We start from the raw sequence: 55,592 nt of genomic DNA on the forward strand, positions 1-55,592 counted from the left end.
GATGCCTTCGGCGCGCTCCTTGGTGTAGCCGAGATAGAACTCGTTCTTGGCCAGGAACACCGGATCGCCGTCGACGTCGTCGGCGACGCCGGAATTGTTGGCGGCGATGAACGCCTCGAGCTTCTTCTTGTCGTCGGAGGAGATCCAGCGCGCCAGCGAGAACTCGGAGATTTCGAATTCGACGGGCAGCGAATACTCGGCATCGAGCCGCGCCTTGAGCACGTCGAGCTGCAGCGGGCCGACCACGCCGACCAGCGCCGGCGCACCGTCGCGCGGACGGAACACCTGCACGACGCCCTCCTCCGACATCTGCTGCAACGCTTCCTTCAACTTCTTCGCTTTCATCGCATCGGTGAGGCGGACGCGACGAACGATTTCCGGGGCGAAGCTCGGCACGCCGACGAAGGTGAGATCCTCGCCCTCGGTCAGGGTGTCGCCGATGCGCAAGCTGCCATGGTTGGGAATGCCGACGACGTCGCCGGCGAAAGCTTCGTCCGCGACCGAGCGGTCCTGGGCGAAGAAGAATTGCGGGCTCGACAGCGGCATGGTCTTGCCGGTGCGTACCAGCTTCGCCTTCATGCCGCGGTTGAGCTTGCCCGAGCACAGCCGCGCAAACGCGATGCGGTCGCGGTGGTTGGGGTCCATGTTCGCCTGGATCTTGAACACGAAGGCGCTCATGCGCGGCTCGGCGGCGTCGACCTTGCGCAGGTTCGACTCCTGCGCGCGCGGCGACGGCGCGTAGCGGCCAAGGCCTTCGAGCAGATCGCCGACGCCGAAATTGCGCAGCGCGCTGCCGAAATAGACCGGCGTCAGGTGGCCCTCGCGAAATGCCTCGAGGTCGAACGGCTTGCAGGCTTCCTTGACCAGCTCCAGCTCGTCGGTGATCTGACTCATGTCGAGATTGGCGTTGATCTTGCCGAGCTCGGCGATGTCGATCTGCTGCGCCGCGCCGGTCTTGGCACCGCCGCCTTCGAGCAGGCGCACGCCGCCGTCGCGGATGTCATAGGTGCCGATGAAGTCGCGGCCGCGGCCGACCGGCCAAGTCATCGGCGTGGTGTCGAGCGCCAGCGTCTTCTCGATCTCGTCCAGCAGATCGAAGGTGTCGCGACTCTCGCGGTCCATCTTGTTGATGAAGGTGATGATCGGGATGTCGCGCAGGCGGCAGACCTCGAACAGCTTGCGCGTGCGCGCCTCGATGCCCTTGGCGGCGTCGATCACCATCACGGCCGAGTCGACCGCGGTCAGCGTGCGATAGGTGTCTTCGGAAAAGTCCTCGTGGCCCGGCGTGTCCAGCAGGTTGAAGACGAGCCCTTCGAACTCGAAGGTCATCACCGAGGTCACGACGGAGATGCCGCGCTCGCGCTCGATCTTCATCCAGTCCGAGCGGGTGTTACGGCGCTCGCCCTTGGCCTTGACCTGGCCCGCGAGATTGATGGCGCCACCAAACAGCAGCAACTTTTCCGTCAGCGTCGTCTTGCCGGCGTCCGGATGCGAGATGATGGCAAAGGTGCGCCGGCGCGCCACCTCGTCGGACAAGGCGGTGCGGGCGGGCTGTTCGGTCGTGACGGCAGTATCGGACATGAGGCGGCAGGCGTCGTTTCAGGCCAGAGAGCGGGCGATTTACGGGAAAGGCGCGGGATCTCGGCCGCCGCGCGCCCTCCATATAGGCGTTTTGCACCGCAACTCCAACCGGCGAGTTGAGCCCGGCCGGGCCGATCCGGATCAGTGCCGGAGCACCGACACCAGCCAGAACGTCAGCGCCGCGACGATCGCCGCGGCCGGAATCGTGAAGACCCAGGCATAGACGATCGATCCGGCCACGTTCCAGCGCACCGCGGAGGCGCGGCGGGCGGCGCCGACGCCGACGATGGCCCCGGTGATCGTGTGGGTGGTCGACACGGGCACGCCGAGGAAGGTCGCCAGGAACAGCGTGATCGCGCCGCCGGTCTCGGCGCAGAAACCCTGCATCGGGTTCAGCTTGGTGATGCGCAGGCCCATGGTGCGGACGATGCGCCAGCCGCCCATCAGGGTGCCCAGCGCCATCGCCGCCTGGCACGACAGCACGACCCAGAACGGCACCGTGAACTCGTTGCCGAGATGGCCCTGCGAATACAGCAGCACGGCGATGATGCCCATCGTCTTCTGCGCGTCGTTGCCGCCATGGCCGAGCGAATACAGCGAGGCCGAGGCGAATTGCAGGATGCGGAAGGCGCGGTCGACCGCGAACGGCGTCGAGCGCACCGAGGCCCAGGACACGATCGCGACCAGGACCATCGCCAGCACCAGCCCGACCAGCGGCGACAGCACGATCGCGAGCACGGTCTTCGACAGGCCGCTCCAGACGGCGGCCGAGATGCCGGCCTTGGCGACCCCTGCCCCGACCAGGCCGCCGATCAGCGCGTGTGAGCTCGACGAGGGAATGCCGGCCGCCCAGGTGACGAGGTTCCAGACGATGGCGCCGACCAGGGCCGCGAAGATCACCTGGGCGTCGACGATGGCGGGATCGATGATCCCTGTACCGATGGTCTGCGCGACGTGGAGGCCGAACACCGCGAACGCGACGAAATTAAAGAATGCGGCCCAGAACACCGCATATTGCGGCCGGAGCACGCGGGTCGAAACGATGGTCGCGATCGAGTTGGCGGCGTCGTGCAGGCCGTTCAGGAAATCGAAGGCGAGCGCAACGGCGATGAGGCCGACCAGGATCGGAAGGCCGAGTTGAGCGTCCACGGCGCGGCCCTACCCTAGACCTGTTCGATCATGATCGAATTGATCTCGTTGGCGACGTCGTCGAAGCGGTCGGCGACCTTCTCCAGATGGTCGTAGATCTCGGCGCCGACGATGAAGTCCATGGTATTGGCCTTGCGGTGCTTGAGGAACAGCTCCTTCAGCCCGATATCGTGGAGGTCGTCGACACGGCCCTCGAGCTTGGTCATCTCCTCGGTGATCGCGGTGATCATCGGCACGTTCTGGCCGATCGCCTGCAGCAACGGCAGCGCGCGGCCGATCAGATTGGCGCAATCGACCAGCAAGGTGCCCATCTCGCGCATGGTCGGCTCGAACTCTTTGACCTCGAACAGCACCACGGCCTTGGCGGTCTGCTGCATCTGGTCGATGGCATCGTCCATCGAGGTGATCAGGTTCTTGATGTCGCCGCGGTCGAACGGGGTGATGAAGGTGCGGCGGACCGCGGTCAGCACTTCGCGGGTGATGTTGTCGGCCTCGTTCTCGAACTGGCTGACGCGCTGGCAGTGGGCGAGGATGTCGTCACCGCCCTGCAGCATGTCCTGCAGCGCATGGGCGCCCTGAATCACCACCTTGTTGTGGCGGGCGAACAAATCGAAAAACCGCTCCTCCCGCGGGAGGACGGCGCGAAACCAGTGCAGCATGGGACGAGATCCATCCATTCCGAAACGGGCCAGGGCCGGCCCGTCACAGAACTGTCATACTCCGGATCGCGCACCAGCAGAAGCGGTGGCCGGTTCATCCACCGCTTTCTGCCCTTTCGACGATCTCTTTTCAGATCAACGGCTTAAAGGGATCGTTTGAACAGATGGGCGATTTCACCGACCACGCCGCGGCGGAAGGTGAGCACGCAGGCGACGAAGATCACGCCCTGGATCACCGTCACCCACTGGCCGAAGCCGGACAGATATTGCTGCATGCCGACGATCACGAACGCGCCGACGACGGGGCCGAACACGGTGCCGAGCCCTCCGACCAGGGTCATGAGCACGATCTGCCCCGACATCGCCACCTCGACGTCGGTCAGCGAGGCGTTCTGGGCGACGAACACCTTCAACGCGCCAGCCAAGCCGGCCAGCGTCCCGGATAGAATGAAGGCGAGCAGCTTGTAATGGTCGGTCTTGTAGCCCAGCGAGATCGCCCGCTGCTCGTTCTCGCGGATTGATTTCAGCACTTCGCCGAACGGCGAGTTGATGGTGCGGAAGATCAGCAGGAAGCCGGCGAGGAAGCCGACCAGCACGACGTAATAGAGCACCGTCGGCCTGGACAGGTCGAGGATGCCGAACATCCGCCCCTGGGGAATGCCCTGGATGCCGTCCTCGCCATGGGTGAACGGCGCCTGCAGATAGATGAAGTACAGGAGCTGCGACAGCGCCAGCGTGATCATAGCGAAATAGATGCCCTGGCGGCGGATCGAGATGTAGCCGGTGATCACCGACAGGACGAACGATCCGGCGACGCCTGTGAGGATGCCGAGCTCGGGCGGCAGCCCCCACACCTTCAGCGCGTGGGCACTGCAGTAGCCGGCCGTTCCCAGGAACATCGCGTGGCCGAACGACAGCAGGCCGCCATAGCCGATCAGGAGGTTGAAGGCGCAGGCGAGCAGCGCGAAGCACAGCGCCTGCATGACGAAGAACGGGTACAGCCCGGTCCACGGTACGATCGCCAGCAGCGCCGCCATGATGACGAACACGATCATCTCGTCGCGCATCGCGCGCGGGGTGATCGGCAGGGTCGTGTCGGTGATGGATGTCATGTCAGGCCGCCCGTCCGGTCAGACCCGTCGGCTTCACCAGCAGCACCAGGACCATCAGAACGAAGACCACGGTGTTGGAAGCCTCGGGATAGAAATATTTGGTCAGTCCCTCGATCACGCCGAGCAGGAAGCCGGTGATGATCGAGCCCATGATCGAGCCCATGCCGCCGATCACGACCACCGCGAACACCACGATGATGATGTGCTCGCCCATCAGGGGCCGCACCTGGTTGATCGGCGCCGACAGCACGCCGGCGAGGGCCGCGAGCCCGACGCCGAGGCCGTAGGTCAGCGTGATCATGCGCGGCACGTTGATGCCGAACGCCCGCACCAATGTCGGATTCTCGGTGGCGGCGCGCAGGTAGGCGCCGAGCCGGGTCCGCTCGATCAGGAACCAGGTCGCCAGACAGACGACCAGGGAGAATATGACGACCCAGCCGCGATAGACCGGCAGATACATGAAGCCGAGATTCATGCCGCCACGGAGCTGATCCGGGATCGCATAAGGCAGGCCGGACGAGCCGAAGAAGTTCTGGAACACGCCCTGGATGATCAGCGCCAGTCCGAACGTCAGAAGCAGTCCGTAGAGATGGTCGAGCCCGGCGATCCATTGCAGCATGGTGCGCTCGAGGATCATGCCGAAGACGCCGACGATGATCGGCGCCAGCAGCAGCGCCCACCAGTAATTGATGCCGCCGAGGTTGAGCAGGAAATAGGCGCAGAACGCGCCCATCATGTAGAGCGCGCCATGGGCGAAATTGATGATGTTGAGCATGCCGAAGATGACGGCAAGCCCGAGACTGAGCAGCGCGTAGAACGAGCCGTTGATCAGTCCGACCAGGAGCTGTGCGTAGAGGGCCTGCATCGTCTTGTTCTGTTTTCTCTCGGCGTTTCCCAGAAGATGGCGGCCCCGGCGACGTCAGCCGCCGGAGCCACAGCGGTTCATTTCTTCAACAAGGCGCACGCGCTCTTGTCGAGCGGCGTGAAGGCCTGGTCGCCCGGTACCGAGCCGACCAGCTTGTAGAGATCCCACGGGCCCTTGGACTCCGAGGGCTTCTTGACCTCGAACAGATAGGCGGTGTGGATGGTGCGGCCGTTGGGCTGGATCTCGCCCTTGCCGAACAGCGTATCCTCGGTCGGGATCGACTTCATCTTGTCGACGATCTTGGTGCCGTCGTGCGGGTTCTCGCCCAGCGCGTCCAGCGCCTTGAAGTAATGCGCGAGACCGGCATAGACGCCGGCCTGGACCATGGTCGGCGGCGCGCCGTTCTTCATCCGCTTGGCGAACCGCTCGGAGAAGGCGCGGGTCTGGTCGTTCATGTCCCAGTAGAAAGTCTCGGTGAAGTTGAGGCCCTGCGCGATGTCGAGCCCGATCGACTTGACGTCGGTCAGGAACAGCAACAGCGCGGCAAGCTTCTGGCCGCCCTTATTGATGCCGAACTCGGCCGCCTGCTTGATCGTATTGGTGGTATCGCCGCCGGCATTGGCGAGGCCGATGACCTTGGCGTTCGACGACTGCGCCTGCAGCAGGAAGGACGAGAAGTCGGAGGTGTTGAGCGGATGCTTGACGCCGCCGATCACCTTGCCGCCATTGGCGGTGACGACCGCCGTGGTATCGCGCTCCAGCGCGGCGCCGAAGGCGTAGTCTGCCGTCAGGAAGAACCAGGTCGAGCCGCCCGCCTTGACCAGCGCCTGGCCGGTGGTGTGCGCCAGCATGTAGGTGTCGTAGGTCCAGTGCACCGTGTTGGGCGAGCACTGCGCGTTGGTGAGATCCGAGGTCGCGGCGCCCGAATTGATGTAGACGCCGTTCTTTTCCTTGACGACGTTGTTGACGGCGAGCGCCACGCCCGAGTTCGGCACGTCGACGATGACGTCGACCTTGTCGACGTCGAACCACTGCCGCGCGATCGCGGTGCCGATATCCGGCTTGTTCTGGTGATCGCCGGAGATGACGTCGATCTTCCAGCCCTTCGCGGTGAGGCCGGAATCCTCGATCGCCATCTGCGCCGCGAGCGTCGAGCCGGGACCGCCGAGATCGGCATAAAGACCAGACTGATCGGACAGCGCGCCGATCTTGACGGTCTTGTCGCCGGCCGAAGCGACGCTGCCAGCGGCGAGAGTGAGCGCCGTTCCCAGCAGCAATGACGCGATGAATTTGCTCTTCATTTCCAACTTCCAGAACTTTCCAACAAAACTGCCAAGAAGACCATAGAGAAGACCGTAGAGAAAACCGCAGGAGGAAACCGCCACGTCAACGTCGCCGGCGCCGATCAGACGCCGAGATAAGTATGCAGCTTATCCATGTTGGCCGACAGATCGGCATTGGCGAAACCGTCGATGACCTTGCCGTGCTCGACCACGTAGTAGCGGTCGGCGACCGTCGAGGCGAAACGGAAGTTCTGCTCGACCAGGAGGATCGTGAAGCCTTCCTTCTTCAGCCGCGCGATGGTGTGGCCGATCTGCTGGATGATGACTGGCGCGAGACCCTCGGTCGGCTCGTCCAGCATCAGGAAGCTGGCGCCGGTGCGCAGAATGCGCGCGATCGCCAGCATCTGCTGCTCGCCGCCCGACAGCTTGGTGCCCTGGCTCTTCAGCCGCTCCCTCAGGTTCGGGAACAGCTCGAAGATCTGGTCGAGCGTGAGCCCGCCCGGCCGCACCACCGGCGGCAGCAGCAGGTTCTCGCGCACGTCGAGGCTGGCGAAGATGCCGCGCTCCTCCGGACACAGCGCGATGCCGAGCCGCGCGATCTTGTCGGAGGTCATGCGGATCAGCTCGCGCCCGTTGAACTGGACCGAGCCGGTGCGCTTGCCGATGATTCCCATGATCGACTTCAGGGTCGTGGTCTTGCCGGCACCGTTGCGCCCGAGCAGGGTGACGACCTCGCCGGCATTCACGTTGAAGTTCATGCCGTGGAGAATGTGGGATTCGCCGTACCAGCTCTCGAGATTCTTGACATCGAGAATGGTGCTGGTCACAGCGCCAGCGGTGGGCGTCTTGGCCGTCATCACCTCAGGCATGTCCGGCCCCCAGATAGGCTTCCTTGACGCGCTCGTCCTTGGCGAGCTCCGAATACGGCCCTTCCGTCAGCACCTGGCCGCGCGTCAGCACGGTGATGGTGTCGGAGAGGTTGGCGACGACGCTGAGATTATGCTCGACCATCAGGATCGTGTATTTGGCGGAGATGCGCTTGATCAGCGCGGCGATCTTGTCGATGTCCTCGTGGCCCATGCCGGCCATCGGCTCGTCCAGCAGCATCATCTCCGGATCGAGCGCCAGCGTGGTCGCGATCTCCAACGCACGCTTGCGCCCATACGGCATCTCGACCGCCGGAATGTTGGCGAACTCGCTGAGGCCCACGTCGTTGAGAAGCTCCAGCGCCCGGTTGTTGAAGCGGTTCAGAACGCTCTTGGAGCGCCAGAAATCGAACGACGAGCCATGCTGGCGCTGCAGGGCGACGCGGACGTTCTCCAGCGCCGTCATATGCGGAAACACCGCCGAGATCTGGAACGAGCGGACCAGGCCAAGACGCGCCACGTCGGCCGGCGCCGTCGCCGTAATATCCTGACCCTTATAGAGAATCTTGCCGGCCGACGGCCGCAGGAACTTGGTCAGAAGGTTGAAGCACGTCGTCTTGCCGGCCCCGTTCGGGCCAATCAGCGCATGAATGGTGCCCCGGCGGATCTTGAGCGAAACATCGCGAACGGCAAAAAATCCCGCGAATTCCTTCGTCAATCCGTGGGTCTCGAGAATGAACTCGTCAGCCAAAGATTCCCCCCAAGCCGGCGCCTTCAGCGTCTGGCCCTCGCTTCTTCCTGTACGGCGGCTCTGCCGGACGACTGGACGATTCCTCGCCGCCACCCGCGACCGCTTCGCGCCGGAATATGCCGTCAATCGAGGGAGTTAGGCAAGGCGGAAAGCTGGGCAACGACGTCGCAAGGCGGCCGACGCACCTTGCGTTGAAATCACCTGCGATTTCCCGCTGACATAGAAAATCATACCACCGGAATTTTCCTGCACGCGCGCGCTGCGAAGGCGGCGGGCGCGGCCCGCGAGACGGCGCAGCGATGATCGTCTCCAACTACTTCGCGGCCTTCACGTCCTTTGCGTAGAGATCCGGCTTGAAGCCCACCACGCGGCGGCCGCCGAGATCGAGAACCGGGCGTTTGATCATCGAAGGCTGCGCCAGCATGAGCGCGATCGCCTTGCTCTCGGTGAGTCCGTCCTTGTCCGCGTCGGGCAATTTCTTGAACGTCGTGCCGGCGCGATTGAGCAGCACCTCCCAGCCGAGCTCGTCGCTCCATGCCTTGAGTTTAGTCTTGTCGATTCCGGCGGTCTTGTAGTCGTGGAATTGGTAAGCGACGCCGTGATCGTCGAGCCAGGCGCGCGCCTTCTTCATCGTGTCGCAGTTCTTGATTCCGTAGATCGTGATGCTCATGCCACGCGTCCTCAAACCATCGTGTTCAACCGCGACGGATGTCTCATGTTGCGACAATCGGCCCCGCATTTTGCAGTGCGATTCACTCGCTTTTGATGCGGCCGACGCCGCGCGTTCCGCGGTCGGAATTCACTCGGACCTTTGCCACGAAACTGTCGGCTGAGCATTACATTTTCTTCGCATCCCCGGCGTATCTGGCCCACGAACAGGAGACCGCGAATGGGCAAGATCATGGTACGTTGTCCGCAGACCGGCCGCAGCATCGAGACAGGGATGGAAATGGACGCCGCGCGCTTTCAGCGCATGCCCGTGTTCTTCTCGCGTGCCTACTGCCCGCACTGCCGCATCTACCACGAATGGTTCGCCGCCCATGCCTGGGTCGAGGAGACGCGCGAGCGTATCGCGCTGGCTTGACCGCACTCAAGTTGACGGATGCTGGCCGCCACGCATCTCCACCCGACATCAAGACAGCAGAGCAGCGATATCCTCCTCCGTCAGCGCCTTGCCGATATTGCCCTCGCGATCGAACAGTGAATCAGCCAGCGCCTGCTTGCGCAGCTTGAGCTCACCGATCTTCTCCTCGATCGTCCCGGCCGTCACCAGGCGATAGACGAAGACCTTCTTGTCCTGGCCGATGCGATGCGCCCGGTCGATCGCCTGCGCCTCGACGGCAGGATTCCACCAGGGATCGTAGATGATGACGGTATCGGCTGCCGTCAGGTTGAGGCCGACTCCGCCGGCCTTCAGGCTGATCAGGAACACCGGGCTGTCTCCCCTCTGAAACGCCTCGATCGGCCGCTTGCGATCACGGGTGTCGCCCGTGAGCAGCTCGTAGGCGATGTCAGCCGCCTCGAAACGCTCCTCGATCAGGGAGAGCATCGAGGTGAACTGCGAGAAGATGATGATCTTGCGCCCCTCGCTGAGCAGTTCCTCGACCATCTCAATCAGCCGGTCCAACTTGGCCGAGGGGCGCTCGACCTTGTCGTCGAGCTTCACCAGCCGCGGGTCGCAGCAGACCTGGCGCAGCCGCAGCAGCGCTTCGAGCACGACGATGTGGCTGCGCGCGAGACCACGTTCGTCAAGGGCTTTGCGCACCTTCTTCGCCATCGCCGCGCGGATCGAATCATAGAGATCGCGCTGCTTGCCGTCGATCGCGACGGTCTCCACGATGTCGACCTTGGCCGGCAGCTCGGACGCAACCTCCTCCTTGGTCCGCCGCAGCAGGAACGGCTTGACGCGGCGGGTCAGCGCCGCCGCCCGCATCGCATTGCCTTCTTTCTCGATGGGCGTGCGCCAGTTGCGCGTGAACGCGGTCTTGTCACCGAGATAGCCGGGGTTGACGAAGCTCATGATCGACCAGAGCTCGCCGAGATGGTTCTCCATCGGAGTGCCCGTCAGGCAGAAGCGGTGGCTGGCCTTGATCGCATTGAGCCAGCGCGTCGTGGCGGCATTGGGATTCTTGATGGTCTGCGCCTCGTCGAGAATGGCCATGTGCCAGTCCCGTCCCAGGATGAGCTCATGGTCGCGCGCGATCAGCGGATAGGTGGTGAGCACGACGTCGTGCTCCGAAATCTGCGCGATCAGCTCCTTGCGAGCGGCGCCGTGGAACACCAGGACCTTCAGGTCAGGAACGAACTTGCTTGCCTCGTTGAACCAGTTCGTCATCAGGCTGGTCGGCGCGACGATGAGCACGGGCCTCGCCAGCGCGCCGCGCGCCTTCTCGAGCGCGAGCAGGGCCAGCACCTGGACGGTCTTGCCGAGGCCCATGTCATCGGCCAGCACGCCGCCGAGGTTGGCCTGCCGAAGGAGATCGAGCCAGGCGACGCCCTGCCGCTGATAGGGGCGCAACGTGGCGGTGAAGCCGGCCGGCAGCTTCAATTCATCCGGCCGATGCTGCCGCACCAGATCCGCGAGCCGGCGCAGATCATCGGGGCCCTTGAATGCGCCCGGATCGTGCGCCAGCAGCGGCACGAGCTGCGCACGAGACAGCTTGAGCTTGCCCGACGCATCCAAGCCGCCGCCGCTCAGCCGCATCGTCTGCAGCGCCAGCAGAACCGGCAGGAAGCGGCCGGCCGCCAGCGCCAGGTGCCGTCCGTCGGGCAGCGGCACATACATGTGCTTGGCTTCGGCATCGGCTTCGGACAGCGCATCGAGAATGCCGGGCTGCGCGAGCAGCCGCGCCAGCAGCTCGGCCAAGTCATGCGGCCGGCCATCGATGTCGATCTTGAAGCCAAACTCGAACCAGTCGATTCCGGAGCCCTCGATCTCCATGTCGACGAGACCGGAGGACTCCGCCAGCCGGTACGGAAAGTCGTCATCGATGCGGATCTCGAACCCCTGCTCGCGCAACGCATCGAGCTCGAGATGCACGAATTGCAGCCAGCGGCCTTCGTCCTCGAAGGTCAGATCGTCCGCGTGACCGCCGAAGCTGTAGGTCTGGACCTTTCTGAGTGGAACCAGGCCGAGCTCGCTCAGCCGTTTGGACGACTTTCGTTCGTCCGCCTTGGCGCGGGTGACGAGATGCACCCGGCCGTCTTGGAACGCCTCCACCTCGTTGCCACCGCTGTCGGGCTCGATCTCGATCGGACCGTAACGGAAGCCCGCGCGGACCACGCCGAGTGGAAGCCCGCTGGTGTGGACGCCGCGAAAGCCATAGCCCGGATAGGGTCCGCGGCGCAGATGCAGGATGGGCGTCGGCTTGGCCTCGATCTCGACGACCTCGGTCGGCCGCGACGGCAGAAGGGCGCTATCCAGCGAGGGCAGCCGCTGGCTGAGATGTCGGGAGACCTCGCCGATCAGCGCCTTCGGCAGCGTTGGCGCACTCAGCAATTGGTACGCCGTTCGCGGCTCGATCCCCGGATCGACCTCCCCGACGATGCCGCGTGTCTCCTCGGCATAGACAGGCGGCTCGGCATGCAGAGCAAGCACGCCGTCGACCACGAGCCTTGCGCCGATGCCTTTCAGGCCGACCGGCTGCCATTCGATGCGGCCATTGCGCTTGTCGCCCCAGCGCAGCAGCGGCCCGGCATGATCGCGCCAATACGCCCGCCCGGTCTCGACGATGCGCTTCAGCAGCGCGGCAGAGCCGATCCGGAAGGCCGACGCTCCGTCGAGAAAGACTTGATGTCCGAGCCGCGCTGTGATGTCGATATCGCTGTCGCGGTAGAATGCCGGCGCCCGCCCGGCGCCTCCCCGCACTTGATCGACTTTCGAGAACACGTCGGCGAAGCTGTCGTCCTTGCGCAGCCGGACCGACCACAGCCGGACGACCGGATAGGCAGCGCCTCCGGACTCGGAATGGGGCTGCACGCCATAGATCAACCTCTGCCTCACCTCGGGAGGATAGGTGTCGCCACGGCTGACCGTGCCGATCTTGTCCAGCCAGGCGGCGATCTCCGGCGGCAGCACCAGCGGGCTCGCCTTCCTCGCCGTCTTTGCCGGTGTCCTCAGGTCCACGTCGTCCTCGAGGGACGGCTCGATCGCTTCCAGCAGCACCGCCGCGACGTGCTTGCAGTTGTGCTGCATCGGGCAGGTACATCTCCCGGAGACATCCAAACGACCGTGCTTATCCCGGGCCAGCTCGATCTCGACCTCGTACGGCCAGGATTGCGATCCCTGCACCGAGGCCGCCAGCTCCCGGCCGTCCTCGCTGATCTCGAGATCGAGAACGCCTCCGCGAAGCTGCAGGTGCTCCGCCTTCTGAAAGGCAGCATGGCTGAAGAAGGAGCGGATGGCCTGGGGCTTTTTGAAAGGAAGCGGCATTGCATGGAGACCTGACGCACGCGATCGCGCGTCCCACGGATCGATGTACCATGATCCGGGCGGCAGCATCGCGCCGCCCCTTCTAGCCTGGGGATATCTCCGGCGAGGCGCTCAGTGGCTCACTCGTCCTTCGGGTCGCTCTGCAGCGGCTTGTTGGAATCGCCTAGCATCAGGCAGGGGTACAATTCCGTGAACTTGAAATCTGCCTCGCCGGCGGCGCGATCGAAGCGCAGCACGACGTCGAACCGCTTGCCCGACCAATGGGGCGGCAATTGCCCGGCGTTGCTCACCGGCAGACGCGGCAGGATATCGGAGATGATTGCCTTGTGCTCCCACGCCACCAGCGCGGTGCCGGACAGCGCCAGCAAGGCTTCGACCAGCCCAGCCTCCTCTCCCTTCGCGAACGACGTATCCGGCTTGGCGAGACCGACGCGCGCAGCCAATTCGAGTACCGTCTCATAGGGCCGGCGGCTCGGGTCGGAGCCGTCCTTGCTGCTGTCGGGATCGGCGGCGTAGATCGCCTGCGGCGTCGGATAGGACGCGCCGCCCAAGCCGCTGCCGAACAGCGCCGTCCAGGCCCCTGCCCGCTCCCAGCCGAAGATGACCAGCGACTTCGAATCCGGCTTGCCCTCGTGGGTCAGGCCCGGACCTGTCGCGTCGCCGTCAGGCTTCTCGGCATGACGGATGATCAGCAGCGTCAGCGCGTTCATCGGCAACCTCTCAGGTGGCATCATACGGCCGCCAAACGGAATTGCCACTTGAGATTGCAATCGTGGGACCGCATCATGAGATCTTTCCAACCAGGATTCATTTCAGATGAGCATTGGACCGGCTCTGGGATGTCTGGACGCGCAAGCAGCAGCGGCTCAAGCTTCCCTACCTGCCGCAGGGCGCCGACCTGAAGACGTTCTCCGACGAGCCCTTCCTGTTCTATGCCGACGGCAAGGGCGGCTATGTCGGCCCCAGCAAGGCCGGCGACTACATCTCGACCGATCGCTTCGACTACGACTATGCGCCGGGCTTCGGCGAGGACATCGTCAATCCGCCCGCGGTCGCCTCGGCGCCGCAGGCCAAGCCGCAGCAGGGCTCGGTCAAGGCCAATGTGGGCACGGTGAGGATCCCCGGCGATGCGCTCGACGCGCATCTGGCGGCAGCGCGGCCGCAGCCGCTGATGGCGCAGATCACGCTGCCCCGCCCGAGCGGCTATTCGACCGTGCGCGAGTTCGACGTCCTGGTGAACGCGCCCGCCAACGTCACCAAGGTCACGGCTGACAGCCCATATTATGCAGGCACCATCGCCTTCTTCGGATCGATGATGCCGGGCATGGCCATGACCATGGATGCGACCTTCGCGGTGCCGCTGCCGACGAAGCGGGAGGCCTTCTCCGCCCTGCGGGCCGCGCCCAACCAGCCCCTGAGCATCCGCGTCGTGCCCTCGGGCGGCGTCGGCACTGCGCCGACACTGAAAGCGCTCTCGGTCGGACCGCTGCGCCCATGAACGGGAGGCGCGCCGCGCTGCGGGCCTGCGCCATGCTGCTCTGTGCCGTGCTGCGGCCGGCCTCGTCCTTGGCGGCGGAGCCGTTCAGAGCCATCGATCTGGTCCTGCCGCGGCCATTGGATGCGAGCGACGCTCCAGTCGTCGAGATCAGCCTGGGCGCACTGGGGCGAGGCCAGGAGGTGACGGTGACGACGGCGTCCGGGATGCCGCTCCGGACCATCTCGCCATTCGGCCATCGCACTGGTGCGGAGGCCGGCACCTACGCGCTTCCGGTGCCGAAGGAGGCGATCAAGAGTGGACGGCTGTCGATCCGTCTCAGCATCAGCCAACCCGGTGGCAGCCGCGCGCCGACGCCGCAGGAGGTTCGCGGCGTCACGCTCAAGCTCGTTCCACGGCCGTGATCCGTCGTCTGCGCCGCAAGCGCGCCGGCCTCAGACCGTCCCGCTCCGCGCACGTTCTGCACGCTGCTCGAACGGGCTGCCCATGCTGGGCTGTCCGATCCAGACGCGGTTGAGCAGCCGCGTAAACGGCGGACACGTCGTCCCCTCGATGCGCGCCATCGCCTCCTGATAAGGGCCGACGGTGCGCAATCTCTCCGGCAGCACCGCATAGGCGCGCGGCAACCAGACTCGAGCTCGCGCGGCGCTGCGGCGTTCGCGCTCGCCATAGGGCAGCGCGAAGGCGAGCCGCAGCCGCTCCGGCAGCATCTCGGCCGTCAGCGCCGTGAACCAGCGCGGCGGTGCGATCCAGGTCGCCTCGCCCGAGAAGATGCGCTGCGCGATGTCGCGCGCGGCCGTGCTGACCGTCAGCGTCTCCGATTCCATCATGTCGGCCGCATAGGCCTTGAAAGCCCCCCAGTCCGGCGGCAGCACCTCATGCGGAATCCCGAACAGACCGGCGAAGCGCATCGCCTCACGCCAATATTGCTCGCGCTCGTCATCGCCGAGCGGCGGACACAACAGGCCGTAGGACATCATCGCAGTCTCGACCAGGGTGGCATGGACCCAGCGCAGCGCGTCGACGTCGTTGGCGCGATAGTGCGAGCCAGCGGCGAAGGGTCCGACTTTCTCAGGCATGACGCCGTCGACCGCGGCGTGACGCCGATACAACCGCCGCGCCACGGCAACCGCCTGCGCGCGCGTGCCGAACACCATGGTGTAGACGATGCCGAAGGTGCGGTGGAAACGGCCGAGCGGATCGGCGAACACCTTCGACTGCTCGGCAACGCCCGCCGCCACCCAGGGATGGGCGAGCTGCAACAACAGCGCGCGGCCTGCGCCGAGAAACAGCGCGGCCTCGCGATGCACGCGCCACATCACGCTGTCGGACGGCAGCACGGCATCGCCCGGCGTGGCCGGCGCGGACAGCAGCTCGGCCATGCAACGTTCGAAATCGGCCTCGCTGACGATCACGGCCGCTGCGGGATCTCCAGCCCGCGCTGTACCGCCGGCCGCGCCAGCCCGCGCTCGAGCCAGGCCGGAACATGCGCGAGCTCATCGAAGGCTGTGAGCTCGCGCGCGCCGTAGAAGCCGATCAGGTTGCGCACCCAGCCGAGCGTCGCGATGTCGGCGATGGTGTAGTCGGCGTCCATGATCCACTGCCGGCCATCGAGCCGCGCCTCGAGCACGCCGAGCAGCCGCCTGCTCTCCGCGACATAGCGCTGCAACGGCCGCTTGTCCTCGTACTCGCGGCCGGCGAATTTGTGGAAGAAGCCGAGCTGCCCGAACATCGGACCGATGCCGCCCATCTGGAAATGCACCCACTGGATCGTCTGCCAGCGCCGCGCCGGATCGTTCGGCAGGAATTGTCCGGTCTTCTCGGCAAGGTACTGCAGGATCGCGCCGGATTCGAACAGCCCGAGCGGCTGGCCGCCGGGACCGTCGGGATCGATGATCGCGGGAATCTTGCCGTTCGGATTGAGCGAGAGGAATTCCGGGGTCTTCTGGTCGTCCTTGCCGAAATCGATCGTGTGCGGCTCGTAGGCCAGGCCCGTCTCCTCCAGCATGATCGAGACCTTCACGCCGTTCGGGGTCGGCAGTGAATAGAGCTGGATGCGGTCGGGATGCTGCGCCGGCCAGCGCGTGGTGATCGGAAAGCTGGAGAGATCGGACATCGTGGCTCTTGCTCGCTTTGTCGCTGAGGCCTCAATCTAAGCCCGTGAGCCGCCGCTGCAAGGTTCTATGCGGAACCGCATGCGGCCGACGGTCTTATGTTGCTGCATCGTGCAGAAAGCCAGCATGCCGAGCCCGACCTACCAGTTGATCATGCAGGCGATGATCACACGCCAGCAGGTGCTGTGCATGTATGGCGGCTTCGCCCGCGCGATCTGCCCGATCATCCTCGGCCACACCGCCGGCCGCGAGCGCGTGCTCGCGTTCCAGTTCGCGGGCGGCGCGAGCAGCGGCCTGCCGCCGGGCGGCCAATGGAAGTGCTTCGATGTCGCTGACATCAGCGAGGTCGAGCTGCGCCAGGGGCGCTGGCATTCGGGGCGCAGCCACCGCCAGCCGCAATACTGCGTCACCGACGTCGAGCTCGACGTCAATCCGAACAGCCCCTACGACCCGAAACGACCGATCGCGACGCCGCAGAGAGGTAAGCTTCGGCGGAAGCGCTGACGCTACTGCGGCTCGCGCAGACGCACGCGCAGCAGCGCCGGCAGCTTCGACGTGGCGTCATGCTGCGCGAGCTTCGCCGCGACCCGGCGCATCAGCGACGACGCGCCCTGCTTGGCAAACACCTTCATGCCGCGATAGCTGAAATCGACCACCACCTCATGATGGCGCATGCCCTTGCCGCCCTTGACCAGGCCAAGGTCGCGCACCAGGCAATAATGCCCGTCGCTCATGCGTGCAAATCGGGTGTTCTCGAACATGCAGCGAAGCAATGCACCGAGTCGCAAATCCGTCAAGATTGACAGGAACGACTCATGAACTCAGCACATCGGCTACGGGCCGCCGCGGCGAGAAGGGCAGCGCCGGCCCGTAGCCGAAGCGCAGCACGAGATCCGGCCGCCGTGTCGTTCCGACCACGCGCGCCAGCTCTGGCCGCAACGCGGCCACTTCGACCGGCTGGTTGATGAAGGCAAGCTTCAGGCCCAGCCGCGTCGCTTCGAGCGCGAAGCGCTGGCACGCCTGCCCGGCCCTGATCCAATGCGAGGCATCGGCCTGCTCGGCGGTGAATACGGCGACACCGGCCGATGAGCGAATCTGCCGCGCGTATTTGTCGTTCTCCGATGCTGCATTGAAGAGCCGATCGAAGGCGAGGCCACCGAGCGCGGTCGGCAATGACGGGTTGCCGCTGGCAGCCGCGAACAGCCCGTCGCCGGTCTCGATCGCGCTGCGCGGATTGAACCGCAGCCAGCTCTTCAGTTCGCGCATGAACGCCGCATCGCGCATCTGCGCATCATTGCCGGCGACGACGAGATCGCGGATGGCGGCGATCGCGGCGGGAGCCGTGATGATCGCGAGATCGACGCCTGGCATGGTTGACGCGGCCTGCAGCGCGGCGAGATCGCCTGGCGGCACCGGTCGTCCGTCATACTCCGCGCGCGTCGACTGTCTGCGGACGATTGCCGCAAGCCGCGCATCGTCATGCGCCGTGCCGTTCGTGAAGCTGTACCGCACCGTCCGGCCGTCGCTGCTGAGCTCGCCCGGACGGCCGCTCGCATCCGCGGCGATCGCGAGATTGGCGGCCGCGCAGCCCAGGCTGACGAACAGATGATGGTCGTCCGGATCGACCACCGGCGTGCGGCGTGACGGATCGGGCATGATCTCGATCGCATCCTGCGCTACGCGAAAGCGCCAGGGCTGCGTGTTGTGGCTGTTGGCTGCAAGCGTCGCGTAGCGGATCACCGAAGTGATATCGGGCGACAGCGGCGCGCGCAGTCGGGCGCTATACGTCTCATAGTCGTGCATCGTCCCCGTGATCGCGCGCCAGGATGCAGCGCCGAGCATGGCGGCAGCAATCGCGCTCCCCGTTCCTAACAATACCGTTCGCCGGTTCATAGCAAACACGCCTGCATGTTCCGCTGCAATCGAGCCAAAGATGACAATACGCCGGCATCGCATCGGCGCGTTGTTGCAGATCAAGGCCGCCGCAGTCGGCAAAAAAGTTCGAAGACACGCTGTTGACAGCCCCAACAAAGCGGCGTATGTCCCGCGGCCTCGCGAGCGACTGCGCCCGCGACAAACATGAGCGAGACGATGTCCTTCGGCTACGAACACTTCATCCGCACGTCCAACGGCGTCATGCCGGTGGATGGCGCACGCCATGCTCGGGGGAGCGGTCTTGCTTGAGGCAAGATCAACAGTCCGCATCACACGGACCCTCCCGAGCCAGCCGCTCCGGAGGGTTTTTTGTTGCCCTCACGCGAGCGGCCTGCACGGCGAAACCAACGGAAGTCCCGGCTGTCAGCCGGAACGGGAGACCCGGATCCCGGGGCTCGCGCAGGTGATGCGCGTGCCCGAGCGCGCGGGGCCTGTCGGAGGGAACGAGGCTGCAACGCCGGACACCGATGACAGAGCGAGCTTCCTTGGAGCTCGCAACATGCGGCGCCAACGCGCGCCGCAGACAAGCTATTTGAATTCCCGGTCGTTCGCGGCCGGGAGCTGCTGGTGGTGAAGATCGCGGGTCCTTCGCGCCAATGCGGTCACGCGCCGCCTTCGATCGATCGTACCGTGGAATCCGTCTAGCGAGATGGGTGAGTCGCGGGTTGCGGTGAGGCTGATGCCAAGCCTGCGTTTCGATCGTCGTATCTCCGTGATCGGCTGTTCCCCAGCATGCCATCCATCGTCGCCCGGCAACCGCCGGGCGGCCAAGGCGGTGGTGAAGATGTCTGTTACTTCGTTGAAACCGAGCGCCCAAGCGGGCAGCAACAGCATCGCCCCTTCCCCGCCGAACGTATCCACGAGCCGTGGTGAAGACGACTGTTACTTCGCCTTCCACGCCAGAGGTCGCGGGTTCGACTCCCGCCCGGCGCCATGCCGGTAGCTCAGAGGTCAGAGCGCTGTCCGGTCCATCAGCGACCGGGTCTCAGCCGTCGCCTGTTCCCGGCTCGTGATCCATCTCAACTGATCGTCTTCGAACAGGCGGTCAGATCGTTGCGGCGCAAACCTCTGCTGCGCCACCTTCTTCCACGCGCCGTGGTGAAGAGTGCTGATACTTCGATTGCGGATCGAGAGGTCGTGGGTTCGAGTCCCATCCGGCGTTCCATGCGCCGGTAGCTCAGTGGCAGAGCACTATCCGCTCCACGCCGGTGGAGCGGAGCTCAGCATTCGCCCGTTCCCGGCGCGTGGTCATCTGTGACGCGTGGTCTCCGCACGAGATCACGCGTGACGTCCCTTCCACCCGTCATCAACCAAGATCAACCCAGAGAGGAGGCCATCATGGTCAGGCTCAACAAGTTCCTGCGCGCCTTCACCCATGAGGGTGCGCCGTCCCGGCAGCTCGCGCCCGAGCAGGCACTGCAGCGTACGCTGCTGAGCTGCCTGCTGTGGGAGGACCAGTTCTACGAGGACGGTGTGTCGGTCGCCGAGCGCATCAAGGCGCTGGTGCCGCAGGTCGCGCCGCGCGAGGCGGCGCAGCTCGCGGTCCGCGCGCGCGAGGAGATGAAGCTGCGGCACGCGCCGCTGCTCGTCGCCCGCGAGATGGCGCGGCTGCCGGAGCACCGTGCGCTGGTCGCCGAGACGCTGGCGCGCATCATCCAGCGGCCGGACGAGATGACCGAGCTGCTCGCTATCTATTGGGCGGACTCGCTGGGTCCGCAGCAGCAGCGCAGGCGGCAGCCGGTGTCGGCGCAGGTCAAGAAGGGGCTGGCGAAGGCGTTCACGAAGTTCGACGCCTATCAGCTCGCGAAGTATGACCGCGAAGGACCGGTGCGGCTCCGCGACGTCCTGTTCCTGGTGCACGCCAAGCCCAGGGATGCCGCCCAGGAGGCGGTGTGGAAGCAGCTCGCCGCAAGCGAGCTGCCCTCGCCCGACACCTGGGAGGTCGCGCTGTCGAAGGGCGCGGACAAGCGCGCAAGCTTCGAGCGGCTGCTCGCCGAGAAGCGGCTCGGAGCGCTGGCGCTGTTGCGCAACCTGCGCCTGATGCGAGAGGTCGGGGTGCCGCGGGCAACCATCGCGGCCGCGATCGAGACGATGCGGACGGACAGGATCCTGCCGTATCGGTTCATCACGGCGGCGCGGCATGCGCCGGACTTCGAGCCCGAGCTCGAGCAGGCGATGCTGGGCGCGATCAAGGGCTACGCGCGGCTGCCAGGTCGCACGCGGCTCCTGATCGACGTCTCGGGATCGATGTTCGCGAAGCTGTCCGCGCAGTCAGAGATGACGCGCGCGGAGGCTGCGTGCGGGCTCGCGATCCTCGCCCGCGAGGTCTGCGACGAGGTGGAGATCTTCACGTTCAGCGACAAGGTCGTGAAGGTGCCGCCGCGCCGTGGCTTTGCGCTGCGCGATGCGATCCTCGGGTCGCAGCCGCATTCCGGGACCTATCTCGGCCGTGCGGTCGGCGAGATCGACCGCAAGGGAGACCGCCTGATCGTCTTCACCGACGAGCAGAGCCACGATGCGGTGCCGTCGCCCAAGGCGCGCGGGACCATGGTCAACGTGGCGTCGTACCAGCACGGGGTCGGTTACGGACCCTGGACGCGGGTCGACGGCTTCTCCGAGGCCGTGATCGCCTGGATCGCGGCGCAGGAGGAGACGCTGCGAGGCGCCACCCTGCACTGACGACAACGGACCCGGACGCGTCACAGACGCGCCCGGGTCTCCTTCCCATGCTGCGCGGTTACGGCCGGCTCGATTGATCTCCTTGCGGAGCGCGCTTCAGGAGCGGCGCCACCGTTTCGATCTCGTCCGTCATCACGCCCCCAGCGAAGGCCTTGGGCAACCGGGCGATGTCGTCCGGCGAATCCAGTCCGGTGGAGAATGTCTCGCCATGATAGGCACCGACCACGAAGACGCTGCTTCCTCCTTGTGCCATGCGCTCGAGGAAACGGTCTGGCCAGCCCCAGAGCCACGGCGCGACATTGACCGGGACCAGCACCATCATGTTCCGGCATGCGGACGGCACCAGCCCCGTCCAGCCATATCCGATATATCGCAGCAGGCAGCTCTTCAGCATGCCGCGCGACATCACCTTCAGCCCCGGCTGCGCCGCCCTGAGCGCCGCGATCGGCGCATCGCCACCATACACCATCAGCCGCCCGCGTTGCGCAGCGTCGATCGGTGCAAGTGCCGCGGCAAGCAGCCGGCCTTCCGCCGGATCATTGCTCTTGACGTTGATCAGGAACGACTTGTCCGGAAAGGTCGCGAGCACGTCGTCCAGCGACGGCATCAGGCCGACGCCCTTTCCGCGGAATGGATAGGTGCGGCCGCCATCGGCGGTGTAGCCATAACCGATGTCGAGCTGCCGCAACGCCGTCATCGCATGCTCGCGCGTGACGCCCTTGCCATCGGTGCGACAGTCGAGCGTCCAGTCATGGAACACCGCGAACTGGCCATCGGTGGTTGGGTGCACGTCGAATTCCACGATATCGGCGCCGGCCAGGAAGCTCGCGCGCATGGAGGCGATGGTGTTCTCGAGATACTCATGCGTCGGCGGCAGCATCCGCGCCGCAGTGCAGGTTTCGCTCGTCAGGCCGGTGCGATCGAACTGCTGTGACAAACCGCGATGAGCCAGAACGATCGCCTGTCCAGCAGTCTTCGACACCAGCAAGCTGGTGTTGTTGACGAACATGAAGCCGACGCACAGCAATGCCGTCACGCCGGCGCATTTCCAGAATCTGCTCATACCCCGCCAATTCCGTGACGATTCGAGCCGAATTGCGTCCATCCCTCGTGGGTGCAAAAGCTCTCCCGCGGGGATCACGCATTCTTGCATCCGGCACGCCGATCGCGAGCCTGCATCAGAACGGTCGTCGCCGAACTTCGGCTGGCTGCTGCAGGCGTCGTTGCGTCGTCCGCCACCAAGCCATTCATGTTCGCCGAAGACTGATTGTCGGAGCTTGCCGGACTCCTCGGCATTCCCCACGCAAATGCCCTCGACAGCTATCAATATCTCGCCAATGGCGAGGGCGCTTCCGGTGTTCTGACGCTCATCGGGCCCAATGGCAAAACCGAGATCCGCCTGCCCTGACGAGCTGGACCGGCGCGATCCGGCGAACTCATTTCGAGCTGACCCTGCGCGCACGGGCCGTTCCGTGGCGTTCGAAGGACGGACGCAACTGTCGTGTCGCCATGCCCGGAACGATCTCCCGAGCAACGGAACTTGCCCGTCGGGCGACTCAAAGGGCGTGGATTCGCGCGGCGAGTCGCAGCCGCGACATCGGATCAGCCTCTCGCGGACTCACGCCGGAGATTTTTTCCGGCAACGCTCTCAATGCGTTCGCCGGTGTCAGTCAAACGCAGGCCAGATTTCCCTTTCGCTTTTTCGGAATCCATGAAACACTGCGCCCATCCCGCCTCGCCATGAGGGGCGCTTCGCGATCGTCACGAACGTGGAGGCGGGATGCGATGGGCGCAGCTCTGCCGCAGCATGGTGTTGCCGTGCGGACGAACGGCAGGACGCGCCGGCGAAATCGTGTGGTCCTGACCTCCCGATGCTGAGGTCAAGCCGGCTGAGATGATCAGCAGGCGACGGGGGCAACAAAGCCCGGTCCCCGAGGAGAGCACGTATAAGCCGGAAAACCGTTGCGCAGGGAAGGCCGGGATCGTCCGGCTGAGCCTGTGGTTCCTGCCCCGTGCACTTCTTCACGCACGGGGGCCGCGGGTATCAGCGGATACCCGGCCTTCCCTGCGCCCTCTGTTCAAAAGAGGGACACCGTACGATCATCACCCGGGCGCGCAGCGCGCCGCGGGATCGCGATGACATGCTGTTTGACATTCATATCAGAACGCCACGCGCATGCCCCATGCGCGTGAGCGTCACTTGCCGTCGTCGAGATGGACCAGCACCGCCGCGTTGGCGATGATGATGGCGTCGCTGCCGGCCTCGGCCGGAATCTCCAGCCCACCTTTGACGGCGATCACGGTCACCGTGCCATAGGGCAGCTCCTTGGCGACCGCGGCGGTGTCGACAGCCTCCGGATTGGGAACGCCGATGGTGACGTCGACGAGCATGTCCTGCGGCGTCTTGCCGACCATTCGGAAGAAGCCGAGGCTGGAATGGCGGATCGCGTCCGACACCGCGCGCCTGGCGGCCTTGGTGGCGTCGCGGCCATGGACGTCGACGCCCGTGCCCATCTCGGTGATGCAGCGGATCCGCGTCATGTCAGGTTCCTCTCGGGTTGCGTTGTCGCTTGGCGCGCGACCTTAGCCGACGCCGCCGCCGACGCAACCCGCACGAAATCGACGGCGACGCGCGGCAAAATGGTCATCGGATGCGGACACATATCGTGCATGATGTCGCTCTGCGCGGTGCTGAGAAAGGTCCTCGATATGACGTCCTCTTCCGCTCTCCCGTCCCGACGATCCGCTGTGATCGACCGGGCCGCCGAGACTGATCGCGGCAGCCGCTGAGGAGAGCACCAATGGGTTTTTCACACACGCTGGGCGGCACGCGCTATCGGTTCGACGACCTCAGAACCTTGCTTGCGAAGGCAACGCCGTTGCGCTCGGGCGACGTCCTGGCAGGCCTCGCCGCGCAGGATGCCGCCGAACGCGTCGCGGCACGGATGGCGCTCGCCGAGCTGCCGCTGCGCCATTTCCTCAACGAAGCCGTCATTCCCTACGAGAGCGACGAGGTCACGCGGCTGATCGTCGACCAGCATGATGGCAAGGCGTTCGCTCCCGTCGCGAGCCTGACGGTCGGCGCTTTCCGCGAATGGCTGCTGTCGGATGCGGCCGACGCAGATGCGCTCAGCGGCGTATCGCCGGGGCTGACGCCGGAGATGGTTGCTGCGGTCTGCAAGATCATGCGGCTGCAGGACCTGGTGACGGTCGCGGCGAAATGCGAGGTCGTGACGCGCTTCCGCTGCACCATCGGCCTGCCGGGCCGGATGTCGACGCGGCTGCAGCCCAACCACCCGCTCGACGATCTCAAGGGCGTCGCGGCCTCGATCCTCGACGGGCTAATGTACGGGGTCGGCGATGCAACGATCGGCATCAACCCGGCAAGCGACGACGTCGACACGATGGTACGGCTGCTCGACTTGATCGAGACCTTGCGGCTTGCCTCGCATGCACCGATCCAGTCCTGCGTGCTGGCCCATGTTACGACCGCGCTGAAGGCGATCGAGCGCCGCGCGCCGGTCGATCTCGTGTTCCAGTCGCTGGCCGGCAGCGAGGAGGCCAATCGCGGCTTCGGCATCACGCTGTCGCTGCTCGACGAGGCGCTCGCCGCGGCCGAAGGCCTGCAGCGCTGTCCCGTCGGTGGCAACGTGATGTATTTCGAGACCGGACAGGGCAGCGAGCTCTCCTCCGGCGGCCATTGCGGCGTCGACCAGCAGACCTTGGAAGCTCGCTGCTACGCGGTCGCGCGGCGCTATCGGCCGCTGCTCGTGAACACCGTGGTCGGCTTCATCGGTCCGGAATATCTCTACGACGGGAAGCAGATCATGCGCGCTGGGCTTGAGGACCATTTCTGCGGCAAGCTGCTCGGACTGCCGATGGGCTGCGACGTCTGCTACACCAACCACGCCGAAGCCGACCAGGACGACATGGATGCACTGCTGACGCTGCTGGGCGTCGCCGGCTGCACCTACATCATGGGCGTGCCCGGCGCCGACGACATCATGCTGAACTATCAGAGTACGTCGTTCCATGACGCGCTCTATGTGCGCAAGGTGCTCGGCAAGCGCGCGTCGCCGGAGTTCGAGGCCTGGCTCGCGGCCACCGGCCTCAGCGATTCCAGAGGCGAGCTGCGCTTCGAGCCGGCGCGGCTGATGCCGGCGCTGCCGCTGCTGGAGGCCAAGTGATGAGCGGCTCCGACGAGAGCAACTCGCCGGCAACTTCGTCATCGGACGATTGGCGCTGGCTGTCACGCTACACCGAGGCACGGATCGCGTTGGGACGCTGCGGTCCTGGCCTGCCGACGTCGGCACATCTCGGCTTCCAGGCTGCCCATGCCGAAGCGCGCGATGCCGTGCTGAAGCCATTCGATGCCGAGCGCTTTGCGGCCGAGGTCACCGCGCATGGCTGGCCGGCGCTTGCCGTGCACAGCCGCGCCGCCGATCGCGCGACCTATCTGCAGCGCCCCGATGCAGGCCGCCTGCTCTCGCCCACGTCGGAAGCGCTGCTGTCGGAGCCGCGCGCGCCGGCCGACATCGTGCTGGTGGTCGCCGATGGCCTGAGCAGCCGCGCGGTGCAGGTCAACGCCCTGCCCGTGCTCGATGCGCTGATGCCGCGCCTGGCTGCAACCGGCCGACGGTTGTCGCCGGTGATCGTTGCTTCGCAGGGCCGCGTCGCGCTCGCCGATCATGTTGGCGAGCTGTTCGGCGCGTCGGCCTCGATCATCCTGATCGGCGAGCGCCCGGGTCTGAGCGCCGCCGACTCGCTCGGCCTCTATCTGACCTGGATGCCACGCCGCGGCCGCGTCGATTCCGAGCGCAACTGCATCTCCAATGTCCGCCAAAGCGGGCTCGCGCCGGCGGATGCGGCGAGACAAGCCGCCGAGCTGCTCGAACGCATGTTCCGTCACCAGGCTGCCGGCGTCAGCCTCGCCCGGCTGCCGCAGTTGCTGGCGCCGGATGGAGATGGCGCGTCATGATGCCGGCGCAGTCCGAAGCATCACACCGCGCAATAGCGGTCCTGGATATCCTTGTCGGCCAGCAGCGCCGCGGCACTGCTCTCATGCACGACCTCGCCCTGGTCGATGATGACGGCGCGGTCGGCGAGCCGCAGCGCCCATTCGACATTTTGCTCGACCAGGAGCAGAGTCTTGCCCTGATCGCGCAGCCGCCGGAACAGCACGCCCATCTCTTCGACGAGCACCGGCATGATGCCTTCGGAGGGCTCGTCGAGCAGCACCATGCGCGGCTGCGCGATCAAGGCGCGGGCGATCGCCAGCATCTGCTGCTCGCCGCCCGACAGCGTGACGCCCTCCTGATCCAGCCGCTCGTTCAATCGTGGAAAGGTCTCCGCAATCTCGGCGAACGCCGCGCGCTCCTCGATGTCGGCCCTGGCCGCGACGAGCCCGAGCCGCAGGTTCTCGCGCACCGACAAGCCCGGCACAATGCGGCGCTCCTCCGGCACATAAGCGAGCCCGAGATGAAAGCGCTTGTGGGCCGCAAGCGGCAGCAGATCATGGCCGGCAAAGCGCACGCGCCCCGCGGCCCGGGGCATCAGCCCCATGACGGTGCGCAACGTCGTGGTCTTGCCGGCGCCGTTGCGGCCGACCAGCGCGACCACCTCGCCCTCGTTCACGCGCAGCGAGATGCCGTGCAGGACGTGGCTGGCGCCATACCAGGCCTGAACGCCGTCGAGCTCGAGCAACGCGGTCTCAGCCATAGCCTTCACTCTGTCCCAGATAGACCCGGCGCACGTCGGGGTTGGATCGGATGTCCTCAGGCTTGCCATCGGCAAGCAGCCGGCCGTGATGCAGCACCAGCACCCGCTGGCTCAGGCCCAGCACCATCTTCATCTTGTGCTCGACCAGCAGCACCGTGCGCTTCTCCGCCAGCCGCTCCAGAAGCACGACCATCTCCTTGGTCTCTTCCGGACCCATGCCCGCCGTCGGCTCGTCCAGCAGCAGCAGCTCCGGCTCGGACACCAGCGCAATCGCGATTTCCAGCGCGCGCTGCTGGCCGTGGGCCAGATACTTCGCAAGCTCGCCGCGCCTGCCGATCAGGCCGACGGCAGAGAGCGCCGCATCAGCGCGTTCGCCGAGCTCGGCAAGATCCGCGCGCTTGCGCCAGATGTCGTAGCTCACCCGCATCGCCTGGGCGGCGACCCGGACATTCTCGTGGACCGACAGGTCGGGAAAGATGTTGGTGATCTGGTACGACCGCGAGATGCCCTGATGTACGAAGCGATGCTGTGGCAGACCGTTCAGCTCGCGGCCCTTGAAGCGCAAGGTGCCACTGCTCGGCGACAGCGTGCCCGAGAGAATGTTGAAGAAGGTGCTCTTGCCGGCCCCGTTCGGGCCGATGATCGAGGTCAGCTCGCCGGCCGCGAACGCGACGGAGATGCCTTCGAGCGCGACGAAGCCGCCGAAGCGACGGCCGATCCCGTCCGCGCGCAACAGCTCGGTGCTCATCGCCGCTCCCTCGCGATCGGCAGCGCGTCCAGGAACGTGCCCCAGATGCCCTTGGGCAGGAACAGCACGAACACGACAAAGATGGCGCCGACCACGATCTGCCAGTGCGGCGTCCACAATGACACGACGTCCTCCAGGATCAGGAAGACCGCAGCCCCGACGAACGGCCCGAAAAAGCTGCGGGCGCCACCGAGCAGCACCATCATCACGATCATGCCGGAGGTCTGGTAGTGCAGGATGTCGAGCGGCACGATCGACAGATGCAGCGCCGACATGCAGCCGCCGACGGCGGAGATGGCGCCCGACAGCATGAACACGATCAGCTTGCAGCGCTCGACGTCGTAGCCGCACGCCCGCGCGCGCTGCTCGTTCTCCCTGATCGCCTCGATGACCGCGCCGAATGGCGAGTTGAGGATGCGCGACTGCACCCAGATCGCGATCGCCGCGAGCACCATCAGCACGTAATACTTGTTCACGGGATCGAGAAAGTTGATCTGTGCACCGAACAGACCGATGTGGTCGACCGTGAATCCTCGCAGTCCGTTCTCGCCGCCCGTGAAGGAGGAGGCCTGCAGCGCCACGTAGTAGACAAGTTGCGCCAGCGCGAGCGTGACCATGGAGAAATAGATGCCGCGGGTTCGCGTCGAGATGGTTCCGATCAATGCGGCAAGCGCCGTGCTCGCCGCGATCGCCACCGGCACTGCGGCAAACCACGGCAGGCCCCAGCGACCGATGGCGATGCCGGTCAGATACGCGCCGGTGCCGAAGAATGCGGCGTGACCGAACGACAGCAGACCGGTGTAGCCGAACAGGAGATTGTAGCCCATCACCACGACGCCATAGATCAGGACGTTCACGGCGAGCGCCTTCGACGGCAGCAGCCAGGGCAGCAGCGCCAGCGCGACCAGCGATACCAGCACGCGGTGATCCGCGAGGAAAGCGAAGAGGCGCTGCGCCTGATGGAGCGGCGGTGCCTCGCCGGTCGACTGCACCGTCATCACGCTCTCCCCCTGAGGCCGAACAGGCCCTGCGGCCGGATCAGCAGGACCGCGGCCATGAGCGCGAACATCACGATCGTCGCCATCTCGGGCGCGAACAGCGCGACCATGCTGATGCAGATCCCCACCATCAGCCCCGCGACCACGGCACCCACGATCGAGCCGAGGCCGCCGATCACGGTGACGACGAAGGCTTCCGCCAGCACCAGCGTTCCCATCTCGGGATTGACGCTGCGCATGGGTCCCGCCAGCACCCCGCCGAGCGCGGCAAGGCCGACGCCGAGGCCGAAGATCGCGAGCCACACCTTGCTGATGTCGACCCCGAGCACCCGCATGATCAGGGGATCACGGGCGCCGGCACGGACGATCAGGCCGACCCGGGTCTTCTCCAGGATCAGCCAGAGCACCAGCAGCACGACGGCGACCAGCGCGATCACGAACAGACGATATTTGGGAAAGAAGCCGACGCCGAGATCGACGACGCCGATCAATTGGGACGGCGTTGGAAACGGAATGCCGTCGCTGCCGAACACGATGCGCACGCCCTCGACCAGGATGTAGCTGAGGCCGAAGGTGAGCAGCAATGGATCATCGATCGAGCGGCCATACAGACGTCGGACCAGGACGAATTCGATCAGCATGCCGAACGCGCCGACCAGAATTGGCGCGAGTAGCAAGCCCCACCAGAAGCTACCGGTCAGCGATGCCAGATACAGACCGGCATAGGCCCCGATCATGAACAGCGCCCCATGGGCGAAATTGACCACGCCGAGCATGCCGAACACGATGGTGAGGCCGAGCGCAGTGATCACCAGCACCGCCCCAAGGGCGATGCCGGAAAACAGCTGCATGATGATCAGCGAGAGGTCCATGCGATCAGGATCAAGTCGGGTGGCCGAGTTCGCTGCAGCTTCGCAGCATCTCGTCCGCCCCTGGATCGCTGGCCACGATCGCGAACAGGTCGTTCTCGTTCGCCATCGCCGACTTCTTCTTGGATTCCAGCACCAGCACCGACTGCACCGACTGGTGGTCGCATTTGCGGTAATGCTGCGGGCCCTTGGTCAGATCGTATTGCAGTCCCTCCAGCGCCGCGACGACCTTATCGGTCTCGGTGCCGCCGGCGGCCTGCATCGCCTGCAACAGCGAGCCGACGCCGGAGTAGCCATAGGCGCCGTAGTCGGTCGGGATCGCGCCGCCATTGGCGGCCCGGAACGCCTTGTTGAACTCGGCCGCGGTCTTGTTCTGTGTCTCGAGACCCCAATAATAGTTGGCGCCGCCGACGACGCCCTCGAACACGTCGGGACCGACGGCGAGGCGCTGGTTGTGCAGGATCACCGGCACCACGATCTTCATCTGCTGCTTGATGCCGAAATCGACCGCCTGCTTGATCGCATTGGCCTGGTCGCGACCGAAATTGCTGATGCACAGCACGTCCGGCCGCAGCGACATCAGGCGCGGCATGAAGGTCGAATAGTCGGCCGCACCGAACGGATGCAGGATCTCGCCGACGCTCTCGGCACCAATCGCGGTCTGCGCCCGCTTGAAGCCGCGCAGCATCTCATGGCCATAGGCATAGTCGGCCACGAGATGGGCGACCTTCATGCCCTTCTTGATGGTCTGGCGGGCCACGGCCGCTGTGGTCATGTGCGGGTTCAGCGCCTCGTGGAAGGTGTATTTGCTGAAATCCTTGGCTTCGTTGATGGTGTCGGACTGGCTGATCGAGACGTAGATCACGCCGCGCGCCCGCGTCACCTCGTTGACGGCGAGCTGGACGGCGCTGGAGAGCGCCCCGACGATGGCGTGGACCTTGTCCTTCTCGATCAGCTCGAGCGTCCGCGTCGCCGCTTCGCCGGCATTGAGCTTGTCGTCACGCACCAGGAGCTCGACCTTGCGGCCGGCGATCCCGCCCTTGTCGTTGACCAGCTTGACCGCAAGCTCGGCGCATTTGACCTGGTCGCGGGCCTCGGCCGCGAACGGGCCGGTCAGCGGCGTCGGAAAGCCGATGCGGATGGTGTCATCGGCGGCGCGTCCCAGGCGCGGCATCGCGAGCGTGGCGACACCTGCCGACATCCCCATCAGCGCCGTACGGCGGGATATTCCTGTGCGTCGCAGCCTCGTCTCGTAGTTTGGCATGATCTCCTCCCTCATTCGTATTTCTTAGAACCGGTTGAGCGCCTTGAGCACGCGCGCAGGCGTGATGGGAATGGTGTTGATGGAGGCGTCGAAGGGCATCAGCGCATCATTGACCGCATTCAGCACACAGGCCGACGCGGCCGCGGTGCCGGCCTCGCCGCAGCCCTTTGCGCCGAGAATGGTGTCCGCCGTCGGCGTCTCGACGTGATCGATGGTAATGTCTGGCATCTCCAACGCCATCGGCACCAGATAGTCGGCCATCGACCCGTTGAGCAACTGGCCGGTCTCACCGTAACGGCACTCCTCGAACAGCGCAGCGCCAAGACCCTGCACGACACCACCGCGCAACTGCTCGTCGACCAGCATCGGGTTGATGATCCGGCCGCAATCCTCGACGACATAGTGCTTCAGCAGCCTGATGAAGCCGGTTTCGACATCGACTTCAAGGTAGCTGCCCTGAATGCCGTTGGTGAAGGCAAAGGGATAGCCCTGCGGCGCGAAATGATGGCTGACCGTCAGTTGCGCCTGAGTGCCCGGTGGCAAGGTGTCGGACCGGAAATAGGCGATGCGCGCGATCTCGGCGACCGGCAGACGCGTCTGCCCCGTCGCGACACTGACGATCTGGCCGTCGACGACGTCGAGCGCGGCGGGCTGCTCCTGCAGCACCAGCGCGGCAATCTCCAGAATGTTCGCCTTGAGCTTTCGCGCGGCCTGCAGTGCCGTCTCGCCACCAATGCCCGCGCCGCGGCAGGCCCAGGTCGCACCACCATGCGGCGTGACCTCGGTATCGCCGGTGATGATCTTGACGTGCTCCTGGGCGAGGCCGAGCTGGTCGGCGACGATCTGGCTGATGATCGCCTCGGTGCCCTGTCCCTGCTCGGTCACGGAGATCGCACAGCGCACCTCGCCCGACGGCGTCAGGCTGACGGTCGCGCCATCCTGCGAGGAGATGCGCGCGCCGCCGACGCCGTAGAACGCAGGGCTCGGGTTGGTGATCTCGACGAAGGTCGCAATGCCGATGCCGCGATAGATGCCGCGCCGATGCAGCTCGGTCTGCTCGGCGCGCAGCGCGTCGTAGTCCATGATCTCGCGCAGCCGCCGCAGGCAGACCTCGTGCGACAGCGCCTCGAACCTGTAGCCGCTCGGCGAGGCCGTCGGATAGGCATTGTCGGCGATCACATTCCTGGCGCGCATGGAAAACGGGTCGATCCCGACGCGGCTTGCGGCGAGATCCACCATGCGCTCGGTAACCGCGCAGGCGATGGGATGTCCGACCGCGCGGTACTGGCTGGTCTGCACCTTGTTCTGGAACACGACCTCGAGCGCGGCACGATAGGACTTGAAGTCATACGGCGCACCGATCAGGCGGATGACCTGATTGCCTTCGACGACGCTGGTGCGCGGATAGGTCGAGAACGCGCCGATCGCCGTGGCATCGTGGACGTCCATGGCAAGGATCTTGCCCTCGGCGTCGACGGCCATGCGCGCGCGGACATGGTGATCGCGGGCATGAATATCCGACACGAAGGACTCGATGCGGTCGGCGACGTATTTGACCGGGCGCCCGAGCAGGATCGACAGCCCGACAACCGCCATGTCCTCGTGGTAGACATGCAGCTTCATGCCGAACGAGCCGCCGATATCGGGCGCGATCACGCGCACGCCGGCTTCCGGGATGCCGTAGTGGCGAGCGTACAGATCCTGGAACTGGTAGGGCGTCTGCGTGGCGTGGTGCACCGTCAGCGCGCCGCTCTCGGGATCATAGTCCGCGACGATGGCCCGCGGCTCCAGCGTGACCGGGGTATGACGGCCGAAGCTGAATTCTTCCTCGATCACATGCGCGGCCGACGCGAAGGCCTCATCGACGCTGCCGCTGTCGAGCTGCGTGCGGAAACAGATGTTGGACGCCGCAACCGGATTGACCAGCGGCATCCCCGGCCGGCGCGCGGCGTCGAGATCGACCACCGCCGGCAGCTCCTCGTAGTCGACCGAGATCAGCTCCAGCGCATCCTCCGCAATCGCCCTGCTCTCGGCGACGACGGCAATCACGGCCTGCCCGGCCCAGACGACGCGATCCACCGGCAGCGGCAGCTGCGGCTCGGACGTCATGCCCTTGAAATGATCGAGCGTCCCGGTCCACGGCGTGCAGATCTTCGCCAGATCGGCGCCGGTCGCAACCAGATGCACGCCCGAAAGCGCCCGCGCTGCATCGACCTCGATGCGGATGATCCGTGCATGAGCATACGGGCTGCGCAGGAAGGCTGCGTACAGCATGCGAGGCAGGCGAATGTCGGTCACGTAGCGCCCGCGTCCGGCGAGCAGCCGCTTCGCATTCGGTCGCGGCACGGAGCGGCCGATATAGGAATTCGGACGGTCCAGCGAGGTCAGCGGCGCGCTCATCGCGACGAGCCCTCCGCGTCCTGCGATGCCGTTGCCGACCGCGCCGCAGCCACCGCGGCGATGGCGTCGACGATCGCTTCATATCCGGTGCAGCGGCAGAAATTCCCCGAAAGCGCGTCGCGGATGGTCTCGCGACTCGGCCGTGCAGCACGGGTCAGCAGCTCATGAGCGGTGATCAGCATGCCCGGCGTGCAGAACCCGCATTGCAGCGCATTGCGCCGATGAAACTCGGCCTGCAGGTCGGCGATCACGCCGCTCTCCGAGAGCCCCTCGATCGTATCGATCCGCGCGCCATCGGCCTGCACGGCAAACATCAGGCAGCCATGCACAGCTGCGCCGTCGAGCTGAACCAGGCAGGCGCCGCAGGCGCCCATTTCGCAACCGGCATGCGTGCCGGTCAATTCGAGCTGCTGGCGAAGACAATCCACCAGCGTGTCGCGAGGCGCGACGTCACAAGCCACCTTGCGGCCGTTGACGATGAGGCGAATGCGGACCTGCTCGTCGTCCTCGATGTCGACCAGCGCGCTCATGCGGCATCTCCGATCCGTCCCAGCAGCCGGCCGAGCAGAACGCGTGCGAGATGCAGGCGCATCGCCGCCGGAACATCGTCGCTGTCAGCAGGCGCGAGATCGTCATCAAGCGCAGCCTGGGCAGCCGCAATCCGTCCGGCATCGATCCGGCCGCCCGTCAGCGCTTCCTCCGCATGTCTCGCACGGGTCGGGACATTGCCGACCGAGAAGAACGCAATGCGGATGCGCTCGATCAGATCGCTCTGACAGGTCGCGAGCAGGCCGCAACCGACCAATGCATAGTCGCCGCGCCGGCGGGCCAGTTCATCGAACGCAATGCGCTGGCCGGCTTTGAAGAGAGGAACATGAACTGCGACGAGGATCTCGCCAGACGCGATCGCCGTCTCAAAAAGGTCGGTGAAGAAGTCATCGGCTTCGACGCGGCGCCGGCCGGACGTGCCGGCAATCTCGATCTCGGCGTCGAGCGCCAGCACCATCGCCGGAAATTCGGAGGCCGGGTCCGCCAGCGCGACACTGCCGCCCAAGGTCCCGCGATTGCGGATGGCAGGGTGCGCAACGAACGGCGCTGCGGCGCGCAACAGCGGCGCAAACTCGGCGATCAGCGGATCGGTCAGCATCTCGCAGTGCCGGGTCAAGGCGCCGATCCGCAACCACTCGCCGTCCCGCGTGACGCCGCGCAGCTCTGCAATGTGATTGATATCGATCAGAATACGCGGCGCCTGAAGACGCAACGCCAGCGCCGGAACCAGACTCTGGCCACCGGCAATGAAGCGTGCATCGTCGCCGGCGCCCGCATGAGCTTCGAGCGCCTCGCCGATCGTGTGTGCACGAAAATAGCTGAAAGCCCTCGCTTTCATCCGTTCCTCGCCGCCAGGGCTCGCCAGCCCGGAGTCCCAGATTTGTGACCATCTGGTCTTAAAAGAGTTGCACGCGGCGGCAGCGCGGTCAACCAGAAACGAACGATTGGTCACAAATCAGCTTTCGGGTATCAAGCAGGCTGTCGCCGCAATCGATGAGACCATGGCTAAGACCTCGAAGACAGCGAACGCTGAGACAAACGGCCGCGTTGGTGGAGGCCAGCGGAGAACCGACGGCCGTCCTCGCGCGAGGCGCCGCAATATGCGCGCCGCCGACCGCGAGCGCGTGATCGTGGATGAAGCCATCCGCTTTTTCGCCGAGCGCGGCTTCGAAGGCCAGACGCGGGAGCTCGCGAAGCGCATGGGTATCGCGCATTCGGTGATCTACCGGCACTTCCCCAGCAAGGAAGCCCTCATCGAGCGCGTCTATCAGGAGGTCTATCTGAGCCGCTGGTCGCAGGATTGGGGCCCGCTGATCCGCGATCGCAGCCATCCGCTGAAGGCACGGCTAACCGGCTTCTATCTCGACTATGTGGCGCGCGTGTTCGAATATAATTGGGTGCGGATCTTCGTGTTCTCGGGCATGAAGTCGTTCGGCATCACCGGTCGCTATCTCGACCTCGTCCGACGCGAGATCATCGAGCCTGCCGCGATCGAGCTGCGGCATGAATTGCAGCTCCCAGACGCCGCCACCTGCCCTCTCGGCAGCCGCGAGACGGAGATGTTCTGGGGACTGCACGGACGCATCTTCTATCTCGCGATCCGAAAGTTCATCTACGAGACACCCGTTCCATCCGACCTCGAGCAAACCGTGCGTGATGCGATCGACCTCTTCATGGACGGCGCCAGACTGGCGCTCCCGCGGCTCGTGCACGACGATCAGGCCGGAACAGCACGATGATCCGGCCCGTCGTCGGCGGCGATCTTGAGCAGGCTCTCCGAGGATACTGCACATGCCTGCCGGCTGCGGCCCTCACGCCGTTCGGCTACGCCCACCATTGCGGCTGATCTTCGCAGCGACGAGATAGGATAGCGGCATGGCGACGACGAATCCGACCAACGCCGCCAACGGGAGGTCCTTCATCGGGCTCGCAACCAGCCCCTGCACCGTCAACAATGCCGTAACCGCACTGCCTGCAAGCACGGTGCCCAGCATGACCCAGATGAGAATTGCGACCTTGAACATCTGTCTTTCTCCGCCAGTAGGAAAGCTTTCGATCCCTTGACGCGAGAATGCTCTGCTTGCGACTTCGAGCCGGCATTGATTTGGAACAACCGGACTCAGCAATCGAGGGAGGAGCGACTGCTCCTCCCTCGATCAGTCCCGATAAGCCCACGGAATGCCGCGGGCGCCTCATGATCGGCGATCGAACGACACTGCTCTATCGTGTCGCTGGAACGAAGTGATCTCGCTTGCTGACCGAAGTACCAGTCGCCGGATCCGTGATCTTGATCTCGATGTCCACCGGCGCGGAGGGAAGGTCGGCTCCCTTGGCCTCGATCGACATGCGGATCTCGCGGGTCTGGTCCTGGCCGACATCGATCACCATGCGACCGTCCTGCTCGCGCGTCTCGCCGGCCACCGTCACCTTGGCGTTCGGAAGCCCCACGACGTCCAGCACGAAGTCGCGCGCGCCGCGCTTGTTGAGCAGACGGACTGTGTAGTCGTTACGGACGCCGCCATCCGACAACTGCACGAACAGCGGGTTACGTTCATGCAGCACGTTGATGCCCATCGTGCCGCGCGTCGCCAGCGAGTACAGCATGATCCCGCCGACGATCGCGATGAAGCTCGCATAGATGACCGTGCGCGGCCGGATGATCCGGTAGATCTCGGGCTTACCTTCCTTGCGGCGCTGCACGTTGATGTCGGTGTCGTAACCGATCAGGCCGGTCGGACGGCCGATCTGGGTCATCACGCTGTCGCAGGCGTCGATGCAAAGGCTGCACTGGATGCAGCCGAGCTGGATGCCGTGGCGGATGTCGACGCCGGTCGGGCAGACGTTGACGCATTGGTGGCAGTCGATGCAGTCGCCGGCGGGAGCGCCCTGCAGCCGTGCGGCTTCCGCCTTCTTGACCGACATGCGCGGCTCGCCGCGGTCGCCCTTGTAGGTGACGTTGAGCGCCCATTCGTCGGTCAGCGCGGCCTGGATGCGCGGCCACGGGCACATGTAGATGCAGACCTGCTCGCGGGCGTGGCCGGCGAACACGTAGGTCGTCGCCGTCAGGATGCCGATCCAGAGATAGGCGATGAACGGCGCCTGGAAGGTGGCCAGATCCTTCACCAGCGTAGGCGCATCGTCGAAATACAGCACCCAGGCGCCGCCGGTCCACCAGCCGATCATGATCCAGAGGAAGTGCTTGAGCGCGGCTTGGCGAATATGGGTGAAGGTCCAGCCGCGCTTGTCGCTGAGGATGCGCTCACGGCGATCGCCCTCCACCCAGCGCTCGACGGCGTAGAACAGGTCGGTCCACACCGTCTGCGGACAGAGGTAGCCGCACCACAGCCGGCCGGCCACTGCATTCATCAGGAACAGGGCGACCGCCGCGATGATCAACAGCCCCGTGAAGTAGTAGACCTCCTGCGGCCACAACTCGATGAAGAAGAAGTAGAACCGGCGATGCGGGAAGTCGACCAGCACCGCCTGGTTCGGCATGCCGGGACCGCGATCCCAGCGGACGAAGGGCAGCAGGTAGTAGATGCCGAGCGTGATGCACAGGATCGTCCACTTGATGCGCCGGAAGCGGCCGTGCACGGCCGCCGGATAGACCTTTTCGCGCGCCTTGTAGAGCGGCCCGACGATGTAGGTTTCGTCCGAGTCAGCCATGATATCCTCGCTTCATCTTGCCGTCCTTCCGACCGATTCAGGAGAACGCGTTGCCGCTCTTGAGCCCCAGCTTCTTGAAGACGATCGCTGCCGGACAGAAGCCCGTGAACGAGGCCTGGATCATGTTCACGCCAGCAAAGGCCGCCAGCAAGAACCAATAGGGACTGACGTACCAGCCCAGGGCCAGACTGAGCAGGACGACGATCCCTGCGAAGGTGAGAACTGCTTTGTCGACGTTCATGACATACTCCCTCATGGTTGCATTTGAGCGTAATCAAGCAAGTGCCGGTCCGGCCGTATGGCTATTGCCGCAGGCCGGACAGTGTCCAGGCGACGATTCGTTGCGAGTCCATCGCACCCGAAATCCGCGCCAGCTCCCGACCCTGCTGCAGCAGCAGCATGGTCGGAATTCCGGAGATGCCGAGCCGTGCCGAAACTTCCGGCGCCTCGTCCGAGTTCAGCTTAAGGAGTTGCACACGCGGCTCCAGCTCCTGGGCCGCACGCGCGAACATTGGCGCCATCGCACGGCATGGGCCGCACCACGGCGCCCAGACGTCGACGAGCAGCGGCAAACTGCTATGCGCGACATGTCGCTCGAACGCGGGCTGGTCGACCTCGATCGGATGGCCGCTGAACAGCGGCGTATGACACTTGCCGCATTTCCCCTGCGCCGGCGCCCGGTCCGCGGGCAGACGGTTGATCTGCCCGCAATGGCCGCACACGATCTGCAAGCCGTTGCTCATGTCCCGGTCCTGACTTCCTTGATCTTGGCGATGTTGAGCCGGTCGAGCAGGAACTTCTCGTAGAACGGCTCGGGCGTCCCGCGCCTCATCTTGCGCAGGAAGTACTTCTCGAAGGCGACCTTGGCGTAGTGCACCCACTCCCCCTTCGACGACCAGTTGACGTTGCGCGGCGGGATCTGCGGCTGAGCCAGGAAGGCGACGCCGGAATCGCCGAAATCGGCAAGACAGATCGCGTTCCAGGTCGGCTCGGCTTTTGGCTCCTCGCCGCGCAGCAGCGCCCCGATGTTCAAGGCCGTCGCCGTCACCATCGATTCGATCATGAAACCCGTCTTGGGCACCCCGACCGGCACCGGCGTCGGCCCGATCGGCGGGATCGCAACGCAGACGCCGATGGCAAACACGTTGGGGAAGGTCGGATTGCGCTGATGCTTGTCGACGACGACAAAGCCGCGCGGATTGGTCAGCTTGTCGATGCCTCTGACGGCGCCGACGCCGCGGAATGCCGGCAGCATCATCGAATAGGCGAACGGCAGCTCATGCGTCTTGCGGACGGAGCCGTCGTCGGCGATCTCCTCCACGAACATGCGGCCGTCCTCGACCTTGGTGACGCGCGCGCTGGTGATCCACTTGATGTGCTTCTCGCGCATCTCGCTCTCCAGCAAGCCTTTGGTGTCACCAACACCGTCGAGGCCGAGATGACCGATATAGGGTTCGGATGTCACGAAGGTCATCGGCACCTGGTCGCGCAGCTTGCGGCGGCGCAGCTCTGTCTCCAGGATGAACAGGAATTCGTAGGCCGGTCCGAAGCAGGATGCGCCCTGCACCGCGCCGACGATCACCGGGCCAGGCTTCTCGGCCAGCCTGTCGAATGCCGCCTTGGCATGGGCGGCGTGGTCGACATGGCACACGGACTGCGTATGTCCATCCGGTCCGAGCCCTGGAATCTCATCGAAGGCGAGCTCGGGACCGGTCGCGACGACGAGATAGTCGTAAGCCACCATGGCGCCGTCCGTGAGCTCGACCTGGTTCTCGGCGGCGTGCACCCTCTTGGCGCCCTGCGTCAACAGCCGGATGCCCTTGCGCTGCATGACGTCGACCAGATCGATCTCGATCTCGTCGCGCTTACGCCAACCGACGGCGACCCATGGGTTGGACGGCACGAAATGATAGGAGGACCCCTGCGAGATGACGGTCACGCGATCCTCCTTTCTCAGCTGGGGCAACAATTCATAAGCCATCAGGGAGCCGCTCAGCCCCGCTCCGATCACGACAACATCCGCCATTGGGTCCTCCATCGCCTTGCTTCGTTATTGTTTCGCCCAGCCGCGACCTCACGAGCTGGCCTTGACTATATATTCGAATATCTGTATATACGCAACTATGAAATTTAATGCTGACATCATGGAAGCGGCGGCCGACCAGGCCAGTGACCTCTTGAAGGCGCTGTCGAACCGGCACCGGCTCCTGATCATCTGCCAGCTGGTCGACAACGAACGGTCTGTCGGCGAGCTTGCTGCATTCCTCGGCCTGCGTGACTCGACCGTCTCGCAGCACCTCGCACTGCTGCGCAAGGACGGCCTGGTCACCGCGCGGCGCGAGGGGCAGACGATCTACTATTCGATCACCAGCGAGCCGGCTCGCGAGGTCCTGAAGACCCTCTATCAGGTCTATTGCGCAACGCGGCCGCCGAAACCTGCGCCGAGACTATGACGGCGCGATCCCGCCGACTTGACTAGCATCAAGTGGGAACCCGCATCCCGGTGGGATTTATGTACCACCCACGGATGTTTCGCCTTACCCAATTTAGGTCAATAGAAGAGACAGGAATAGGCTGATGCGCAGATTATCGGTCCTGAGCTTGGTCGCCGCGATGGCGTGGCAGGCGGTGCCGGCCCTTGCGGAGACGCTGACGGTGGCGCCACGGCAGGTCGCCGACGAGAAGGCGGTGTTCGCGACGGTGGAGAGCATCAGCGTGGTCCCTGCCCGCGGCCGCATCGGCGGCACCATCGTGCAGCTTTCGGTGCGCGAAGGCGACCCGGTCAAGCGCGGCCAGCCCATCGCCTTGATCGGCGATGAAAAGCTGGCCCTGCAGATCAAATCGCTCGACGCCCAGATCGAAGCGCTGCAGGCGCAAGCCAACCAGGCGCAGATCGACTTCACACGCACCGAGGGCCTCGTCGAGCGCGGCACCCTGCCCCGCATCAAGCTCGACGAGACGCGCACGGCGCTCAACGTCGCCGAGAACGGGCTGCGGGCCAAGACCGCCGAGCGTGCCGTGGTCAACCAGCAGATGAGCGAAGGCCAAGTGCTGGCGCCCGACGACGGCCGCGTGCTGAAAAAGCTCGTTGCCGTCGGATCGGTCGTTCTGCCGGGCGATCCCGTGGTGACCGTGGCGCAGCAGAACTTCAAGCTGCGACTGCGCGTGCCCGAGCGGCACGCTCTCTTTCTCAAGGCGGGCGACAGGGTGCGGGTCGACGGCGCCGAGTTCGGTGACAGCGCCGACAAATGGGGTGTGATCGACCTGGTCTATCCGCAGATCGAGGAAGGCCGTGTCGTGGCCGACGCGATCGTCTCCGGTCTCGGCCAGTATTTCGTCGGCGACCGGCTCCGGGTCTGGATCTCCGGCGGCCAACGCGATGCCTACGTGATCCCGCAGCGCTACGTCACAACACGGTTCGGCATCGATTATGTCCAGTTGCAGCAAGGGACGCAGAAGGTGAGCGTTCCGGTGCAGCGCGGCCGCGCTCTGCCGAGCGCCGATCTCCCCGATGGACTTGAAATCCTGTCCGGCCTGCGCGCTGGCGACCAGTTGGTGCAGCCGTGAAACTCGGACTCTCAGGCAAGCTTACCCAGGCGACCATCGCCTCGCCGCTGACGCCGCTGTTTCTGCTCGCGGCGCTCGTGGTCGGCCTCATCGCCGTCGTCGTGATCCCGCGCGAGGAAGAGCCGCAGATCAGCGTGCCGATGGTCGACATCCGTGTCAACGCCGACGGCCTGCGTGCGCCTGACGGCGTCGAGCTCGTGACCAAGCCGCTGGAGACCATTGTCAAAGCGATCGATGGCGTCGAGCACGTCTACAGCCAGACCGAGGACGACCGTGTCATGGTCACCGCGCGGTTCCTGGTGGGGACCAAGTTCGAGGACGCAATCCTGCGCGTCCACGAGAAGCTACGCGCCAACCTCGACCGCATCCCCGTCGGCATTCCCGAGCCGCTGATCGTCGGCCGCGGCATCAACGACGTCGCCGTCACTGTGCTGACACTGTCGCCGAAGCCTGAAGCCGCCGGGCGCTGGTCCGACAAGGACCTCTACGAGCTCGCCGACAAGCTGCGGGCGGAGCTGACCAAGGTCGACAATATCGGCCTGACCTATATCTCCGGCGGCGGTGCCCAGCAGATCCGGGTCGAGCCCGATCCGGAAAAACTGTCGCTGTTCGGCGTGACCCTGCAGCAGCTCGTCGCCAAGGTGAAGGACGCGAACCGATCGTTCCTGGCCGGAGACGTTCGCGACGGCGGCATCGTGCGCAATGTCGCCGCGGGCCAGACGCTCACGGGCATCCCGGACATCGGCCTGCTGCTGATCTCGACGCGCGACGGTCGTCCCGTCTATGTGCGCGACGTCGCCACCGTCGTCATCGGCCCCAACCTCGCAGAGCATCGCGTCTGGGATGACGCCCGCAACGACAAGGGCGATTGGCACCGGGTGCCGGCGGTGAGCCTCGCGCTCGCCAAGCGCGCCGGCGCCAATGCCGTGGTGGTGTCTCACGACATCGCGCAGCGCCTCGAAGGGCTGAAGGCCAGTCTCATTCCGAGCGACGTCGCAGTCACGGTGACGCGCGACTACGGCGAGACCGCCAACGAGAAGGCCAACGAGCTACTGTTCCATCTCGGCCTCGCCACGATCTCGATCGTCGTGCTGATTGCGGTCGCCATCGGCTGGCGCGAGGCCCTCGTGACCTTCGTGGTGATTCCGACCACGATCCTGCTGACGATGTTCGCCGCCAATCTGATGGGCTACACGATCAACCGTGTCAGCCTGTTTGCCCTGATCTTCTCGATCGGCATCCTGGTCGACGACGCCATCGTCGTGGTCGAGAACATCGCCCGCCACTGGGGCATGCATGACGGCCGGCCGCGCCTGCAGGCCACCATCGAGGCCGTCGCCGAAGTCGGCAACCCCACCGTTGTCGCGACCTTGACCGTGGTCGCCGCCCTGTTGCCGATGCTGTTCGTGTCGGGACTGATGGGCCCCTACATGGCGCCGATCCCGGCCAACGCCTCGGCGGCGATGCTGTTCTCGTTCTTCGTCGCCATGGTGGTGGCGCCGTGGCTGATGCTGCGGCTGGCGCCGAAGTCGACCAGCGCCTCGGCAGGCTCTCATGACGCGCATGGCGAAGGCCGTCTCGGACGCATCTACCGAAGCGTCGCGCGCCCGATCGTCGCCAGCAAGCGCTCCGCCTGGATCTTCCTGCTCGGCGTCGGTATCGCCACCTTGCTGTCGATGACGCTGTTCGCCACCAAGTCCGTCACCGTCAAGCTGCTGCCGTTCGACAACAAGTCGGAGATCGCCGTGATGGTCGATCTGCCCGAAGGCGCGAGCCTGGAGGATACCGAGCGCACGCTGTTCGCGGCCGCCGACATCGCGCATGGGCTGCCGGAGATCACGACCGTGCAGAGCTATGCCGGCACGGCGGCGCCGTTCAACTTCAACGGTCTCGTGAGGCACTACTATCTGCGGGAGCGGCCCGAGCTCGGCGAGCTCCAGGTCAATCTCGCCGCGCGCGGCGACCGCAAGCGCGCGAGCCACGACATCGCGCTCGAGCTGCGCCAGCGGCTGAAGAGCATCCCTGTGCCGGCCGGCACCAGCATCAAGGTGGTCGAAGTGCCGCCCGGGCCTCCGGTGCTCGCCACCCTGCTGGCGGAAATCTACGGTCCGGACGCGGCGACTCGGCGCGCCGTCACCACCGAACTCAAGAAGGTCTTCGCCGACGTTCCCTTCATCGTCGACATCGACGATTCCATCGGTCAGCGACGACCGCGGCTGCGACTGTCGATCGACCAGGACAGTCTCGAGTTCTTCGGTGTCGAGCAGCGAGACGTCTACGACACGATCCAGACGCTGTTCGGCGGCGTCTCGGTCGGCTACTCGCATCGCGGCGAAGACCGCAATCCGATCGAGATCGCCGTGCGTCTGCCGAAGCACGACAAGAGCTGGAGCCAGGCCCTGGCATCGACGCCGGTGCCCGCCAACACGGTGCCTGGCAGCAAGACCGTCGTCGAACTCGGCCAGGTCGTGAAGGCCACCATGGAAGAGGGGTCGCCGACGATCTTCCGCCGTGACGGCCGCTTTGCCGACATGGTGATGGCCGAACTCGCCGGCCGCTTCGAGGCTCCGCTCTACGGCATGCTCGCGGTCGCCGACCGGATCGACGCCCATGACTGGGGCAAGCTGCCGAAGCCCGTGATCGGCTTCCACGGCCAGCCCAAGGACGAGTCCCGTCCGACGCTGCTGTGGGATGGCGAATGGGAGATCACCTACGTGACCTTCCGCGACATGGGCGCCGCATTCGGCGCCGCCATCCTCGGCATCTACGTTCTGGTCGTGGCGCAGTTCAAGAGCTTCCGGCTGCCGCTCGTGATCCTCACGCCGATCCCGCTGACCCTGATCGGCATCCTGCTCGGCCACTGGTTGCTGGGCGCGCCGTTCACGGCGACGTCGATGATCGGCTTCATCGCGCTGGCCGGCATCATCGTCCGCAACTCGATCCTGCTGGTCGACTTCATCCGCCACAGCGGCGGCGAGGGCAAGACGTTGCGCGACGTCGTGCTGGAGGCCGGCGCCGTGCGCTTCAAGCCGATCCTGCTGACGGCGCTCGCGGCGATGATCGGTGCGGCGACGATCCTGCTCGACCCGATCTTCCAGGGGCTGGCGATCTCGCTGCTGTTCGGCCTGGCCTCATCCACCCTGCTCACCGTGCTCGTGATCCCCGCGATCTACATCGCGCTGCGCGAGCCCGGCAAACCCACCACGAAGATGTCCTAGGAGATGATGATGGACAAGAACTACCCCGAGCTCTGCAAGGACATTTCCGGCAATCTGCGAACGCTGCGCAAGGACATCCCTGAGGTCATGCAGGGCTTCTCTGCACTGGCTCAGGCCGCGAGTCGCGACGGCGCCCTCGACAAGAAGACCAAGGAGCTGATCGCGCTGGCGATCGGCGTTGCCGTCCGCTGCGACGGCTGCATCGGCTTCCATGCCGACGCGCTTGTGCGTCTCGGCGCGACCCGCCAGGAGGTCGAGGAAACGCTCGGCATGGCCATCTACATGGGCGGCGGACCGTCGCTCATGTATGCCGCCGATGCGATCGCGGCCTTCGAACAGTTCCAGGAACAAGCGACAGCCGCCGCCTGACGCGGCATCAGCCGCAGATGTCGAGAATCGCCAGCATGTAGATGCGGATCATGTCGAGATAGTCGGGAATGTCGACGCGCTCGTCAGGCATCGTGTTGTAGCGGCCGCCCGGCCCGCAGACGATGCCCTCCATGCCGCCATAGGTATAAAGATGGCCAGCATCGGTGCCATAGAAGCAGCTGGGCGCCACCGGGCCCGTCGGCTGGGCGGCGCCGCGCACGACGCGATACGCATTGTTGACGGCACGGACGATCGCGCTCTCGGGCGCGACCTCGAACGGCGGCATGGTCGGTACGCCGGCGCGATCCTCCGACATCAGATGAGCCTTCAGGCCGGGAAAACGCGCCTCCAGCGCATCGAGCTCGCGCCGCATGTCCGCCAGCGCGCCTTGCTCGGTCTGCCCTGGTGCATAACGGCCGGAACCCTTGATGCGGACGAAATCCGCGACCTGCGGCGTCCGCCACTCGTGCAGCTCGCGACCGAGCGCGCCGTGCACGACGCCGACATGAACGCGGTTGATAGCCTCATGTGCCGGCGAACGCGCGCCGGAGAATCGCATCGCATTGAGACGCGGAATGAGATCGCAGGCGGCAGTGATGGCGTCAACCGCCTCCTCCCGCTTCGACAGATGCCGCGTGTTGCCGACGAGCTCGATGATGAACATGAATGCCGCGGCATGCATCGTCATCGCCTTGAGGTCGGTTGGCTCAGAATTGATGAAATAGTCCGCGCGCAGCCCCTGCTTCAGCAACGAGTAGGTGCCGACCCCACCCTGCAGCTCGCCGACCACATAGGTCAGGATGACGTCGCCCCTCAGCTTGACGCCGGCCTCGATCAGCGTCTTGACCGCACAGAAATAGGCGGCGTCGCCGGCCTTCATGTTTGACACGCCGATTCCGTAGACGAAGTCGTCGTCCACCTTCCCTGCCCAGGGGTCGACGGTCCAGCCTTCCGTCACCGGATTGGTATCGACATGGCCGTTGAACAGCAGACTCTTGCCGCCGCCGGTGCCGTTCCAGCGGCCGACGGCGTTGACGCGGCCTTCGGCACCGAACGGCGCGACGGCCGCATCCAGGCCGATCTCGCTCATCTGCTCGGCCATGAACGTCGCGAGCTGCCTCTCGCCTTCGGTCTTCGAATAGCTCTTATGCTGTACCATGCGCGACAGCAGTGCGAGCGACTCCGGGACGGAGATACGGGCGAGCAGGTCGTTGCGATCCATGGGGGCAATCCTTGCGGTCAGCCAACGGGCGCTGGCGAGGCCGCCATCAGCTCGCGGGTGTAAGGGTGAACGTCGTCTGCGCCGAAGGCATCGACGGCACGGCTGTCGACCAGCCGGCCGTGGCGCATCACGACGATGCGGTGCGCGATCTGCCTGATGAGGTTGAGATCGTGGGTGATGAAGAGATAGGCCGCGCCGGTCTCGGCGCGCAAAGCCAGCAGCAGCTCGATGATCCGGGCCTGGACGGAGACATCGAGAGGCGCCGTGATCTCGTCGCAGATCACCAGGCGCGGTCGCGCCGCAAAAGCACGCGCGATCGCGACGCGCTGCTTCTCGCCGCCGGATAGCTGGTGCGGCCAGCGCATCGCATAGGACGCTGGCAGCCGGACCTGATCGAGAAGGCGCGGCACTGAGGCGACATCACCGCCGTAGAGCCTCAAGGGACGCGACAGGATCTCGCCGATGCGGTGACGCGGATTGAGCGAGGAATCCGGGTGCTGGAACACGATCTGAACATCGCGACGATAGGCGGAATTCATGTCGCGGGCCCCGCGCAGCATCCGGCCGTCGAAACTGATGGTACCGTCGAAGCGGGCGAGCCCGGTCAGGGCGCGCGCCATGGACGATTTCCCCGAGCCGGATTCGCCGACGAGGCCGACGATTTCGCCTGCGCGGATGTCGACATCGACGGCCTTGGTTGCCGGTGGTGGCGACGCGCGGAACAGGCTGGCCCGGCCGTAATGCACCTCGATGCCACGCGCCTCAAGCACCACGGCAGCGCCCGGCTGATCATTCACGAGCCGCCGCTCCGGACGCGGCACCGCGGCGATGAGTGCCTTGGTATAGTCGTGCTCCGGCGTCCGAAATATATCAGATGCCCCCGCCTGCTCGACGACGCGGCCGTGCCGGATCACCGCGACGCGATCGGCGACGCGGGTCATCATCGCGAGATCGTGCGAGATGTAGAGCGCAGCGACGCCCGTTTCCGCGCGCAGGCGCGCGAACAGCTCGATGATACGGGCACCGGTGATGACATCGAGCGCTGTCGTGGGCTCATCGAACAGGATGACATCGGGCCGGCAGCCGAAGGCCGTCGCGATGATCACCCGCTGCTTCTCGCCGCCGGAGATCTCGTGCGGATAGCGCCGCAGCACCGCCGCGGGGTCACGCAGCTCGACATGGCCGAGCAGCTCGATCGCGAGATCCCTGGCGGCCCGCGCGTTCAGACCGCGATGACGCATCAGCGTCTCGGTGATCTGATGGCCGATGGTCAGTGTCGGATTCAACGCGGTCGACGGGTCCTGGAACACCATGCCGATCCGGCGGCCCCGCACCTCGGTGAGTTGCTTCGGGCTCAGAGACCGCAGGTCGATATCGCCGAGGCGCAGCGATCCCGAGATCTCGCGGGCATTGGCCGGCAGATGCCGCATCAGCGCCCAGGCCAGCGAACTCTTGCCGGAGCCGGATTCGCCCACGAGGCCGAGCACCTCGCCCGGCGCGATCTCGAGTGACACGTCGCGCAGCACCTCGACGGCGCCCGCCGATGTGACGTAGTCCAGCCCGTAATTGGTGATGGCGAGCGCCGGCTTCATCGATCGTCCCGCGGATGCAGCGCGTCGCGCAGCGCATCGCCGACGAGATTGAAGGCGATCGCCGACAGCGCGATCGCCGCCGAGGGCGCGATCAGGATCCACGGCGCCTGGTGCATGTATTGCCGCGCATCGGCCACCATCAGCCCCCATTCGGATGCTGGCGGCTGCGCTCCCAGGCCAAGGAAGCTCAGCGTAGCGAACAGCATCACCGCAAACGACACCCGGATCGTGGCCTCGATGATGATCGGGCCCATCACGTTGGGAAGCATTTCGCGAAAGATGATCTGCGATGCCGCCTCGCCGCGCGCGATGGCGGCCTTGACGTAGTCCTGATTGCGCACCGCAAGGGCTACGGAGCGCGTGACCCGCGCCATGCCAGGCGCAAACGCAAAGCCAATCGCGATCACCGCGTTGACAGCCCCATTGCCGAGCGTGCTGACCAGCAGCAGCGCCGTGAGGAGACCGGGAATGGCCATCACAGCATCGTTGGTGCGCATGATGAATTCGTCGGCCTTGCCGCCGAGATAGGCCGATGCGACGCCTATCACGGCGCCCATCGCGCTGCCGGCGAGCGTCGCCGCGAGCGCCATCGGAACGGTGGCGCGCGCGCCGGACAGCAGGCGGCTCAGCACGTCGCGGCCGAACTGGTCGGCGCCCAGCCAGTTCTGCCATCCCGGCGGGCGGAAACGGCCGAGAAAATCCATCTTCTCCGGCCCATAGGGCGCGAGCCACGGGCCGAGGATGCAGACGATGGCGAGGGCAACGAGCAGCATCACGCTGATCGCCCCCTGCGGCTTGCGGATCATCCTGCCGAACAGCTCAGTCATAGCTGATCCGTTTGTCGAGCAGCGCGTAGACGACATCCGCCAGCGTGTTGGTGATCGCGTAGGTGACCGCCATGATCATCGCGCCGGCCTGGATCGACGGCAGATCGCGGGTGGTGATGGCGATCATCAATGCGCGGCCGATGCCGGGGATGGCGAAAATCTCCTCGATGACGATGATGCCGCCCAAGAGATAGCCGACGTCGAGCGCGACGATGGTGATAACCGGCAGCAGCGCGTTGCGCATCACGTGCCGCACCAGCACCGTCCGCTCAGGCAGGCCCTTCAGCCGCGCCGCGCGAACGTAGTCGGACTGCAGCACGTCCAGCGTCTCCGAGCGCATCATGCGCATGACATGCGCGACGAGAATCACCGAGACCGTCAGGACCGGAAGGATCAGATGGCGTAGCGCCAGCCCGGCATCCTCCAGCGGCGACACGTAGCCGGTCGCCGGCAGCCATGGCAGGATGTCGGTCAGCAGCAGCGCCAGCACGGTTGCGGTGACGAATTCCGGCAGCGAGACCCCGAGATATGCGATCACGCTGGTCGTCGTATCCGTCGGCCGGCCCTTGCGGAGCGCCGCGAAGATTCCGAGCGGGACTGCGATCAGAAGAGTGACGACGAGCGCGCCAGCTGCCAGCAGCAGAGAGCGCGACAGCGCCGTCAGCATCTCCGGCGCGACCGACAGGCCGGTGCGCATGGAGACGCCGAAATTGCCCGTGGCCGCGTGCGCGACCCAATGCGCGAATTGCAGCCGGACCGGATCGTCGAGCCCGAGCCGGCTGCGAACGGCTGCCAGCGCCTCTGGCGAGGCGTTCTCGCCAAGCAGCGTTTGCGCGGCATCAGCCGGCAGCGCCTGCGTGATGGCGAACACCAGCACGCTGACGATGACGACCGTGTAGACCATCAGGAGCAGCCGCCGTAGCAGCCAAGCGAATGACACCGCTCGGATCCTGCCTCAGCTGCGCTTGGGCGCGCCGGCGCCGAGCGAGACGAGATCGAGCCGGAACACCGACCCACGCGGATGCAGCTGGTAGCCTTCCACATAGGCGCGCTGCGCCGCCAGGATGTCGAAGAAGACCGGAATGACCGACGGCACCTCCTCGCTCATCATCGTCTGGGCCCGCGCATAGAGCGCGGCACGATTGGCATCGTCGGTCTCGCTACGCGCCGCATTGACGATCTCGTCGAAGCGCGCATTGTTCCAGCGCGTCTCGTTCCAGGCCGCATCCGAGGTATAGAGCAGCTTGAAGATCGCGTCGGCGGTCGACTGCATGTTGTAGAAGCCGACGTAGAAATTGCCTTTCTTCCAGACCTGATCGAGATAGGTTGCGTGCGGCATCGTCTGAACGTTGATGCGGAAGCCGGCGGGCGCCGCCATCTCACGGATCGCAACGCCGAGCTGCGTGCGCGTGTCCGGCTTGTCGGATGCCACCATCGTCAGGTCGATGCCGGAGGGATAGCCGGCATCGGCGAGCAATTGCCCGGCTCTGGCGATGTCGGGCTTCTTCAGTTTGCTGTCCTGATAGAACCGGTAGGCGGGGCTCAGCGGCGTGTCGTTGCCGGGCGTGCCATAGCCGCCGGCCACAAAGCCGGCCATGGCCTCGCGATCGATGGTCAGCGCCAGCGCCTGGCGCACGCGAACGTCGTTGAACGGCTTCTGGTCGCAGCCCATGTTGACGTTCAGAAACTGCCCCGAGGGGATCCGCACCGCCTTGACGCCGCTGGCCTTGCCGAGCCGCTCATATTCGCCGGGCGTGGTCGACAACATGAGATCGATGTCGCCCGAAATCAGAGCCGATGCCTCGGCGGTGCGGTCGGGATAGACGAGGATCTCGACGCGATCGAGTGAAGGCCGCGCGGGATCGTAATAGACCGGGTTGCGCTCGACGACGATCTTGCGGTCCGGCTCATAGGACACGAGCTTGAACGGCCCTGAACCGTTCGCCTTGGTGGCGAGGCTGGCGAGATCGGCGGCAACGACTTTCGCAGGCACGATGCGCGCATTGTTGTAGGCGAGCGCGACCGGAAAATCGGCGAAGGCAACCGATAACGTGAACCGCACGGTCGACGCATCTACGGCGGCGACATCCTTGATCGGGCCGACATTGGTACGCGCCGGTGACGCGGTCTTCGGATCGAGGATCGCCTTGAAGGTCGCGACGACATCCTCCGCCGTCAGCGGCGAGCCGTCGTGGAAGCTGAGATTGGGCCGCAGCTTGAACGTCCACTCGGTGAGCCCCGCGCCGGCCTGCCACGACAAGGCGAGGTCCGGCTCGACCGACATGTCCGGCTTCAACCGGGTCAAGTTGGAATAGAGCAGCTCGGTGATAAGGTATTCCGGATTGACGCGCGCGAGCAGCGGGTGAATGACGGCCGCGCCCTGATCGACCGAGATCCGCAAAACGCCGCCGCGCTTGGGCGCCTCGGCGGAGAGAGAGACTTGCGGCAGGGCACCAAGCGCGAGCGCGGAGCCGGCAAGGAAATGACGACGAGTCACGGACGGCATCGGGCGAAGTCCTTTTCGGGCGTGATGGCTTCGGGAGAGAGCTCGGGACAGAACTCGGCTGCAAGATAGGCCAGCACCGACTTCGCCAATGCGACGATGTCGGTGAGCGTCGTCGATTCGCCCGGCGCATGGATGCGGCTATCGGGCCTGCCGAGGCCCGTGAGCAGCACCTCCTGCAGGCCCGTGGCCTGCTGCACCCAGCCGAAATCGGAGCAGCCGGACGCCCCCCATCGGGCGAAGTCCTCGGCCGCGTAGCCGAAACCGGCCGACAGCGCCTGCTGCCAGCGCGGCCAATGCGGCCCGCCGGGATCGGATGTCGGCATCAGATGACCGGTGAGGATGATCTCGACGTCGAGCATGCCGGCCGCCTGCCGGATCGCCGTTTCGATCTCGCGGCGCGCGGCGGCGAAGTCCTCCTCGGGCGCATAGCGGCGGCACAGGAGAATCTCGACCAGCGAGGGGATCTGTCCGCCGCATTGGCCGCCATGAATAGCCGAGATGTCGAGGCTCGCGGTGAGCGGTCCAGCCGTCTGCGGAGGTGGCGGCAACGTCGATGTCCGCTGCGCGACGAGCGGCTTCAAAGCGGCGAGCGCATTGAGGATCGGCAGGGCCGCCTCGATCGCGTTGGCGCCGGCACGGCGCTGCTCGCCGGCATGGGCCGCCGTGCCGTGAACGCGCACCGTGAGCGTGAACAGGCCGAAGCAGCCGGCCCAGATCCGCGGCATGGCGCTGCCGTTGAAATTCAGAATATGCCCTTCGAGGCGCCCCTGTTCGGCAAGGTAGCGCACGCCGGGATAAAGCCCCGCCTCCTCGTCCGTGCACAGCAGCAGCATCGGATCATAGGCCAGCGACAATCCAGTCTGCTGCGCGGCGCGGAGCGCGAGCAGCGCTGCCGCGACGGATCCCTTCATGTCGGCTGCGCCGAGTCCGGTCAGACGGTCACCGTCGCGGCTCAGTTGCAGCGGATCGGTCGCCCAGCCGGGCGCCGCCGGTACTGTGTCCACATGGAAATAGAGCCCGAGCACCGGTCTGCCGGAGCGGCGCCGTGCGATCAGATTCGTACGCGGTCCGCGCGCGCCCGGTGCGCGCCATAGATCCTCCGGGACAATCACGCGCTCGCAATCCAGCGCCAGCGGCCTAGCGAGCTGCTCCATCACGTCGGCAAAGGCATCGTAGCCGGCGCCCGGCGGAAAGCTGGTATCGACCGCCACCAGCTTCCGCAGGTCCACGACGGCAGTCTCGGCCATGCCGTCGATCGCAGCGAAGGCGCCGGCCAGGCCGGGCTGGCTCCGATCTACTGGAATGCCCTGAGAAATCATTTGCCGTCTGCTCAATCCTATATTCTATATAGAAATAGAATTCACGACGCGGCATTTGTCAATTCCATGAAAAAGGCAGCTGTGGCCAGCAAAGCGGCAGACGGAGTCGGTGCGGGTCCGGGCGCGCTGCCGGTGCCGCTCTACGAGCATGTCAAGCGGCAGATCGCCGAGGCGATCCTGATCGGCGACATGCCGCCGGGCACGGTGCTGCCCGGCGAGGTCGCGCTCGCCAACCAATATGGCGTCGCCGTCGGCACCATCCGCCGGGCGCTGGCCGACCTCACAGCTGGCGGCATGCTGATGCGGCGGCGCAAGACCGGCACGGTGGTGACGGGCCGCGCGTCGCAGCATGGGCTCAGCTTCTTCTTTCAGTACTTCCGCCTGCTCGGCGCCGACGGCAGCCTGCTGCACTCGGAGGCCGAGGTGCTGTCGGTGACGACACGCGATGCCGAGCGGCCCGAAGCGGCGCTGTTCGCCGTGGCCGACGGCGAGCCGCTGCTGCATCTTCATCGCATCCGCCGCGTCGCCGGCGCGCCGGTGCTGCATTCGCGGATCTCGATGGTCGCGAGCCGCGTGGCGGGATTTCCGCGCGAGCCGAAGAAGGTCCCTGCCCTGATCTACCGCCATCTGCTCGAGGCCTATGGCATCCGGATCGCCGCGGTGCGCGAGAAGGTGACGGCCGAGGTCGCCACCAAGGAGGACCGCAAGCTGCTCGGCCTCTCCGCGCCGGCCGCCGTGCTCGTCATCGACGAGGAAGCCTATGACCAGACCGGCGCGCTGGCGATCCTCAGCCAGCACCGCGCCACGACGGCGCAGCACTACTACTCCAACGAGATCCGCTGAGCGGACCTCGGTTCAGCAGCCCCAGCGCAGGGCGGCCGTGTGCACCGACGCGTCCCACAGCGCCATCGTCGACTCATCGAGCGCGGTGACCGTGAGCGAGCAGCCGGCCATGTCGAGCGAGGTGACGTAGGAGCCGACCAGCCCGCGCGCGATGGCGAGCCCGCGGCCTTCCAGGATGCGCCGCGCCGCATTGGCCATCACGTACAACTCCATCGCTGGCGTGGCCCCGAAGCCGTTGACCAGCAGCAGGCATGGAGTTCCGGGCTTCGCTGCAAGATCGGCCAGGATCGCGCCCATCATCTCCTCGGCGATGGCGTCCGCGGAGGCCAGCTTGACCCGGCGGCGGCCGGGCTCGCCATGGATGCCGACGCCCATCTCCATCTCGTCCTCGCCGAGCGTGAAGGTCGGCTTGCCGGCGGCCGGCACGGTGCAAGAGGTCAGCGCCACGCCCATCGACCGCGTGCGCTTGTTGACGTTGTCGCCGAGCGCCTTGAGCGCATCGAGATCGCGCCCCTGCTCCGCCGCGGCGCCAAGCATCTTCTCCACGACCAGCGTGCCGGCAACGCCGCGGCGGCCGGTCGAATAGGTCGAGGTCTCGACCGCGACGTCGTCGTCGGTAATGACGGTCGCGACCTTGCCCTCCATCATCTCCGCGGCCATCGCGAAATTCATCACGTCGCCTTCGTAGTTCTTGACGATGAGCAGCGCGCCCGCGCCGGTGTCCACGGCCTGCGCGGCCGCGAGCATCTGGTCAGGCGTTGGCGATGTAAACACCTGGCCCGGACAGGCGGCATCGAGCATGCCCGGCCCGACGAAGCCGGCATGGAGCGGCTCATGGCCGGAGCCGCCGCCGGAGATCAGCGCGACCTTGCCCGGTTTGGGGCTCTTGCGGCGAACGAACTTGTTGTCCTCGCCCAGCGTGACGATGTCGCCATGCACGGCGGCAAAACCCTGCAGGCTCTCGGTCAGCACGTCGGAAACGGCGTTGATCAGCTTCTTCATGGCTTCCCTCCGGGTTCGGCGTCGTCGTTGTTTTCGTTGGCCGAGATCAGCGCGGTGATGCCGCGCGCGACGCCAGTGATGATGCGGTCGGCATGGGCGTTGAGCGCGGAGTCGCCGAAGTCCGGCAACTCGACCACGAGTCGCCGCATCGGCCGCTGCGCCTCGGCCTCGTCCAGCCGGCCCGGATGCGCGGCGCGGTAGGCGGTCAAGAAAGCCTGCTGCTCATGCGGCGAGAAGTGACAGATGTGGAAGATGGTCTCGAGATGCTGCAGCGGGATCGGCGTCGCATAGGCCGGATTGACGATCTGCGAGATGAAGCTGCGATTCTTGCCGATCGCCTCCGCCAACCGCTGCCGTGTGCCGGAGGGACGGCTGTCGATCACCGCGCGCAGGATCGCCTTGTATTCGGCGAGCGGGCTTGCGCCCCCCGATGCATCCTGGTCACTCATGCGCCCTCTCCCGCGGCCTTTTCCGCGCCCTTGGCGAGGTCAAGCTCGCGGATCACCGACTTCACCAGCGGCAGCAGGCCCGGCGCGACCGACAGCGCGCGCACGCCGACCCCAAGCAGCGCCGGAATGGCTCTGACATCCCCGGCGGCGTCGCCGCAGATCGAGACTTCCACGCCCCGCGCGCGACCAGCGCGCACCACATGGGCAATCATCGCCAACACCCCGGGATGCAGCACGTCGGCATAGTCGGCGACCTCGGCGCCGTCACGCGAAGCAGCGGTCGCGTATTGGGTCAGGTCATTGGTGCCGATCGAGAAGAAGTCCGCAGCGAAGTCATGCGCTGCCAACGCAGCAGCCGGCACCTCGACCATCATTCCGAAGGCCGGCGCGGCGAACGCGACGTTGCCGGCGGCCAATTCGGCGAGCACGGCGCGGAGATGGCGACGCGCGACGTCCAGCTCCGCTGCATTGGTCACCATCGGCAGCATCACCTTGAGCGGTCCGAGCGCAGCGGCGCGAGCCAGCGCGCGCAGTTGAACACGGAAGATCTCGGGATGACGCAACGACAGACGGAGGCCACGCAGGCCAAGAAACGGGTTGCTCTCACCATCGATCGTGTAGCCCGGAATCGGCTTGTCGCCGCCCGCGTCGAGCGTGCGGATCGTGACCGGCCGGCCTTCGGCCCAGCGCACGAGCTCGGCATAGGCGTGATATTGCGCCTCCTCGTCGTGAAGCAGGTTGCCGGTGAGAAACTCCGTGCGCGCCAGACCGACGCCATCGCACGCTGCGGCTGGCAGCGCCGTCATATCGCCTGGACCGGAGATGTTGACGAGCACGGAAACGAAGGTGCCGTCGCGCGTCAGTGCCGGTTCGTGCTGCCGCGCCCTTGCCTCCGCCCTGCGGCGCGAGACCGTCTCGTCCTCCGCCCGCGCGGCGGCGACAGAGTGCGCGCTGGGATCGGCGATGACGACACCGCGACCACCATCGACCAGCAAATCCCCTGTCAGCTTGTCCCAATCGTGACCGAGCCCAACCACCATCGGCACGCCGCGGCTGCGCGCCAACATCGCGACATGGCTGGTCGGGCTGCCCTCGCCGAGCGCGATGCCCCCTCCATTCGTCCACTCGATGGCGAGGAAAGCCGATGGCGCCAGATCACGCGCAACGACGATCGCCCCCTTCGGCAACTTGCCGTTCTGCTGCAAGCCAAACAAGTGTCGCAGCACGCGATCCCGGATGTCGGCGAGGTCGCCAGCGCGGGCGCGGAAATATTCGTCCTCGGCGGACTCATACCCCGCCATCTCCTCCGCCATCGCCGCGCGCCAGGCCGCATCCGCAGCGACGCCGCCCTCGATCTGGACGTAAGCCGCCTCGGTCAGCGCATCGTCTTCGAGCAGCGCGAGCTGAAAGCCGATCAGCTCGGCGGCGTCTCCCTCGAGCCTGTCGATCAGCTCGGCCACGGCCTCGCGCGCATGCGCGACCGCTACGGCGAGCGCTTCATGCTCCTCGGCGATCGTCCCTTTCCTCCGGCTGGCGCCCTCCAGC

The 55,592-nt window shown here is 65.7% G+C and carries 54 protein-coding genes and 2 tRNA genes (2 of these 56 cut by a window edge); 16 read left to right on the forward strand and 40 right to left on the reverse strand.

The window, feature by feature from the left end; genetic code table 11:
* From QX132_RS01925 to QX132_RS01965, 9 genes are all read right to left on the reverse strand, one after another.
* Positions 1-1,581, reverse strand: the 5' portion of a protein-coding gene (locus QX132_RS01925) for a peptide chain release factor 3 (RefSeq protein ID WP_316159937.1). 39 nt of this gene lie to the left of the window's left edge; the window shows 1,581 of its 1,620 coding nt (coding positions 1-1,581); the start codon lies at positions 1,579-1,581; the stop codon falls past the left edge of the window.
* Between the two features lie 141 nt (positions 1,582-1,722).
* Entirely contained in the window at positions 1,723-2,730 is a 1,008-nt protein-coding gene (locus tag QX132_RS01930) for an anion permease (RefSeq protein ID WP_315813204.1), read from the reverse strand.
* Positions 2,731-2,744: 14 nt separating this feature from the next.
* On the reverse strand, positions 2,745-3,389 hold the full coding sequence (locus tag QX132_RS01935) for a DUF47 domain-containing protein (protein WP_315739342.1): 645 nt from the start codon (positions 3,387-3,389) through the stop codon (positions 2,745-2,747).
* A 143-nt stretch (positions 3,390-3,532) separates the two neighbouring features.
* Entirely contained in the window at positions 3,533-4,501 is a 969-nt protein-coding gene (locus tag QX132_RS01940; RefSeq protein WP_315739341.1) for a branched-chain amino acid ABC transporter permease, read from the reverse strand.
* A 1-nt stretch (position 4,502) separates the two neighbouring features.
* Positions 4,503-5,366: a branched-chain amino acid ABC transporter permease gene (locus QX132_RS01945; protein ID WP_315739340.1), complete on the reverse strand. Its 864-nt coding sequence runs from the start codon at positions 5,364-5,366 to the stop codon at positions 4,503-4,505.
* Between the two features lie 77 nt (positions 5,367-5,443).
* Complete coding sequence (locus tag QX132_RS01950) at positions 5,444-6,667, reverse strand: ABC transporter substrate-binding protein (RefSeq protein WP_315799115.1); 1,224 nt, start codon at positions 6,665-6,667, stop codon at positions 5,444-5,446.
* A gap of 104 nt (positions 6,668-6,771) precedes the next feature.
* Positions 6,772-7,518 (reverse strand): ABC transporter ATP-binding protein, encoded by a 747-nt coding sequence (locus QX132_RS01955; protein WP_315799114.1) that lies wholly within the window; start codon positions 7,516-7,518, stop codon positions 6,772-6,774.
* Positions 7,511-8,266, reverse strand: a complete 756-nt coding sequence (locus tag QX132_RS01960; RefSeq protein WP_315739336.1) for an ABC transporter ATP-binding protein — start codon at positions 8,264-8,266, stop codon at positions 7,511-7,513. Before QX132_RS01960 ends, QX132_RS01955 begins: the two co-directional genes overlap by 8 nt.
* Positions 8,267-8,579: 313 nt before the next feature.
* Positions 8,580-8,936, reverse strand: a complete 357-nt coding sequence (locus QX132_RS01965) for an ArsC family reductase (RefSeq protein ID WP_316159938.1) — start codon at positions 8,934-8,936, stop codon at positions 8,580-8,582.
* Between the two features lie 219 nt (positions 8,937-9,155).
* Here QX132_RS01965 and QX132_RS01970 point away from each other — a divergent pair, with 219 nt between their 5' ends.
* Complete coding sequence (locus tag QX132_RS01970; RefSeq protein ID WP_315712501.1) at positions 9,156-9,350, forward strand: hypothetical protein; 195 nt, start codon at positions 9,156-9,158, stop codon at positions 9,348-9,350.
* A 48-nt stretch (positions 9,351-9,398) separates the two neighbouring features.
* Here QX132_RS01970 and QX132_RS01975 read toward each other — a convergent pair whose 3' ends face one another.
* Together QX132_RS01975 and QX132_RS01980 are read right to left on the reverse strand one after the other, a co-directional pair.
* Positions 9,399-12,698: a DEAD/DEAH box helicase gene (locus QX132_RS01975; RefSeq protein ID WP_316159939.1), complete on the reverse strand. Its 3,300-nt coding sequence runs from the start codon at positions 12,696-12,698 to the stop codon at positions 9,399-9,401.
* Positions 12,699-12,817: 119 nt separating this feature from the next.
* The gene (locus QX132_RS01980) at positions 12,818-13,408 is read right to left on the reverse strand and encodes a histidine phosphatase family protein (protein WP_315777445.1); all 591 of its coding nucleotides are present in this window, start codon (positions 13,406-13,408) and stop codon (positions 12,818-12,820) included.
* A gap of 113 nt (positions 13,409-13,521) precedes the next feature.
* Here QX132_RS01980 and QX132_RS01985 point away from each other — a divergent pair, with 113 nt between their 5' ends.
* A complete protein-coding gene (locus tag QX132_RS01985) occupies positions 13,522-14,196 on the forward strand; it encodes a hypothetical protein (protein WP_316159940.1) in 675 nt (224 codons plus the stop codon).
* On the forward strand, positions 14,193-14,597 hold the full coding sequence (locus tag QX132_RS01990) for a hypothetical protein (RefSeq protein WP_316159941.1): 405 nt from the start codon (positions 14,193-14,195) through the stop codon (positions 14,595-14,597). Before QX132_RS01985 ends, QX132_RS01990 begins: the two co-directional genes overlap by 4 nt.
* A gap of 30 nt (positions 14,598-14,627) precedes the next feature.
* Here QX132_RS01990 and QX132_RS01995 read toward each other — a convergent pair whose 3' ends face one another.
* Both QX132_RS01995 and QX132_RS02000 read right to left on the reverse strand, forming a co-directional pair.
* Positions 14,628-15,608, reverse strand: a complete 981-nt coding sequence (locus tag QX132_RS01995) for an oxygenase MpaB family protein (RefSeq protein ID WP_315777442.1) — start codon at positions 15,606-15,608, stop codon at positions 14,628-14,630.
* Complete coding sequence (locus tag QX132_RS02000; protein WP_315777441.1) at positions 15,605-16,309, reverse strand: glutathione S-transferase family protein; 705 nt, start codon at positions 16,307-16,309, stop codon at positions 15,605-15,607. Before QX132_RS02000 ends, QX132_RS01995 begins: the two co-directional genes overlap by 4 nt.
* Positions 16,310-16,433: 124 nt before the next feature.
* Here QX132_RS02000 and QX132_RS02005 point away from each other — a divergent pair, with 124 nt between their 5' ends.
* The gene (locus tag QX132_RS02005) at positions 16,434-16,811 is read left to right on the forward strand and encodes a hypothetical protein (RefSeq protein ID WP_315771009.1); all 378 of its coding nucleotides are present in this window, start codon (positions 16,434-16,436) and stop codon (positions 16,809-16,811) included.
* Between the two features lie 2 nt (positions 16,812-16,813).
* Here the strand turns inward: QX132_RS02005 and QX132_RS02010 are convergent, their stop codons facing one another.
* The 3 genes from QX132_RS02010 to QX132_RS02020 form a co-directional block, all read right to left on the reverse strand.
* Complete coding sequence (locus QX132_RS02010) at positions 16,814-17,041, reverse strand: hypothetical protein (RefSeq protein WP_315739326.1); 228 nt, start codon at positions 17,039-17,041, stop codon at positions 16,814-16,816.
* A gap of 79 nt (positions 17,042-17,120) precedes the next feature.
* The gene (locus QX132_RS02015) at positions 17,121-18,200 is read right to left on the reverse strand and encodes an Acg family FMN-binding oxidoreductase (RefSeq protein ID WP_316159942.1); all 1,080 of its coding nucleotides are present in this window, start codon (positions 18,198-18,200) and stop codon (positions 17,121-17,123) included.
* A 570-nt stretch (positions 18,201-18,770) separates the two neighbouring features.
* Positions 18,771-19,076, reverse strand: a complete 306-nt coding sequence (locus tag QX132_RS02020; RefSeq protein WP_316159943.1) for a hypothetical protein — start codon at positions 19,074-19,076, stop codon at positions 18,771-18,773.
* Between the two features lie 256 nt (positions 19,077-19,332).
* Here QX132_RS02020 and QX132_RS02025 point away from each other — a divergent pair.
* The 3 genes from QX132_RS02025 (at position 19,333) to QX132_RS02035 (ending at position 20,921) form a co-directional block, all read left to right on the forward strand.
* Positions 19,333-19,407 (forward strand) — tRNA-OTHER (locus QX132_RS02025).
* Position 19,408: 1 nt separating this feature from the next.
* Positions 19,409-19,487, forward strand: a tRNA-Trp gene (locus QX132_RS02030).
* A gap of 93 nt (positions 19,488-19,580) precedes the next feature.
* Positions 19,581-20,921: a TROVE domain-containing protein gene (locus QX132_RS02035; protein WP_315739323.1), complete on the forward strand. Its 1,341-nt coding sequence runs from the start codon at positions 19,581-19,583 to the stop codon at positions 20,919-20,921.
* A gap of 58 nt (positions 20,922-20,979) precedes the next feature.
* Here the strand turns inward: QX132_RS02035 and QX132_RS02040 are convergent, their stop codons facing one another.
* Positions 20,980-21,984: a glycerophosphodiester phosphodiesterase family protein gene (locus tag QX132_RS02040; RefSeq protein WP_316159944.1), complete on the reverse strand. Its 1,005-nt coding sequence runs from the start codon at positions 21,982-21,984 to the stop codon at positions 20,980-20,982.
* 204 nt (positions 21,985-22,188) lie between these two features.
* On the opposite strand from QX132_RS02040, the gene QX132_RS02045 reads away from it, so the two are divergent.
* Positions 22,189-22,329 (forward strand): hypothetical protein, encoded by a 141-nt coding sequence (locus QX132_RS02045; protein ID WP_316159945.1) that lies wholly within the window; start codon positions 22,189-22,191, stop codon positions 22,327-22,329.
* 788 nt (positions 22,330-23,117) lie between these two features.
* Here QX132_RS02045 and QX132_RS02050 read toward each other — a convergent pair.
* Positions 23,118-23,462, reverse strand: coding sequence for a Lin0512 family protein (locus QX132_RS02050; protein ID WP_316159946.1), 345 nt, complete (start codon positions 23,460-23,462; stop codon positions 23,118-23,120).
* 260 nt (positions 23,463-23,722) lie between these two features.
* Here QX132_RS02050 and QX132_RS02055 point away from each other — a divergent pair, with 260 nt between their 5' ends.
* Entirely contained in the window at positions 23,723-25,108 is a 1,386-nt protein-coding gene (locus QX132_RS02055; protein ID WP_316159947.1) for an ethanolamine ammonia-lyase subunit EutB, read from the forward strand.
* On the forward strand, positions 25,108-25,899 hold the full coding sequence (eutC, locus tag QX132_RS02060) for an ethanolamine ammonia-lyase subunit EutC (RefSeq protein WP_316159948.1): 792 nt from the start codon (positions 25,108-25,110) through the stop codon (positions 25,897-25,899). Before QX132_RS02055 ends, eutC begins: the two co-directional genes overlap by 1 nt.
* Positions 25,900-25,919: 20 nt before the next feature.
* On the opposite strand, the gene QX132_RS02065 is transcribed toward eutC, so the two are convergent.
* From QX132_RS02065 to QX132_RS02100, 8 genes are read right to left on the reverse strand one after another with little or no spacing between them, the layout of a single operon-like run.
* Entirely contained in the window at positions 25,920-26,639 is a 720-nt protein-coding gene (locus QX132_RS02065; protein ID WP_316159949.1) for an ABC transporter ATP-binding protein, read from the reverse strand.
* Entirely contained in the window at positions 26,632-27,387 is a 756-nt protein-coding gene (locus QX132_RS02070; protein WP_316159950.1) for an ABC transporter ATP-binding protein, read from the reverse strand. The genes QX132_RS02065 and QX132_RS02070 overlap by 8 nt, the downstream gene beginning before the upstream one ends.
* Positions 27,384-28,385 (reverse strand): branched-chain amino acid ABC transporter permease, encoded by a 1,002-nt coding sequence (locus QX132_RS02075; RefSeq protein WP_316159951.1) that lies wholly within the window; start codon positions 28,383-28,385, stop codon positions 27,384-27,386. Before QX132_RS02075 ends, QX132_RS02070 begins: the two co-directional genes overlap by 4 nt.
* The gene (locus tag QX132_RS02080) at positions 28,385-29,257 is read right to left on the reverse strand and encodes a branched-chain amino acid ABC transporter permease (protein ID WP_316159952.1); all 873 of its coding nucleotides are present in this window, start codon (positions 29,255-29,257) and stop codon (positions 28,385-28,387) included. The genes QX132_RS02075 and QX132_RS02080 overlap by 1 nt, the downstream gene beginning before the upstream one ends.
* Before the next feature lie 10 nt (positions 29,258-29,267).
* Complete coding sequence (locus QX132_RS02085; RefSeq protein WP_315780372.1) at positions 29,268-30,518, reverse strand: ABC transporter substrate-binding protein; 1,251 nt, start codon at positions 30,516-30,518, stop codon at positions 29,268-29,270.
* 24 nt (positions 30,519-30,542) lie between these two features.
* Complete coding sequence (locus tag QX132_RS02090; RefSeq protein ID WP_316159953.1) at positions 30,543-32,918, reverse strand: xanthine dehydrogenase family protein molybdopterin-binding subunit; 2,376 nt, start codon at positions 32,916-32,918, stop codon at positions 30,543-30,545.
* Positions 32,915-33,448 (reverse strand): (2Fe-2S)-binding protein, encoded by a 534-nt coding sequence (locus tag QX132_RS02095; protein WP_315799099.1) that lies wholly within the window; start codon positions 33,446-33,448, stop codon positions 32,915-32,917. The genes QX132_RS02090 and QX132_RS02095 overlap by 4 nt, the downstream gene beginning before the upstream one ends.
* On the reverse strand, positions 33,445-34,305 hold the full coding sequence (locus QX132_RS02100) for a xanthine dehydrogenase family protein subunit M (protein WP_315799135.1): 861 nt from the start codon (positions 34,303-34,305) through the stop codon (positions 33,445-33,447). Before QX132_RS02100 ends, QX132_RS02095 begins: the two co-directional genes overlap by 4 nt.
* A gap of 262 nt (positions 34,306-34,567) precedes the next feature.
* Here QX132_RS02100 and QX132_RS02105 point away from each other — a divergent pair, with 262 nt between their 5' ends.
* The gene (locus tag QX132_RS02105; RefSeq protein ID WP_315739308.1) at positions 34,568-35,206 is read left to right on the forward strand and encodes a TetR/AcrR family transcriptional regulator; all 639 of its coding nucleotides are present in this window, start codon (positions 34,568-34,570) and stop codon (positions 35,204-35,206) included.
* 72 nt (positions 35,207-35,278) lie between these two features.
* Here QX132_RS02105 and QX132_RS02110 read toward each other — a convergent pair whose 3' ends face one another.
* The 5 genes from QX132_RS02110 to QX132_RS02130 form a co-directional block, all read right to left on the reverse strand.
* Complete coding sequence (locus QX132_RS02110; RefSeq protein ID WP_315739307.1) at positions 35,279-35,491, reverse strand: hypothetical protein; 213 nt, start codon at positions 35,489-35,491, stop codon at positions 35,279-35,281.
* 196 nt (positions 35,492-35,687) lie between these two features.
* A complete protein-coding gene (gene ccoG, locus QX132_RS02115) occupies positions 35,688-37,133 on the reverse strand; it encodes a cytochrome c oxidase accessory protein CcoG (protein WP_315770994.1) in 1,446 nt (481 codons plus the stop codon).
* A gap of 37 nt (positions 37,134-37,170) precedes the next feature.
* Complete coding sequence (locus QX132_RS02120; RefSeq protein WP_315739305.1) at positions 37,171-37,374, reverse strand: DUF2892 domain-containing protein; 204 nt, start codon at positions 37,372-37,374, stop codon at positions 37,171-37,173.
* 61 nt (positions 37,375-37,435) lie between these two features.
* A complete protein-coding gene (gene trxC / locus QX132_RS02125) occupies positions 37,436-37,876 on the reverse strand; it encodes a thioredoxin TrxC (protein ID WP_315739304.1) in 441 nt (146 codons plus the stop codon).
* Positions 37,873-39,159 (reverse strand): FAD/NAD(P)-binding oxidoreductase, encoded by a 1,287-nt coding sequence (locus QX132_RS02130; RefSeq protein ID WP_315770992.1) that lies wholly within the window; start codon positions 39,157-39,159, stop codon positions 37,873-37,875. The genes trxC and QX132_RS02130 overlap by 4 nt, the downstream gene beginning before the upstream one ends.
* A 97-nt stretch (positions 39,160-39,256) precedes the next feature.
* Here QX132_RS02130 and QX132_RS02135 point away from each other — a divergent pair, with 97 nt between their 5' ends.
* The 4 genes from QX132_RS02135 to QX132_RS02150 all read left to right on the forward strand — a co-directional run bounded on the left by QX132_RS02135 (position 39,257) and on the right by QX132_RS02150 (position 44,287).
* Entirely contained in the window at positions 39,257-39,586 is a 330-nt protein-coding gene (locus QX132_RS02135; RefSeq protein WP_315739301.1) for a metalloregulator ArsR/SmtB family transcription factor, read from the forward strand.
* Between the two features lie 124 nt (positions 39,587-39,710).
* Entirely contained in the window at positions 39,711-40,700 is a 990-nt protein-coding gene (locus tag QX132_RS02140) for an efflux RND transporter periplasmic adaptor subunit (RefSeq protein WP_315799098.1), read from the forward strand.
* Positions 40,697-43,918 (forward strand): efflux RND transporter permease subunit, encoded by a 3,222-nt coding sequence (locus QX132_RS02145; RefSeq protein ID WP_316159954.1) that lies wholly within the window; start codon positions 40,697-40,699, stop codon positions 43,916-43,918. The genes QX132_RS02140 and QX132_RS02145 overlap by 4 nt, the downstream gene beginning before the upstream one ends.
* A gap of 9 nt (positions 43,919-43,927) precedes the next feature.
* Positions 43,928-44,287 (forward strand): carboxymuconolactone decarboxylase family protein, encoded by a 360-nt coding sequence (locus QX132_RS02150; RefSeq protein ID WP_315739298.1) that lies wholly within the window; start codon positions 43,928-43,930, stop codon positions 44,285-44,287.
* 7 nt (positions 44,288-44,294) lie between these two features.
* On the opposite strand, the gene QX132_RS02155 is transcribed toward QX132_RS02150, so the two are convergent.
* From QX132_RS02155 to QX132_RS02180, 6 genes are read right to left on the reverse strand one after another with little or no spacing between them, the layout of a single operon-like run.
* Entirely contained in the window at positions 44,295-45,509 is a 1,215-nt protein-coding gene (locus QX132_RS02155; RefSeq protein ID WP_315777427.1) for a M20 family metallopeptidase, read from the reverse strand.
* Positions 45,510-45,526: 17 nt separating this feature from the next.
* Positions 45,527-47,101, reverse strand: coding sequence for an ABC transporter ATP-binding protein (gene nikE, locus QX132_RS02160; protein WP_316159955.1), 1,575 nt, complete (start codon positions 47,099-47,101; stop codon positions 45,527-45,529).
* Positions 47,098-47,928: an ABC transporter permease gene (locus QX132_RS02165; RefSeq protein ID WP_315739295.1), complete on the reverse strand. Its 831-nt coding sequence runs from the start codon at positions 47,926-47,928 to the stop codon at positions 47,098-47,100. Before QX132_RS02165 ends, nikE begins: the two co-directional genes overlap by 4 nt.
* On the reverse strand, positions 47,921-48,868 hold the full coding sequence (locus QX132_RS02170; protein ID WP_316159956.1) for an ABC transporter permease: 948 nt from the start codon (positions 48,866-48,868) through the stop codon (positions 47,921-47,923). Before QX132_RS02170 ends, QX132_RS02165 begins: the two co-directional genes overlap by 8 nt.
* Positions 48,869-48,883: 15 nt before the next feature.
* A complete protein-coding gene (locus QX132_RS02175) occupies positions 48,884-50,434 on the reverse strand; it encodes an ABC transporter substrate-binding protein (protein ID WP_315739292.1) in 1,551 nt (516 codons plus the stop codon).
* The gene (locus tag QX132_RS02180) at positions 50,422-51,753 is read right to left on the reverse strand and encodes a M20 family metallopeptidase (RefSeq protein WP_315799277.1); all 1,332 of its coding nucleotides are present in this window, start codon (positions 51,751-51,753) and stop codon (positions 50,422-50,424) included. The genes QX132_RS02175 and QX132_RS02180 overlap by 13 nt, the downstream gene beginning before the upstream one ends.
* Positions 51,754-51,819: 66 nt before the next feature.
* Between QX132_RS02180 and QX132_RS02185 the strand changes: the two genes are divergently transcribed.
* Positions 51,820-52,596 carry a GntR family transcriptional regulator gene (locus tag QX132_RS02185; protein ID WP_316159957.1) on the forward strand — a complete coding sequence of 259 codons (777 nt, stop codon included), beginning with the start codon at positions 51,820-51,822 and terminating at the stop codon, positions 52,594-52,596.
* Positions 52,597-52,608: 12 nt separating this feature from the next.
* Here QX132_RS02185 and dhaK read toward each other — a convergent pair whose 3' ends face one another.
* The 3 genes in view from dhaK to ptsP are tightly spaced (each overlapping or abutting the next) and all read right to left on the reverse strand, a layout consistent with a single transcriptional unit that may run on beyond the window.
* Entirely contained in the window at positions 52,609-53,598 is a 990-nt protein-coding gene (gene dhaK / locus QX132_RS02190; protein ID WP_316159958.1) for a dihydroxyacetone kinase subunit DhaK, read from the reverse strand.
* Entirely contained in the window at positions 53,595-54,047 is a 453-nt protein-coding gene (locus QX132_RS02195; RefSeq protein ID WP_315777419.1) for a hypothetical protein, read from the reverse strand. The genes dhaK and QX132_RS02195 overlap by 4 nt, the downstream gene beginning before the upstream one ends.
* On the reverse strand, positions 54,044-55,592 hold the 3' portion of the coding sequence (ptsP, locus tag QX132_RS02200; protein ID WP_316159959.1) for a phosphoenolpyruvate--protein phosphotransferase. Its footprint extends 71 nt past the window's final position; the window shows 1,549 of its 1,620 coding nt (coding positions 72-1,620); the start codon falls outside the window, past its right edge; it ends in the stop codon at positions 54,044-54,046. The genes QX132_RS02195 and ptsP overlap by 4 nt, the downstream gene beginning before the upstream one ends.

This window comes from Bradyrhizobium sp. SZCCHNRI20481 (assembly GCF_032485055.1).
Lineage (GTDB): Bacteria > Pseudomonadota > Alphaproteobacteria > Rhizobiales > Xanthobacteraceae > Bradyrhizobium.

What these genes read in the sequence shown, in the direction of transcription:
- QX132_RS01935 (WP_315739342.1), bottom strand. Translation starts at nt 3,389, where the DNA reads ATGCTGCACTGGTTTCGCGCCGTCCTCCCGCGGGAGGAGCGGTTTTTC.
- QX132_RS01940 (WP_315739341.1), bottom strand. Translation starts at nt 4,501, where the DNA reads ATGACATCCATCACCGACACGACCCTGCCGATCACCCCGCGCGCGATG.
- QX132_RS01945 (WP_315739340.1), bottom strand. Translation starts at nt 5,366, where the DNA reads ATGCAGGCCCTCTACGCACAGCTCCTGGTCGGACTGATCAACGGCTCG.
- QX132_RS01950 (WP_315799115.1), bottom strand. Translation starts at nt 6,667, where the DNA reads ATGAAGAGCAAATTCATCGCGTCATTGCTGCTGGGAACGGCGCTCACT.
- QX132_RS01955 (WP_315799114.1), bottom strand. Translation starts at nt 7,518, where the DNA reads ATGCCTGAGGTGATGACGGCCAAGACGCCCACCGCTGGCGCTGTGACC.
- QX132_RS01965 (WP_316159938.1), bottom strand. Translation starts at nt 8,936, where the DNA reads ATGAGCATCACGATCTACGGAATCAAGAACTGCGACACGATGAAGAAG.
- QX132_RS01970 (WP_315712501.1), top strand. Translation starts at nt 9,156, where the DNA reads ATGGGCAAGATCATGGTACGTTGTCCGCAGACCGGCCGCAGCATCGAG.
- QX132_RS01975 (WP_316159939.1), bottom strand. Translation starts at nt 12,698, where the DNA reads ATGCCGCTTCCTTTCAAAAAGCCCCAGGCCATCCGCTCCTTCTTCAGC.
- QX132_RS01980 (WP_315777445.1), bottom strand. Translation starts at nt 13,408, where the DNA reads ATGAACGCGCTGACGCTGCTGATCATCCGTCATGCCGAGAAGCCTGAC.
- QX132_RS01990 (WP_316159941.1), top strand. Translation starts at nt 14,193, where the DNA reads ATGAACGGGAGGCGCGCCGCGCTGCGGGCCTGCGCCATGCTGCTCTGT.
- QX132_RS02000 (WP_315777441.1), bottom strand. Translation starts at nt 16,309, where the DNA reads ATGTCCGATCTCTCCAGCTTTCCGATCACCACGCGCTGGCCGGCGCAG.
- QX132_RS02005 (WP_315771009.1), top strand. Translation starts at nt 16,434, where the DNA reads ATGCCGAGCCCGACCTACCAGTTGATCATGCAGGCGATGATCACACGC.
- QX132_RS02010 (WP_315739326.1), bottom strand. Translation starts at nt 17,041, where the DNA reads ATGAGCGACGGGCATTATTGCCTGGTGCGCGACCTTGGCCTGGTCAAG.
- QX132_RS02015 (WP_316159942.1), bottom strand. Translation starts at nt 18,200, where the DNA reads ATGAACCGGCGAACGGTATTGTTAGGAACGGGGAGCGCGATTGCTGCC.
- QX132_RS02020 (WP_316159943.1), bottom strand. Translation starts at nt 19,076, where the DNA reads ATGCTGTTGCTGCCCGCTTGGGCGCTCGGTTTCAACGAAGTAACAGAC.
- QX132_RS02035 (WP_315739323.1), top strand. Translation starts at nt 19,581, where the DNA reads ATGGTCAGGCTCAACAAGTTCCTGCGCGCCTTCACCCATGAGGGTGCG.
- QX132_RS02040 (WP_316159944.1), bottom strand. Translation starts at nt 21,984, where the DNA reads ATGAGCAGATTCTGGAAATGCGCCGGCGTGACGGCATTGCTGTGCGTC.
- QX132_RS02050 (WP_316159946.1), bottom strand. Translation starts at nt 23,462, where the DNA reads ATGACGCGGATCCGCTGCATCACCGAGATGGGCACGGGCGTCGACGTC.
- QX132_RS02055 (WP_316159947.1), top strand. Translation starts at nt 23,723, where the DNA reads ATGGGTTTTTCACACACGCTGGGCGGCACGCGCTATCGGTTCGACGAC.
- eutC (WP_316159948.1), top strand. Translation starts at nt 25,108, where the DNA reads ATGAGCGGCTCCGACGAGAGCAACTCGCCGGCAACTTCGTCATCGGAC.
- QX132_RS02065 (WP_316159949.1), bottom strand. Translation starts at nt 26,639, where the DNA reads ATGGCTGAGACCGCGTTGCTCGAGCTCGACGGCGTTCAGGCCTGGTAT.
- QX132_RS02070 (WP_316159950.1), bottom strand. Translation starts at nt 27,387, where the DNA reads ATGAGCACCGAGCTGTTGCGCGCGGACGGGATCGGCCGTCGCTTCGGC.
- QX132_RS02075 (WP_316159951.1), bottom strand. Translation starts at nt 28,385, where the DNA reads ATGACGGTGCAGTCGACCGGCGAGGCACCGCCGCTCCATCAGGCGCAG.
- QX132_RS02080 (WP_316159952.1), bottom strand. Translation starts at nt 29,257, where the DNA reads ATGGACCTCTCGCTGATCATCATGCAGCTGTTTTCCGGCATCGCCCTT.
- QX132_RS02085 (WP_315780372.1), bottom strand. Translation starts at nt 30,518, where the DNA reads ATGCCAAACTACGAGACGAGGCTGCGACGCACAGGAATATCCCGCCGT.
- QX132_RS02090 (WP_316159953.1), bottom strand. Translation starts at nt 32,918, where the DNA reads ATGAGCGCGCCGCTGACCTCGCTGGACCGTCCGAATTCCTATATCGGC.
- QX132_RS02095 (WP_315799099.1), bottom strand. Translation starts at nt 33,448, where the DNA reads ATGAGCGCGCTGGTCGACATCGAGGACGACGAGCAGGTCCGCATTCGC.
- QX132_RS02100 (WP_315799135.1), bottom strand. Translation starts at nt 34,305, where the DNA reads ATGAAAGCGAGGGCTTTCAGCTATTTTCGTGCACACACGATCGGCGAG.
- QX132_RS02105 (WP_315739308.1), top strand. Translation starts at nt 34,568, where the DNA reads ATGCGCGCCGCCGACCGCGAGCGCGTGATCGTGGATGAAGCCATCCGC.
- QX132_RS02110 (WP_315739307.1), bottom strand. Translation starts at nt 35,491, where the DNA reads ATGTTCAAGGTCGCAATTCTCATCTGGGTCATGCTGGGCACCGTGCTT.
- ccoG (WP_315770994.1), bottom strand. Translation starts at nt 37,133, where the DNA reads ATGGCTGACTCGGACGAAACCTACATCGTCGGGCCGCTCTACAAGGCG.
- QX132_RS02120 (WP_315739305.1), bottom strand. Translation starts at nt 37,374, where the DNA reads ATGAACGTCGACAAAGCAGTTCTCACCTTCGCAGGGATCGTCGTCCTG.
- trxC (WP_315739304.1), bottom strand. Translation starts at nt 37,876, where the DNA reads ATGAGCAACGGCTTGCAGATCGTGTGCGGCCATTGCGGGCAGATCAAC.
- QX132_RS02130 (WP_315770992.1), bottom strand. Translation starts at nt 39,159, where the DNA reads ATGGCGGATGTTGTCGTGATCGGAGCGGGGCTGAGCGGCTCCCTGATG.
- QX132_RS02135 (WP_315739301.1), top strand. Translation starts at nt 39,257, where the DNA reads ATGAAATTTAATGCTGACATCATGGAAGCGGCGGCCGACCAGGCCAGT.
- QX132_RS02140 (WP_315799098.1), top strand. Translation starts at nt 39,711, where the DNA reads ATGCGCAGATTATCGGTCCTGAGCTTGGTCGCCGCGATGGCGTGGCAG.
- QX132_RS02150 (WP_315739298.1), top strand. Translation starts at nt 43,928, where the DNA reads ATGGACAAGAACTACCCCGAGCTCTGCAAGGACATTTCCGGCAATCTG.
- QX132_RS02155 (WP_315777427.1), bottom strand. Translation starts at nt 45,509, where the DNA reads ATGGATCGCAACGACCTGCTCGCCCGTATCTCCGTCCCGGAGTCGCTC.
- nikE (WP_316159955.1), bottom strand. Translation starts at nt 47,101, where the DNA reads ATGAAGCCGGCGCTCGCCATCACCAATTACGGGCTGGACTACGTCACA.
- QX132_RS02165 (WP_315739295.1), bottom strand. Translation starts at nt 47,928, where the DNA reads ATGACTGAGCTGTTCGGCAGGATGATCCGCAAGCCGCAGGGGGCGATC.
- QX132_RS02175 (WP_315739292.1), bottom strand. Translation starts at nt 50,434, where the DNA reads ATGCCGTCCGTGACTCGTCGTCATTTCCTTGCCGGCTCCGCGCTCGCG.
- QX132_RS02180 (WP_315799277.1), bottom strand. Translation starts at nt 51,753, where the DNA reads ATGATTTCTCAGGGCATTCCAGTAGATCGGAGCCAGCCCGGCCTGGCC.
- QX132_RS02185 (WP_316159957.1), top strand. Translation starts at nt 51,820, where the DNA reads ATGAAAAAGGCAGCTGTGGCCAGCAAAGCGGCAGACGGAGTCGGTGCG.
- dhaK (WP_316159958.1), bottom strand. Translation starts at nt 53,598, where the DNA reads ATGAAGAAGCTGATCAACGCCGTTTCCGACGTGCTGACCGAGAGCCTG.
- QX132_RS02195 (WP_315777419.1), bottom strand. Translation starts at nt 54,047, where the DNA reads ATGAGTGACCAGGATGCATCGGGGGGCGCAAGCCCGCTCGCCGAATAC.